The organism is Pseudoalteromonas sp. B160 (assembly GCF_037162485.1).
Classification (GTDB): Bacteria; Pseudomonadota; Gammaproteobacteria; order Enterobacterales; family Alteromonadaceae; genus Pseudoalteromonas; species Pseudoalteromonas rhizosphaerae.
The window spans coordinates 807398-865068 of the sequence record NZ_JARLUX010000001.1 but is presented as its reverse complement, the minus strand read 5'-3'; the positions used below and the strand labels follow the sequence as shown (position 1 = coordinate 865068).

At 40.1% G+C, this 57671-nt stretch carries 42 protein-coding genes, 5 tRNA genes and 5 pseudogenes (2 of these 52 running past the window's edge); 28 read left to right on the top strand and 24 right to left on the bottom strand.

Annotation, left to right across the window (positions count from 1 at the left end):
* Window positions 1–2205 carry the 3' portion of an aerobic respiration two-component sensor histidine kinase ArcB gene (gene arcB / locus P4S61_RS03985; RefSeq protein WP_145237561.1) on the top strand. The gene continues 120 nt to the left of window position 1, outside the view, so the window shows 2205 of its 2325 coding nt (coding positions 121–2325); its start codon lies beyond the left edge, outside the window; its stop codon occupies window positions 2203–2205.
* A gap of 27 nt (window positions 2206–2232) precedes the next feature.
* On the opposite strand, the gene arcA is transcribed toward arcB, so the two are convergent.
* The 5 genes from arcA to trmB form a co-directional block, all read right to left on the bottom strand.
* Entirely contained in the window at window positions 2233–2949 is a 717-nt protein-coding gene (gene arcA, locus P4S61_RS03980; RefSeq protein ID WP_016709833.1) for a two-component system response regulator ArcA, read from the bottom strand.
* Window positions 2950–3057: 108 nt separating this feature from the next.
* Window positions 3058–3582, bottom strand: a complete 525-nt coding sequence (locus P4S61_RS03975) for a YfiR family protein (protein WP_145237558.1) — start codon at window positions 3580–3582, stop codon at window positions 3058–3060.
* Window positions 3579–5204 (bottom strand): sensor histidine kinase, encoded by a 1626-nt coding sequence (locus P4S61_RS03970; protein WP_145237555.1) that lies wholly within the window; start codon window positions 5202–5204, stop codon window positions 3579–3581. The genes P4S61_RS03975 and P4S61_RS03970 overlap by 4 nt, the downstream gene beginning before the upstream one ends.
* A 147-nt stretch (window positions 5205–5351) precedes the next feature.
* Complete coding sequence (gene rsmC / locus P4S61_RS03965) at window positions 5352–6377, bottom strand: 16S rRNA (guanine(1207)-N(2))-methyltransferase RsmC (protein ID WP_145237552.1); 1026 nt, start codon at window positions 6375–6377, stop codon at window positions 5352–5354.
* A gap of 33 nt (window positions 6378–6410) precedes the next feature.
* Window positions 6411–7136 carry a tRNA (guanosine(46)-N7)-methyltransferase TrmB gene (gene trmB, locus P4S61_RS03960; RefSeq protein ID WP_337117813.1) on the bottom strand — a complete coding sequence of 242 codons (726 nt, stop codon included), beginning with the start codon at window positions 7134–7136 and terminating at the stop codon, window positions 6411–6413.
* A gap of 166 nt (window positions 7137–7302) precedes the next feature.
* On the opposite strand from trmB, the gene mutY reads away from it, so the two are divergent.
* Both mutY and P4S61_RS03950 read left to right on the top strand, forming a co-directional pair.
* The gene (mutY, locus tag P4S61_RS03955; RefSeq protein ID WP_442961543.1) at window positions 7303–8370 is read left to right on the top strand and encodes an A/G-specific adenine glycosylase; all 1068 of its coding nucleotides are present in this window, start codon (window positions 7303–7305) and stop codon (window positions 8368–8370) included.
* A 30-nt stretch (window positions 8371–8400) separates the two neighbouring features.
* Window positions 8401–8673, top strand: coding sequence for an oxidative damage protection protein (locus P4S61_RS03950; protein WP_145237543.1), 273 nt, complete (start codon window positions 8401–8403; stop codon window positions 8671–8673).
* A 49-nt stretch (window positions 8674–8722) separates the two neighbouring features.
* Here the strand turns inward: P4S61_RS03950 and P4S61_RS03945 are convergent.
* Window positions 8723–11493: pseudogene (locus tag P4S61_RS03945) on the bottom strand (ATP-binding protein).
* A 512-nt stretch (window positions 11494–12005) separates the two neighbouring features.
* Between P4S61_RS03945 and P4S61_RS03940 the strand changes: the two are divergent.
* The 12 genes and pseudogenes from P4S61_RS03940 to P4S61_RS03885 all read left to right on the top strand — a co-directional run bounded on the left by P4S61_RS03940 (window position 12006) and on the right by P4S61_RS03885 (window position 21922).
* Window positions 12006–12081, top strand: a tRNA-Phe gene (locus P4S61_RS03940).
* 72 nt (window positions 12082–12153) lie between these two features.
* Window positions 12154–12229 (top strand) — tRNA-Thr (locus P4S61_RS03935).
* 50 nt (window positions 12230–12279) lie between these two features.
* Window positions 12280–12355, top strand: a tRNA-Phe gene (locus P4S61_RS03930).
* A 58-nt stretch (window positions 12356–12413) separates the two neighbouring features.
* Window positions 12414–12489: transfer RNA gene (locus tag P4S61_RS03925), tRNA-Thr, on the top strand.
* 133 nt (window positions 12490–12622) lie between these two features.
* Window positions 12623–12698: transfer RNA gene (locus tag P4S61_RS03920), tRNA-Phe, on the top strand.
* A 506-nt stretch (window positions 12699–13204) separates the two neighbouring features.
* Window positions 13205–14605: an efflux transporter outer membrane subunit gene (locus P4S61_RS03915; RefSeq protein ID WP_145237536.1), complete on the top strand. Its 1401-nt coding sequence runs from the start codon at window positions 13205–13207 to the stop codon at window positions 14603–14605.
* Window positions 14606–14607: 2 nt separating this feature from the next.
* Window positions 14608–15908: pseudogene (locus P4S61_RS03910) on the top strand (efflux RND transporter periplasmic adaptor subunit).
* Window positions 15905–18988, top strand: coding sequence for an efflux RND transporter permease subunit (locus P4S61_RS03905; RefSeq protein WP_337117812.1), 3084 nt, complete (start codon window positions 15905–15907; stop codon window positions 18986–18988). Before P4S61_RS03910 ends, P4S61_RS03905 begins: the two are co-directional and overlap by 4 nt.
* Window positions 18989–19102: 114 nt before the next feature.
* Complete coding sequence (locus P4S61_RS03900; protein ID WP_145237527.1) at window positions 19103–20455, top strand: magnesium transporter; 1353 nt, start codon at window positions 19103–19105, stop codon at window positions 20453–20455.
* 173 nt (window positions 20456–20628) lie between these two features.
* Entirely contained in the window at window positions 20629–20766 is a 138-nt protein-coding gene (locus tag P4S61_RS03895; RefSeq protein ID WP_182732438.1) for a hypothetical protein, read from the top strand.
* 239 nt (window positions 20767–21005) lie between these two features.
* Window positions 21006–21674, top strand: coding sequence for a hypothetical protein (locus P4S61_RS03890; RefSeq protein WP_337117810.1), 669 nt, complete (start codon window positions 21006–21008; stop codon window positions 21672–21674).
* Window positions 21656–21922, top strand: coding sequence for a tetratricopeptide repeat protein (locus P4S61_RS03885; protein WP_337117809.1), 267 nt, complete (start codon window positions 21656–21658; stop codon window positions 21920–21922). Before P4S61_RS03890 ends, P4S61_RS03885 begins: the two co-directional genes overlap by 19 nt.
* Window positions 21923–21987: 65 nt before the next feature.
* Here the strand turns inward: P4S61_RS03885 and P4S61_RS03880 are convergent, their stop codons facing one another.
* The 4 genes from P4S61_RS03880 to P4S61_RS03865 form a co-directional block, all read right to left on the bottom strand.
* Window positions 21988–24537 (bottom strand): TonB-dependent receptor plug domain-containing protein, encoded by a 2550-nt coding sequence (locus tag P4S61_RS03880; protein ID WP_392352438.1) that lies wholly within the window; start codon window positions 24535–24537, stop codon window positions 21988–21990.
* A gap of 104 nt (window positions 24538–24641) precedes the next feature.
* Window positions 24642–25634, bottom strand: coding sequence for a GGDEF domain-containing protein (locus tag P4S61_RS03875; RefSeq protein ID WP_182734459.1), 993 nt, complete (start codon window positions 25632–25634; stop codon window positions 24642–24644).
* Window positions 25635–25813: 179 nt separating this feature from the next.
* Window positions 25814–26179, bottom strand: coding sequence for a DP-EP family protein (locus P4S61_RS03870; RefSeq protein ID WP_337117807.1), 366 nt, complete (start codon window positions 26177–26179; stop codon window positions 25814–25816).
* Window positions 26180–26201: 22 nt separating this feature from the next.
* The gene (locus tag P4S61_RS03865) at window positions 26202–29450 is read right to left on the bottom strand and encodes an nSTAND1 domain-containing NTPase (RefSeq protein ID WP_337117806.1); all 3249 of its coding nucleotides are present in this window, start codon (window positions 29448–29450) and stop codon (window positions 26202–26204) included.
* 230 nt (window positions 29451–29680) lie between these two features.
* Between P4S61_RS03865 and P4S61_RS03860 the strand changes: the two genes are divergently transcribed.
* On the top strand, window positions 29681–30115 hold the full coding sequence (locus P4S61_RS03860) for a hypothetical protein (RefSeq protein WP_145237512.1): 435 nt from the start codon (window positions 29681–29683) through the stop codon (window positions 30113–30115).
* Window positions 30112–30309, top strand: coding sequence for a helix-turn-helix transcriptional regulator (locus tag P4S61_RS03855; protein ID WP_145237509.1), 198 nt, complete (start codon window positions 30112–30114; stop codon window positions 30307–30309). The genes P4S61_RS03860 and P4S61_RS03855 overlap by 4 nt, the downstream gene beginning before the upstream one ends.
* A gap of 45 nt (window positions 30310–30354) precedes the next feature.
* Here the strand turns inward: P4S61_RS03855 and P4S61_RS03850 are convergent, their stop codons facing one another.
* Window positions 30355–31557, bottom strand: coding sequence for an MFS transporter (locus P4S61_RS03850; protein WP_149980869.1), 1203 nt, complete (start codon window positions 31555–31557; stop codon window positions 30355–30357).
* 446 nt (window positions 31558–32003) lie between these two features.
* Between P4S61_RS03850 and P4S61_RS03845 the strand changes: the two genes are divergently transcribed.
* Window positions 32004–34154 (top strand): TonB-dependent receptor, encoded by a 2151-nt coding sequence (locus tag P4S61_RS03845; protein WP_337117805.1) that lies wholly within the window; start codon window positions 32004–32006, stop codon window positions 34152–34154.
* A gap of 236 nt (window positions 34155–34390) precedes the next feature.
* Window positions 34391–35254: pseudogene (locus P4S61_RS03840) on the top strand (DUF1444 family protein); the annotation flags it as partial.
* On the opposite strand, the gene P4S61_RS03835 reads toward P4S61_RS03840, so the two are convergent.
* Window positions 35166–35348: a DUF2986 domain-containing protein gene (locus P4S61_RS03835; protein WP_145237760.1), complete on the bottom strand. Its 183-nt coding sequence runs from the start codon at window positions 35346–35348 to the stop codon at window positions 35166–35168. The pseudogene P4S61_RS03840 and the gene P4S61_RS03835 sit on opposite strands and share 89 nt — an antisense overlap.
* Here P4S61_RS03835 and P4S61_RS03830 point away from each other — a divergent pair.
* Complete coding sequence (locus tag P4S61_RS03830) at window positions 35347–35748, top strand: hypothetical protein (protein ID WP_442961542.1); 402 nt, start codon at window positions 35347–35349, stop codon at window positions 35746–35748. The two genes, P4S61_RS03835 and P4S61_RS03830, sit on opposite strands and share 2 nt — an antisense overlap.
* Window positions 35749–35790: 42 nt before the next feature.
* Here the strand turns inward: P4S61_RS03830 and P4S61_RS03825 are convergent, their stop codons facing one another.
* Window positions 35791–36669, bottom strand: coding sequence for a LysR family transcriptional regulator (locus P4S61_RS03825; protein ID WP_337117804.1), 879 nt, complete (start codon window positions 36667–36669; stop codon window positions 35791–35793).
* Window positions 36670–36780: 111 nt separating this feature from the next.
* Here P4S61_RS03825 and P4S61_RS03820 point away from each other — a divergent pair, with 111 nt between their 5' ends.
* Window positions 36781–37749, top strand: coding sequence for a TDT family transporter (locus P4S61_RS03820; RefSeq protein ID WP_337117803.1), 969 nt, complete (start codon window positions 36781–36783; stop codon window positions 37747–37749).
* A 64-nt stretch (window positions 37750–37813) separates the two neighbouring features.
* Here the strand turns inward: P4S61_RS03820 and P4S61_RS03815 are convergent, their stop codons facing one another.
* The 4 genes and pseudogenes from P4S61_RS03815 to P4S61_RS03800 all read right to left on the bottom strand — a co-directional run bounded on the left by P4S61_RS03815 (window position 37814) and on the right by P4S61_RS03800 (window position 40928).
* Entirely contained in the window at window positions 37814–38281 is a 468-nt protein-coding gene (locus P4S61_RS03815; RefSeq protein ID WP_337117802.1) for an AraC family transcriptional regulator, read from the bottom strand.
* A gap of 114 nt (window positions 38282–38395) precedes the next feature.
* Window positions 38396–38542, bottom strand: a pseudogene (locus P4S61_RS03810) (AraC family transcriptional regulator); the annotation flags it as partial.
* 511 nt (window positions 38543–39053) lie between these two features.
* On the bottom strand, window positions 39054–40454 hold the full coding sequence (locus tag P4S61_RS03805) for a pre-peptidase C-terminal domain-containing protein (RefSeq protein WP_337117801.1): 1401 nt from the start codon (window positions 40452–40454) through the stop codon (window positions 39054–39056).
* Window positions 40455–40751: 297 nt separating this feature from the next.
* Entirely contained in the window at window positions 40752–40928 is a 177-nt protein-coding gene (locus P4S61_RS03800) for a DUF2986 domain-containing protein (RefSeq protein WP_337118878.1), read from the bottom strand.
* Window positions 40929–41111: 183 nt separating this feature from the next.
* Here P4S61_RS03800 and P4S61_RS03795 point away from each other — a divergent pair, with 183 nt between their 5' ends.
* The 7 genes from P4S61_RS03795 (at window position 41112) to P4S61_RS03765 (ending at window position 51303) form a co-directional block, all read left to right on the top strand.
* Window positions 41112–42602 carry a dipeptidase gene (locus P4S61_RS03795; protein ID WP_182734450.1) on the top strand — a complete coding sequence of 497 codons (1491 nt, stop codon included), beginning with the start codon at window positions 41112–41114 and terminating at the stop codon, window positions 42600–42602.
* Between the two features lie 217 nt (window positions 42603–42819).
* On the top strand, window positions 42820–43443 hold the full coding sequence (locus tag P4S61_RS03790) for a YqiJ family protein (RefSeq protein ID WP_257325469.1): 624 nt from the start codon (window positions 42820–42822) through the stop codon (window positions 43441–43443).
* Between the two features lie 62 nt (window positions 43444–43505).
* Entirely contained in the window at window positions 43506–44549 is a 1044-nt protein-coding gene (locus P4S61_RS03785) for a flotillin family protein (RefSeq protein WP_337117800.1), read from the top strand.
* Between the two features lie 23 nt (window positions 44550–44572).
* Complete coding sequence (locus tag P4S61_RS03780) at window positions 44573–44881, top strand: hypothetical protein (RefSeq protein ID WP_337117799.1); 309 nt, start codon at window positions 44573–44575, stop codon at window positions 44879–44881.
* Window positions 44841–45608, top strand: coding sequence for a hypothetical protein (locus tag P4S61_RS03775; protein WP_337117798.1), 768 nt, complete (start codon window positions 44841–44843; stop codon window positions 45606–45608). Before P4S61_RS03780 ends, P4S61_RS03775 begins: the two co-directional genes overlap by 41 nt.
* An 81-nt stretch (window positions 45609–45689) precedes the next feature.
* Entirely contained in the window at window positions 45690–51011 is a 5322-nt protein-coding gene (locus P4S61_RS03770; protein WP_145237477.1) for a DNA repair ATPase, read from the top strand.
* A gap of 28 nt (window positions 51012–51039) precedes the next feature.
* Window positions 51040–51303, top strand: a complete 264-nt coding sequence (locus tag P4S61_RS03765; protein WP_337117797.1) for a biotin/lipoyl-containing protein — start codon at window positions 51040–51042, stop codon at window positions 51301–51303.
* A gap of 80 nt (window positions 51304–51383) precedes the next feature.
* On the opposite strand, the gene P4S61_RS03760 is transcribed toward P4S61_RS03765, so the two are convergent.
* From P4S61_RS03760 to P4S61_RS03730, 7 genes and pseudogenes are all read right to left on the bottom strand, one after another.
* On the bottom strand, window positions 51384–52526 hold the full coding sequence (locus tag P4S61_RS03760) for a N(5)-(carboxyethyl)ornithine synthase (RefSeq protein WP_145237471.1): 1143 nt from the start codon (window positions 52524–52526) through the stop codon (window positions 51384–51386).
* A gap of 375 nt (window positions 52527–52901) precedes the next feature.
* Window positions 52902–53456, bottom strand: a complete 555-nt coding sequence (locus tag P4S61_RS03755) for a TFIIB-type zinc ribbon-containing protein (protein WP_145237468.1) — start codon at window positions 53454–53456, stop codon at window positions 52902–52904.
* Window positions 53457–53559: 103 nt separating this feature from the next.
* Window positions 53560–53712: a DUF2256 domain-containing protein gene (locus tag P4S61_RS03750; RefSeq protein ID WP_145237463.1), complete on the bottom strand. Its 153-nt coding sequence runs from the start codon at window positions 53710–53712 to the stop codon at window positions 53560–53562.
* Window positions 53702–55215: pseudogene (locus P4S61_RS03745) on the bottom strand (deoxyribodipyrimidine photo-lyase/cryptochrome family protein). Before P4S61_RS03745 ends, P4S61_RS03750 begins: the two are co-directional and overlap by 11 nt.
* A gap of 169 nt (window positions 55216–55384) precedes the next feature.
* Entirely contained in the window at window positions 55385–56350 is a 966-nt protein-coding gene (locus P4S61_RS03740) for a carbohydrate kinase family protein (protein ID WP_145237456.1), read from the bottom strand.
* A gap of 463 nt (window positions 56351–56813) precedes the next feature.
* Window positions 56814–57545 (bottom strand): ROK family protein, encoded by a 732-nt coding sequence (locus P4S61_RS03735; RefSeq protein WP_337117796.1) that lies wholly within the window; start codon window positions 57543–57545, stop codon window positions 56814–56816.
* Window positions 57490–57671, bottom strand: the 3' end of a protein-coding gene (locus P4S61_RS03730) for a winged helix-turn-helix transcriptional regulator (RefSeq protein WP_337117795.1). 274 nt of this gene lie beyond the right edge of the window; 182 of the gene's 456 nt are visible here — the last part of the coding sequence; the start codon falls outside the window, past its right edge — the gene reads right to left on this strand; it ends in the stop codon at window positions 57490–57492. Before P4S61_RS03730 ends, P4S61_RS03735 begins: the two co-directional genes overlap by 56 nt.

Sequence of the window (57671 nt, the reverse complement as noted above, 5' to 3'; positions counted from 1 at the left end):
TCGTGTATGTTTTATTATGTTGCAGTAGGCGAGGTGATGCTTGTCGATGTGCTTGCCGTGATATTTTTTACTGCAGTAGTGTCGCCCATTATTATCAGTGTGTTGATCAATTCAATCCGCCAGTTAGATGCTTCCTATGCGTATTTAGATAGTGCCACTAAGCAAGAAAAATTATTAAATCAAACTTTAAAAGATAATATCAATCGCTTAAATGTAGAGATAGATGAACGTAAAATGGCATTTCATGCCAAGCACCGTGCAATCGAAGAACTCAGGCGAGAAATAGTTGAACGTAAAAAAACCCAGCAAGAGCTTGCTCAACAAGGCATGTTACTGCGCTCTATTGTTGATTCATCCCCTGATTTATTTTATTACCGTGATAACAATGGTGTTTTTGCCGGCTGTAATAAAATGTTTGAAGAGGTTATGGGGAAATCAAGTGACGAGTTAATAGGTAAAACTGCAGAGGAGATTTACCCAACGCAATTCTTACCGGAAGTATTACTAACTGATAACAAAGTCGAAAAAACTCACGCCGCTTTAACGCTTGATGTTGAATACCCTGTAGGCAATGAAAACCGTTGGTTTGAAATGCGCAAGCTCCCATTTATTAATGATGACGGTGATTACATTGGCTTATTAGCATTTGGGCGTGATATCACCAGCCGCAAAGAAGCAGCTCAAGCACTTGAAACCGCTTATAAAGACAAAGGGAAATTTATTGCCACCCTAAGTCATGAATTACGAACTCCACTCAATGGTATTGTGGGTTTAACCCGTATGTTACTAGACACCGACTTGGATAAGCAGCAACGTAGTTGGTGTAACACCGTATTTTCTAGTGCTGAAACATTAGGAAATATTTTTAATGATATTATAGATTTAGATAAGATAGATCGCGAACAACTCGATATTGTTACCGACTCAATAAACGTCTCTGATTTTATTAATGATGTGGTTAACTTTGCAGGATTGATCGCTGAGCAAAAAGACTTAGAGTTTGAAATTAAGCGCAAAGGTATGCTGGATATTTATGCGCAGCTAGATCCGACCCGATTACGCCAAGTGGTATGGAACTTAATAAATAATGCGGTTAAATTTACCCAAAAAGGTAAAGTTCAATTAGCGTGTGCTCGGGAAAATCGTGCGGATGGCGCGTGGTTAGTCATGAAAGTAACAGATACCGGGCAAGGTATTCCACAAGAGCAATTACATCGTATTTTTGATATGTATTATAAAGCGCCGGATTTAAATGGTACTAATGCGATAGGATCAGGTATTGGTTTAGCGGTCACCAAGGCTTTGGTTACAGCAATGAAAGGACAATTACATGTAAGCAGTACCGAAGGAGAGGGCAGCTGTTTTGTGGTTGAAATACCGCTGGCGCTTTGTATCGCTCCGGCTGAACAAAGTTATGTTGGCCGTAGTTTGAATATCTTGCTAGTTGAAGATGTGCCGCTTAATGCTGAAATCGCCACTAACTTACTTGAGCAACGTGGTCATGAAGTTATCTGGGCTGAAACCGGTGAAGATGCATTGTCGTTTGTTGAAACTGAGGATGATCTGGATTTAGTACTGCTAGATATGCAACTGCCAGATATTAATGGCGATGAAGTAGCAAGACAGATCCGTGCCGATAGCCATTTTGATAAGTTACCTATTGTCGCGCTTACGGCTAATGTGCGTAGCGCCGAAGAAGAGTTACAAGGGATCTCAATTCAAGGCGCATTAGCTAAACCTATCAATACCACGAAGCTTGATAAAATGCTGGCTGAACTATTTGATATTAAACATCTACAACAGTCTGATGAAACACGCCTGACGGTTAGCAAAGAAGCCAGTGAAAATATCAATGTAGAGTTACTTGATGTTGAAACCATTGAAGATTTTGTTAATTCGATGGGCATAGTAACATTTAAGCGCAGCAGCAGTTTATTTGAAAAGCTAAATCCACAGTATCAGCAAGAGTTAGCAACGTCATTAGCAGCTGGTGACCGTGAAGAGTATAAGTCTGTAGCACATAAGCTTAAAGGTGCTGCAGGTTCAGTTGGTTTAAATGATGTACAGTTACACGCTAAGACCATGGAACATGGTTCTATTGAAGAAAGTGATGAAGTATTAAAGACTTGGTTAGTAATATTGGCAGATAAAATAAATGAAGGGCAACATGCCCTTCATTTATTCTTACAGCAATTAGAACGTTAATGCTGTCATTACTTGGTAAAACAGATATTAACTATCAATTTTACCAATGAAACGATAACCTTCACCATGGATGGTGCTGATAAGCTCAGATGTGCTGTTATCACTTTCAAAATGCTTTCTGATACGACGGATCGTTACATCAACGGTACGGTCATTCGCACGTAACTCACGACCAGTCATATGCTTGATTAGTTGCTCACGACTGAAAATACGGCCCGGAGAGTCAAGCATTAGACGCAGTGCTCTGTATTCACCTTTAGGTAAACGTTTGGCATCACCATTTGGCGATGTTAAACAGCGACTATTTTCGTCAAGTTCCCAGCCATTGAATGTGATCACACCATTTGTTTCAAGGCTTGATTCTTCACCACCAAGGGCAGTACGAGAAAGCAAGTTACGAGCACGAATAGTTAATTCACGAGGATTGAACGGCTTAGTAATATAGTCGTCCGCGCCAATTTCTAGGCCTAAAATACGGTCTACATCATTATCACGACCGGTCAGGAAAATAAGTCCAACGTTACGCTTTTGACGTAATTCACGCGCTAGTATTAGCCCGTTTTTGCCTGGCAGGTTGATGTCCATAACTACAAGGTTCACATCATCATTATTTGTAAGCTTGTCATGCATGTCATCGCCATCAATGGCTTCAATAACTTTGTAACCTTCAGCTTCAAATAAACTAACGAGGTTTAGTCGAGTTACGTCTTCATCCTCTACAATCAGAATGACTGGCGTTTGCATTATTAATTAACCTTTTTCGGAATATTTTATTTACAATTAATTCGGTATTGTATTATAAAACCGAATACTAGTGATTATAGGAGTATATCCAATTGTTAACAAGTAAAATCAATTCGGATGAAATTTAGAAACAGCTAATAACCGAGATTGCACTTTAAAACTGCTGCGCAACAACTGCTGCTTATTGATATACAGTCGGATTTTATTCCCTTCTTGGACCAAAGAGACAACGCCTCCTTTTTCTAAAAAACTGATACTCTCACCAACTGTTAAGGTACTTAATGAAATGGTATCGATCCAAAGTGGAATTATATCATCTTCCATTGTTTCATCAATGTATGTGATATCACAAAAGCGAGAAAGTTCAGAAATTTGCTGTTTTTTATTAATTAATACGGTTTCAATCGGTATATCGTTAATTTTAAGATTCGAATTATCCTTTAATAGCTCACCAATCCCATGTTCAACGTCATAAAAACAAAAAGTCACAGCCTGTTTATTGTTAACTTTAGGGAACTCGACGAATTTTGCAATCTGAAATAGGAACGCCGATTTGACTTGTTCAGGGGATTTGGCCTGTAAAAAGGTAGGAAACAGCAGCATCAGAGCCAGTAATAAACCTGTTAATCTCATACTTTACTTGCCTCTGTTAATGGCAAGGTAATTATAAAGCGCGTACCTTCTATATTTTGATCATCAAAGTAAACACTGCCTCCTAAGGCTTGTGTGACTAAATTGTAAACTAAATGCATACCTAAACCACTGCCACCTTCGCCGCGCTTAGTGGTAACAAAGGGATCAAAAATGCGTTTTTTAACGCTTTTATCAACTCCGATACCATTATCGTAATAGTTGATGATCAAGCTACTTTCGTTACGTTCCACTGTGACTTCTATTTCGTTATTTTTATTATCTTTAAAGCCGTGGATTATCGAGTTACTTAATAATTGCTGTAATACCTGTTGTAGGGGACCCGCTTTACTTTCGATCATCAATTGTTCAGAACAATGAATAACGATTTTAGGAGCCTTGATCTCTAGTTCAGTACGCATAGAAAGCATTACGTTAGTTATAAGATCATGCATATTGATCAGCGAATTAAGCTCACCATCTTGGTTTACTGCTACTTTTTTAAAGCTGGATACCAGTTCCGCAGCACGATTTAAATTTCGATAGATAAGGTCTAAGTTTTCTATGCCATTGTCGATAAAGCGCTTCAATTGGTTTGAGGTTAAGGTTTTTTGCTCAAACCCTAGACTTATTTCTGCCAGTTTATCGCGAAGCAGGGTAGAACCAGTGATCCCTAAACCAATCGGTGTATTTACTTCATGTGCAACACCTGCAACCATCTGCCCTAAAGAGGCCATTTTTTCACTTTCAACAATTTGGTTTTGGTATTGATGCATTCGCTCAAGGGTTGTTAGCAACTCTTGATTTGCCTCTCGGAGTGCGATTGTACGTTGATTTACTTTTTCTTCTAGGCTTTGGTTTAACTGTTTAATTTCTTGCTTATCATTCTTATGACGCTCTATTTGATTTTGTGTGCGAGTTAGCATGATATTTAAACTATTCGAAAGCATATTGACTTCGGTAATATTAGTTTTCGGAGCTCGGGCGCTATAATTATGATTTTTCGAAACATCTTGCAGCAACGTACTTAATTGGTCAATGGGGTCGGCAATACGCTTTTGAATTCGTTTTGCGACAAAATAAACCAGTATTAAAACGAATAGCGTTAAAAGGATATCAATAAGAATTTTTTGGTTAATATAGGCGTTAAGGCGCTCTAAGCCACCACGAATATACACATAACCCTTAATATCACCTTCGTAAGTAATTGGTTTGATTAGCTCTATGTAGTCTTCAGTGATTCTAGGTTCTTGAAGTTGCTCAATACTATCAACTCGAAGTGGCACTGGTGGGGTTTTTCGTGCATTGAAACTGGTAAAAAATACTGCTTTATTTGATATTTCGTCGATTGCATAAATATGTATGTTTTTAATGAGTGGAATTTTTTCGAAAGATTTAAGGCGTTGCTCTTCGGTTTTCCTATCATCAAACAGTACACTTACTTGTGCATTAAAAGCGATTATTTCAGCGAGAATATTGAGCTTGTTGACGATTAATTGCTTTTGCTCTTTGACATCTAGGTAGGTTGAAATAGAAATAGATAACGATAAACACAAGGCAGTAACAAGCATGACTGCGCTTATCAGTGCTTTGCGAATACTTGTTGGCGATGTTGATTTAGACATTATTGTAATGAAGGCCAAGTTATTTAATTTTTATCTAGTTGCTGTAAGTCTAGCAAAGACCTATCAAAGTGACTAAAAAATATAATAACTTTGTTGAAAAGCTGCCATTTATATTATTTGGCAGCGTTTGTGAGGTTATAGCAGCAATTAACTGCTATACACTGAAAACTTATTGGTTTTGTGTACTACTTGATAACTACCGAACTGAGCTTCTAGAATTGGCGGGTATTTCAAGAAGCAGTTTGCAACAATGGTTAACTTGCCTTGCTTAGTCAAGTGCTGTTTAGCACCACTTAAAAACTGTTCAGCAACAGTATAATCAGTGGCAATACCGGTATGAAATGGTGGATTTGAAATAATAAGCTCAAATTTTCCAGTTACATTTGCTAACCCATCACTCAGTAAAGCGCTACCGTTAACACCGTTAAGTGCCAATGTTTGCGTGGTTGCATAAGCTGCAAGAGCACTAACATCCGTACAGGTAAAATTCAAAGCTGGATTTTTTAAACCTAAGAAGGTCGCAATAAGACCCGCGCCACAGCCAAAATCCAGTACATTGCCAGATTTAATTACAGGTGCATTCTCTAACAGTATTTTAGTACCGCCATCAAGTTCACCGTGATTAAATACACCAGGTACGCTGATGGCATTAAAACTAACGCCAGCAACATCAACATTAAATTGCTTATGGTAACGAGTAATAACAAACTCAGCTAAGGTTTTTATCTCGGTGAATAAATACAAAGCACAATGGCGGGCACTATCGATTTTATTGCTGTATTCACAGTGGCTACTAAATTGCTTTTCAATCGATTTCACACCACTTTTATTTTCACCAACCACCAGTAACTCAGCGTCTGGGTTGATAACCGCGCGAATATTGTCCAACGTCATCAATGCTTCAGGTTTTGCTTTTGGGTAATAATAAATAACGAGGTCAAAGTGTTGACCGGCTATCTCATGGCTAACACAAACATCAATACTGTTGATATTTTTAGCAAACTCACCATTAGCATGGTTGTAACTAAAAGCGCTGATCTTGCTGTTTGGATTTAACTGGCGCAGTTGTGACAAAAAGCCATCTTGCACAAAATTAACTACTAAAATAGAGTCCGCCATTAGGTTTGCACTATTGCGTAGTAAAAGTGAACTTGGATTAGTTAATGCGCTCATAAATGGCTTTGCCTTAAAGTTGTTTTGATTAATTTAGCTAATACGCTCGAACATTAAATCCCAAACGCCATGACCTAAACGATGGCCGCGTTGCTCAAATTTCGTCAAGGGACGTAAATCAGGACGTGGTACATAATCGTTAGTCTCAGATTGGTTTTTAAAATGCTCCGCTACTTGCATTACTTCAAGCATATGTTCAGCGTAGTTTTCCCAATCTGTTGCCATATGGAATACACCGCCAATTTTTAATTTGCTACGCAAGCTCTCTACAAATGCAGGTTGCACAATACGACGCTTATGGTGGCGTTTTTTATGCCATGGGTCAGGGAAGAATAGTTGCACCGTAGTAATGCTGCCCTCTGCAATACAATCAGCAAATACTTCAACAGCGTCATGCTCAAAAATACGTAAGTTTGTAATGCCTGCTTCATCAGCATCCATTAAACATGCGCCAACACCTGGGCGGTGTACTTCAATACCAATAAAGTTAAGGTGTGGTGCGCTCTTGGCCATTTCGACCAATGATTTACCCATGCCAAAACCAATTTCTAAAACAACGTCGTTGTCATTACCAAATACTTGGGCTAGATCAAGCATGCCTTGTTGATGTTCAAGCCCCATGGTTGGCCAGCATTTTTCAATTGCCGCAGCTTGTCCTTTGGTTAAACGACCTTCGCGCTTAACAAAACTGCGAATGGTACGAATATATTTACCTTCTTGCATCGCTTGCTCAAGGTTATCGTTACTTGAATCACTCATATATTTTGGCCTGATGAAAACAACATGTCTTAAAATGGTGGCGTATTATCCCTGACCACGGCGTTGATCACAAGGCCTTATCTTTTGTGTATGTTTATAACTTGATATTTTAACTCACTGCAATAGACTGAGCGCCATTAAGAGTCGGGTTTAAAAAGTAATTATTTTGAAGTTAAACAACAGTGAAGCAAGCTGGTTTTCTCAGCAAGTAGTCGATTGGTATGAATTACATGGGCGTAAAACCTTACCTTGGCAATTAAATAAAACACCTTACAAGGTGTGGGTGTCTGAGGTGATGTTGCAACAAACTCAGGTAGTCACAGTTATTCCTTACTTTGAAAAGTTTATGCAAAGTTTTCCAGATATTATCGCTTTAGCAAATGCAGATGAAGATCACGTGCTGCATCACTGGACCGGATTGGGCTATTATGCTCGAGCTCGCAATTTACATAAAACCGCAAAGATAATTCGAGATCAATACAAAGGTGAGTTTCCAACAACGTTAGACGAGGTTGTCGCTTTGCCAGGTATTGGGCGCTCGACTGCAAGAGCTGTTTTATCGCTTTCTCTTGGCCAACATCATCCTATATTAGATGGTAATGTAAAACGTGTGCTTGCCAGATTTTTTATGATTGAAGGTTGGTACGGAGTCAAAAAAGTTGAAAACCAATTATGGCAACTATCAGAGCAGTTAACTCCAGCAAAACAAGTGACTGAGTTTAACCAAGCAATGATGGATTTAGGAGCAAGCCTTTGCTCACGTAGCAAGTTTGACTGCCAACCTTGCCCGTTGCGTTCGCGTTGTGGAGCGTATAAGACTGAGCAGGTAAAACAGTTCCCTCATTCAAAACCTAAAAAAGCAGTGCCAAAGAAAGTGTGCCATCAATTAATTATTCAATGTAATGATCAAGTATTGATGGAAAAAAGGCCTAACTCAGGAATATGGGGCGGTTTATTTAGTTTTTTTGAATTTGAGCAAAAATCTCAGTTAGATACTTTTTTAGCGCAGCAAGGGCTTGCTGTTACAACTGTGCCAATTGAGCCTTTTACGCATATATTTTCGCACTTTGAATTAACTATTAATCCGCATGTACTCACTTTGCATAAAGTGCCTGATGTGGTGAATGAGCGACAACTAGTTTGGTACCCGTTGGACCAGTCAATAGAGGTTGGTTTAGCCGCCCCAACTAAAAAGCTAGTTAAACAAATTGCTACAATAGTTTACACTAACTGATATCGTTTCTAAGAGCACAAGAGAGCAATCATGGCACGCACTGTATTTTGTCAAAAGTTACAAAAAGAAGCCGAAGGGCTTGGTTTCCAACTTTACCCTGGTGAGTTGGGTGAAAGGATTTTTAATAATATTTCTAAAGAAGCATTTGCACAGTGGCAGCACAAGCAAACAATGCTGATCAATGAAAAACATTTAAATATGATGGACCCAGAGCATCGTACTTTTCTAGAAGAGCAAATGGTTGGCTTTTTGTTCGAAGATAAAGATGTAGAAATCGAAGGCTACCGTCCGCCAGAAAAATAATTTTCACATGCGAATAAAAAGGGCAATAAGCCCTTTTTTACTGCTTGAATTAAATCAGATCATCTTGCTCTTGGGCATTACTAACTTGTTCTTTTAAAAACTGCGCAACACGGGAGTACTCAATCTCTAAATTGTCACGCAGTTCAATTAGTTGATCACTGGTTAAGTCTTGTTCTTTACAGTTATCTTCAAAGTCAGCAGCTAGCTCAGCTACTTTTTCTGCGCCAATTGTTTTTGATATAGATTTAAGTTGGTGGCAAGCTGCAATTATTATTTCTTTATCACTGGTCATTACCCCTGTGTTAATGTCTTTAGCTAACGTATGGCTTTGCTCTAAGTACATTTTAAAGAATCGTAACTGCTTTGCTTCATCATTGTTTATGTATTTAGCGAGCATTTCAAAGTTAATTGGTGCTGACGGCTTATTAGGAGAAGCCGTAATCGGTCCTTGCTTGCTTTCACTCCAACTATTAAGAGTTGCCTCTAGCGTATTTAATTCAACTGGTTTAGTAATGAAATCGTTAATGCCAGCATTTAAACAGCGTTCTTTTTCACCCTTTAAGGCATTTGCTGTTATTGCAATAACATAAGGCTGAGCGTTGATGTCTTCAAGTTGTGCAGCTTCGTCGCGAATTTTTTCAACCATGTCGTAACCTGACATTTTAGGCATATGTAAATCAGTTAAAATTAACGGGTAACGGCCGCTTTGCCACATTTTTAAACCTTGCTCGCCGTTATCAGCAACTTCAACGCCAAACCCAAGTAAATGTAGTTGATCGGTAAGTACTTGTTGATTCAAAACATTGTCTTCAACAAGTAGCACGAGTTTGTTTTCTTCACGTGCTTGTTCAATATTTAAATAATTATTAAGGGTTTTAACAGGTTTAACTTGTTTTGGTGTATGCAGCCCCGCAGCAACCAATAACGACATCATAAAGTTTGACTTACACAATGGTGACGCATTGAGATAGAAGATGTTTTTATGATTTATTGCGGCTTCATCTAATTTACTAAGTACGATCACCTGTTGGTTATTATCTTCAAGGGTGTACAGTAAACGGCGTAATAAGTAATTAATGCTATCCATTGAATCGATCCCATCAAGCAACCAGATAACGCCAGGGTTATCTTGAGATTGTTCAATTTCTTGCACCGTTTGCGCCGTAATTGTGTTTGCCCCCATAAATGATAAATAACGAGAAAGCGTTTGTTTTCTGCTTTGATGCTCAGTGATGAGTATTACAGAATGATCTTTCAACGCACCTTTATGGGCATACTTTATGGTGTTTTCAGTACTAAATGGCAATTCCACCACAAAGTCACTACCAATACCTATATCGCTGGTAACACTAATGGACCCTAACATTAACTCGGTTAAACTTTTACAAATAGATAAACCTAGGCCTGTGCCACCGTACTCACGGGTAATTGATCCTTCAGCTTGAATAAATGGATTGAATATTTCACGCAGTTGAGCTTGGCTCATACCTTTACCATTGTCGCTGACGCTAAAACGCAGAGTAAAATGGTCAGCAGTATTTTGTGCCACTTCTACAGCAATGCGTACCTGACCTAGACGATTTTCATCGGTGCTAGTAAATTTAATTGCATTACTACATAAGTTATAAAGTACTTGGCGAACGCGAACAGTATCACCAATTAAATTAACTGGTATATCAGGTGCTATAGCTAGCTCTAAATCAAGCTGACGTTTTTTTGCAACCGATGATAATACTCTGGCAACTTCCTCAATAGTATCCGAGACCGAAAAAGGAGTTGGGTCGATATTTAGTTTACCCGCTTCAATTTTCGAAAAATCTAAAATATCATCCAGAATCCCCAATAGTGAAAAGGCTGATTCACGAATAATTGTACTTAGGCGATGCTGAGCGCCATTGAGATCTGTTTGTCTTAGTAAATCAATGGTGCCAATAACGCCATTCATTGGGGTGCGTATTTCATGGCTCATAGTTGCTAAAAACGTGGTTTTGGCTTCGCTAGCTTGCTCAGCTCTATGGCTCGCTTTTTCAAGCGCTAAAGTGCGGTTTTGCACTTCAGTTTCCAGACTGCTTTGCAGTTTTTGCAAATCTTTTTGGGCTACGTCATTACTATTGATAGCATCTTGTACTTGCTGTAATAGTTGATTGATATTTTTAGCTACAACGCCAAGGCCGATATCTAATTGTTCGTCGATATGTGTATTGTAACTGCCAGATTTAGTGATGCTCTCTAATTCATGTGCAAGAGTGTCACTACTTTTGCGGATCCGCGTATTAAGATAAACGTTAAAAAACAGCGCTAGTAAAAATAAACTTACTCCAGCAACTCCTGCAATAGCCAATGCAAGCACGATGGAATAATTTGGCAGTAGAGGGGGGCAGTGATTTTTTGTTTAATGATTAATTCACCAACGGGTTGATCATTTAAATTTAATTGATGATGGATAATACCTTGCTCAGCTAAATGTTGATCAAGTTTTAGCGGTGCAATTGCTGGTTTATTACTGGCAAAAACCAATTGTGTTTGAGCAGTAGGTGTATATCTATATAAGTAGTAATCAAATTGATTATTTAGCGAAGCGCTTAAATTTAGTAGTTGAGTGGCATTATCTTGTCCTGTTCGAGTCAATGCATTAACCAAAGGTGTGTCTAATTGCTCAGCTAACGTTATTAAGCTTAGTGAACTTGGTGGTGCTTTTGAGTCTTCAGTGTTACTAGGGTAAAAAGAATAAGCAACCACAGCGAGTGCTGTTACGGCTAAGTTTATTAGTATAAAAAGAGGTAACAGCCCTTTTACAGGAGAAGAAAATTTACTCTGCATTTATTATCCAACTTAATCTATTATCAACCGCAATCTAAACAGTCGCTTGTGTACTGGAAATCAATCCTACCATTTACCAGAAATAATTCACTACGTTTTTAGTGCTGTTGTTTACAAGGAGCCTAAATTAATAGACAGTTACGTTAAACTACAAACAGCTGTTGTAATAAACAGCGTTTTTTACGTTTATTAAACAGTTTGTTGAAAAACCGTGCAAACAGTTATAAAGAATAAAAAAAAGTTGACTTGAAAGGGCAAAACCAGTTTAATACGCCGCACACGCAGATAGCTCAGTCAGTAGAGCTAAGCGGAAAGTGTATAAAAACACTTTATAATTTTTTATTAAAACTGAAATTGCCCAGATAGCTCAGTCAGTAGAGTTAAGTGGGGATTGTATTGAAAATCCTTTGTGATTTTTTATTAAAACTGAAATCGCCCAGATAGCTAAGTCAGTAGAGCTAAGTGGGAATTGCATTGAAAATCCTTTGTGATTTTTTATTAATACTGAAATTGCCCAGATAGCTCAGTCGGTAGAGCAGAGGATTGAAAATCCTCGTGTCGGTGGTTCGATTCCGCCTCTGGGCACCATTATTTAAGTAGTGGTGTTTAAATCAAATGATTAAAACATTATTACGCGTGCCTTAGCACACAGTTTAGTGTGCCGACTTAGCTCAGCTGGTAGAGCAACTGACTTGTAATCAGTAGGTCAACCGTTCGACTCGGTTAGTCGGCACCATTTATTTAGATTAAGTGTTTAATTTAACAACTAATCTGCACAGTTAATGTGCCTCGATAGCTCAGTTGGTAGAGCAGAGGATTGAAAATCCTCGTGTCCCTGGTTCGATTCCGGGTCGAGGCACCATTTATTAAAAGTTATCAATCTTTAAAATTGAAACGTGCCTTAGCACACAGTTTAGTGTGCCGACTTAGCTCAGCTGGTAGAGCAACTGACTTGTAATCAGTAGGTCAACCGTTCGACTCGGTTAGTCGGCACCATTTATTTAGATAATTTGAAAGAGCAACTGACTTGTAATCAGTAATTCGTTCAGGTTATCAGTTCGACTCGGTTAGTCGGACCATTTATTTAGATTAAGTGTTTAATTTAACAATTAATTTGCACAGTTTATGTGCCTCGATAGCTCAGTTGGTAGAGCAGAGGATTGAAAATCCTCGTGTCCCTGGTTCGATTCCGGGTCGAGGCACCATTTATATCAAAGCCCTGCATTTGCAGGGCTTTTTTGTATCTGAAATAAACTAAGCTAGCAGTTTACGAAGAAAAACAGCGTCAATTCTGACTCTTGTACAATATCATTCTTTAATTTGTAATCTCAAAAACTCGCGCCTTTTATAAATAACGTGCAAACTAGCGCTCTTATAATTTATACCAATCGACTTAAATATTTAACTATTCTAGCGAGCTAAACAAAGCGCTAACTGTGTTATAAATTTTTCATGCAGAACAACTAGATGTCAAAATTTATGCCTTGTTATCAAATGGTCAGTAACTTAAAACGATTGGTATTAAGGCAAGCTTGACTTTCTAAACGTAAACACCGGCTTGCATTTCCCACTAGTAAATATAAATTGGCAAACTCAACCCTCAAAAACGACTCTTTATTGTGATATTTGTAATGTTATGTAAAATCAGTTGAGCTATCTGTGAACTGGTGCTTGAATTACACTCATAAATATAAGTAATTCAGGTTTTTATATGATTTGGCAACTTAAGCCGAGTTTAGTGGTAGTCAGTGCCTTGCTGCTCAGTGCATGCAGCAATCAGCTAAATCCAACTGAACGAGTGCAACATACAGCAAATGCTCCTGAGCAATGGCAACAAGCAAAGGCGTCAGCATTTAAGGTTGAAGATAATTGGCTTCAACAATTAGAAAACCCACAGGTATTTGCATTGGTTGAACAAGCATTAGCAAGTAACCAAGAGATTTTACAATCTGGGTATGATGTTGCAATTAAACAGCAGCAATTAATTGCGTCGGGCGCGGCTCTTTGGCCGAGTTTAGATTTATCTGCGCGAACTAATCGCAGTAAAAACAATCGTCCAGTTAGTTATAGCAATGTCAGTTCAGCAAATTTAACACTTAATTATGAAGTTGATTTATGGGGCAAGCTTTCTGATGCGCAGCGCCAGGCAAACCTTGATTTTCTAGCGCAGCAGGCAAATTTTCAACAAGCAAAACAACGCTTAGTAGGTGATGTGGTCAGTGGTTGGTTTAATGTAATAACGGCGCAAAAATTATTGGCGCTGTACCAGCAACGAGAAAAAAACGCAGAGCAGAACCTAGCAATTATTGAGTCGGGTTATCGTCAAGGTATAAATGATGCCTTAGATGTTTATTTAACGCGTAATGAGTTAAGCAATGAGCGTTCACGTATTGCTGGTCAAAAAGCCACTCTCAGTCAAGCAATTCGGGCTTTAGAGCGTTTAACTGGCGACTACCCGCGCGGTGCTTTAAGTGTTGAGGCTGACTTACCTCTATTAAATAAATCTATCCCTTTAGGTTTACCGTCAGAGCTTATCACACGTAAACCAAGTTTAATGGCGAGCTGGTATCAGTTATTAAGTACTGATGCTAATTTAGCTTATGCTCACAAGCAGCGTTTTCCAAGTTTAAATCTGAGCGCTACGTTAGGTGACAGTGCTGATCGTGTCAGTGATTTATTTTCACCATCAAACTTAGCATGGTCATTAGTGGGTAGTATTTCTTCGCCACTTTTTGATGCTGGTAGGCTAAGTGCTGATGAAGAAGCAGCCCGTTTAGCTGTGTTACGTCAGGAGCAAGTATATTTAGCCAGTCTATATGATGCATTTAATGAGGTGGAAACAGCTATTTCGCAAGAGCAATCTTTGCAAATTCGCTACTTAGCTACACTTAAGGCACAAGAAAATGCCATTGCAGCAGAGCAACTTTCTTTTGAGCAATATCAAAGTGGCTTAGTAACTTACACTACGGTACTCGATGCGCAAGATAGGTCCTTTGACGCACAAAGCTCTGTTATTGAAATTAAGAACCAATTAATTATTAACCGAATTAATCTCCATATTGCCCTTGGTGGCGATTTTTCACAGCCAACCAACGAGTCAACTGAGCAATAATTATGAATATTAAACAAACCAAAATTATTATCCCTGCGGCTATAATCGCAGCTACTGCCTTGTTAGTAATGTTTATTAGCTCAAACCCACCAGAAGCAAAGCGTTTTGGCTCACCACCTAAAGCGCAAATAAGTGTGGCGGTGCAAACTTTACAGCTACAGCCGTATCAAGTGATGGTTGACAGTTTTGGTACTGTAAAGCCGCGCACTCAAAGTATCTTGGTCGCTCAAGCTTCAGGACAGATCATCGCCAGCAGTGAGCAATTTAGAGAGGGGGCTTTTTTGAAAAAGGCGATGTACTCTTACAGCTTGATGACAGAGATCACCGCGCTGAAGTGAAAGAAGCGCAAGCTAATTTACTCACTGCGCAGCAAGGCTTTCAAGAAGAACAAGCACGTAGTCGTCAGGCTATTATCGATTGGCAGCGTTTAGGTAATGGTGAGCAGGCAAGTAATTTAGTACTGCGAGAACCGCAACTAGCCGCAGCTCAAGCGCAAGTACTTTCAGCACAAGCAAAACTTGAAAAAGCGAATTTAAACTTAGAGCGCACAAAGATAACAGCCCCTTATGCAGGGCGAGTATTAAGTCGCAGTGTGGATCTTGGTCAAGTGGTGAGTAACAATACACAATTGGCAACTATTTACGCCATAGATAGTGTTGAAATACGGTTGCCAATTAAAAACAAAGACTTACCTTTTATTGATTTGCCAGAGCAATTTCGAGATGGTATGAAAAATGCCAATGGCTCAACTGTCGAATTTAGCTCTGACCTAGTTGGTATGCAAAAGTGGCAAGGACAAGTTGCCAGAACTGAAGGGGCCATCGATGAAAATGCTCAGCAGCTTTATGTTGTTGCCCAAATCAATGATCCTTACAAAGCAACTGCTCAAAACCAATACCCGATTAAGATTGGTCAATATATTAAAGCGCAGATCAGTGGCAAATTAGTCGCTGATGTCTTGGTTATTCCAAACAGTGCTATTTACCAAGGTACTTATGTATATATTGTTGATCAAGGTGTATTACAGCGTAAAAATATCCGCTTAGCGTGGCAAAATGCCACGCAAGCAATTATTGCCGATGGTTTGAACATGGGTGATAAGTTAGTGCTTACACCACTTGGTCAAGTTAGTTCAGGTACTGCTGTTAAAGTTATTGGTGAAGCTGATAAAGAGGGCAGTCAGCCTACTGGCAAAAGACCGTCACGTGAACAGTTAGCAGCGATGGCTAAAAAACAAGGGATCACTGTTGAAGAGCTGATGCAAAAGCGTAAAGCTGCTCGCTCGCAAGGAGATAAGCCATGATAGCTTGGTTTACTAAAAACCATGTTGCAGCTAATTTATTGCTGATCAGCATTGTTTTTGCGGGTTTATTTAGCCTTACCACGCAAATTCCTTTAGAAGTTTTCCCGTCTTTTGAAACCGATCGTATTAGCGTCAGTGTTTCCTTGCGAGGCTCAACTCCTGAAGATGTAGAGCAAGGGGTGACCATTCGCATTGAAGAGGCAGTACAAGATTTAGAAGGCATCAAACAAATATCGAGTCGCTCATCTGAGGGGTCAGCGTCAGTGAGTATTGAGGTCGACAGCGGTTACGATCCTCGAGAGTTATTGGCCGATATAAAAAGCCGAGTCGATGCAATTAATACCTTCCCAGCAGATGCTGAAAAGCCAGTTGTTGCCTTAGCTGAGCGTAAACGTGAGGTTATTGCGGTTACCGTTGCCAGTGACTACGGTGAAAAAGAAACCCGTGAATATGCAGAGCAAGTGCGCGACCAATTACTGCGCTTACCCAGTGTTACTCAAGTTGAACTCAGTGGTGTGCGTGATTACGAATTAGCAATTGAAGTAAGCCAAGATACATTGCGTCAATACAGTTTGAGCTTAAGTGATATTTCACGGGCGATATCAAACTCAAGTACTGATATTTCAGCGGGGAATTTAAAAACCCAAGGGGGAGATGTACTTATTCGCTCTAAAGGGCAAGCATATCGCAAAGACGAGTTTGCTCGCATTGCAGTTAAAAATCAAAGAGATGGTATTATTATTCGTCTAGGTGATATTGCTACTATCCGCGATGACTTTGAAGAAACCCCAGTGCGGACTCGGTTTAATGGTAAGCAAGCGGCCTTTATCGATGTATATCGTATTGGTCCACAAAGTGCCATAACAGTAGCCGATGAAGTAAAAGAATATATTGAAGGCCAGCAAAGTAAATTACCACAAGGGTTTGATTTAAGTTACTGGGATGATGATTCAGAGCTGGTTAAAAGTCGTATTGCCACACTCACCACCAATGCTTTACAAGGTGGTATTTTGGTACTGGCGTTATTGACGCTATTTTTACGTCCCGCCATCGCTTTTTGGGTATTCATTGGTATTCCAGTATCATTTATGGGCGCATTTTTAGCCATGCCATTGTTTGGGGTAACGCTAAATATTATGAGCTTGTTTGGCTTCATCTTAGTGCTAGGGATTGTGGTTGATGATGCAATCGTTACCGGTGAGAACGTTTATACCCATTTAAAAACCGCTGAATCTGGCGAGCAGGCAGCTATTCGTGGCACCCAAGAAGTTGCTACCCCTGTGACTTTTGGTGTTTTAACCACGGTTGCGGCATTTTTACCGTTAGCATTTATAGAAGGTAGTCGTGGTGCTCTGTTTGCACAGATCCCTGTAGTTGTGATCCCGGTATTATTATTCTCACTGATTGAATCTAAATTTGTATTACCTGCGCACCTAAAATATATAAAGTTACGCCATCAAAAAGGCGAACCATCTAAGTTTGATAAATTTCAACAGCGTTTTGCTGATGGTTTTGAGCATGCAATTTTAAAGTATTATCAACCGTTATTAAACTTGGCCTTACGCCATAAGCTAGCTACGGTAAGCTTGTTTGTGGGGATCTTTTTAATTATTTTAACTATGGTTACCAGTGGGTGGACTAAGTTTATTTTCTTCCCTCGTATTCCGAGCGAAACGGTGCGTGTTAGCTTAACATTACCGACAGGTACTCCATTTGAAGTGACTAATAAATACGTGATTGATATGTCGGATAAAGCACGTCAATTACAAGATAAGTACCGTGATGAAAATACAGGCGAAAGTGTTATTTTAAACATTTTAGCCACCACGGGTGGTCGTGGTGGTGCATCAAACTCAGGGAGTGTACGCTTTGAAATCACCCCTGCTGAAAAACGTGACTCTAATATAGGCTCGCGGGAGCTTGCCAGTGAATGGCGCGATTTAATAGGTGTGATCCCTGGCGCTGAAAGCTTAACTTTTAGGGCTGAAATAGGTCGCAGTTCAGATCCAATTGATGTCCAGCTTACAGCAACCTCGCTATCAACCTTGCAAGAAGTGGCTGAGCAGGTCAAAGCGCGTTTGGCGACTTACCCAACAGTATTTGATATTGCTGATAGCATGTCTGATGGTAAAGAAGAGCTGCAAATTGAGCTAACAGAGCAAGGCTTAGCACTGGGTTTAAATCGGGTTGATGTATCACAGCAAGTACGTAACTCGTTTTTTGGTGCTCAAGCACAGCGTATTCAACGTGGTCGTGATGACGTCAGAGTTATGGTGCGTTTACCTCTTGATGAACGTCGCTCGGTGGCTGACTTAAAAGATATCCTTATTAACACCCCAACCGGTGGCACAGTACCGTTATCACATGTAGCTAAACTAGTGCCTGGGCAAAGTCCTTCAACGATTAATCGTATCGACCGCTATCGGACTCTGAATGTTACGGCAGATATCGAAAAAGAAAACACCAATATGACAGTGCTGCAAGCCGATTTAAAAATTTACCTTGATGAGTTGGTGCAGCAATATCCTGGCGTTAGTCACTCTCTTGAAGGTGAGGCGAAAGAACAACGTGAATCGTTCGGCTCGCTTGCTTGGGCGTTGGTATTTGTATTTTTCATTATCTATGCGTTATTAGCTATTCCGTTTAAATCTTACTTACAGCCGCTGATCGTCATGAGTGTGATCCCGTTTGGTATGATAGGCGCCGTGGTAGGACACTGGATTATGGGAATGGAATTAACCATTATGAGCCTACTTGGGATGTTGGCCCTGATCGGTGTAGTGGTTAATGACTCGCTAGTATTAGTTGATTTTATAAATAAAAAACGCAGTGAAGGCGGCGAATTACTGGAAGCGGTAAAACTGGCTGGCGCGTCACGTTTTCGCCCTGTAATGTTAACCAGTTTAACCACCTTTATAGGCTTAATGCCGTTGTTGTTTGAAAAAGCCACTCAAGCGCAATTTTTAATCCCAATGGCTGTAAGTTTAGGCTTTGGGATTATTTTTGCGACCTTTATTACCTTGTTGCTAGTACCAGTTAATTACTTGCTGATGGAGCGAGCACAAAGCTGGTTTAAGTAAATAATAAATACCCGCAGCTTTTTGAGCTGTGGGTATTGTTACGAAAATTTCTCAAACTATTTTTTCAAGCTGAGGTAAACTAAACACAAAGTAGTTAAATTCAAAGGCTTCAACATGATTGAATACCCGATTGATCAACTCCCACAGCTTATTGATGAGCTTTTACAATGTGATACCACAGAGCGTAAAAATAAGCTGTTAGCTGACGCCAAAGAAATACTTTCGACAGAACATTTATCGTTATTATTTGAAGCCTTACCAAAAGATCAGCGTATAGATATTTGGCAGTTATTAGATGAAGACACCCAGCATGAAATATTCATTAATTTAGGCGCCGATAGCTGTCGTTGGTTATTACAAACACTCGATGAAGATGACGGTTTTAAATTACTTGATGAAGTAAGCGTTGCTGAGTTACTTGAACTTGAAGAAGTGATCCCTGAGCGCTTTGTTGAATACGCTCGCCGTCAACTTGATGAAGTACAAACCAAGCAATATGAATTAGCGCAGCAGTATCTGCCAGAGCAACTTGGTCACTGGCTTGATTTTGATTCACTTAAGGTTTCAGACAAACTAACGGTCGGTGGCGCACGAAAAATCCTGCAAAAAGGCTTACCGCAATATACCGAGGTTATTTATTTAGTGAGCCGCAAAGGCACGCTAATTGGTGAGGTATCAGTTAACACGTTATTTAAAGCTAAGGACTCAGACACCTTATTAAGTTTTGCTGATCACGATATAACTTCACTGCATGCCGACGATGATTTATACGAAGCAGCTGAAGTGGTGATCCACAGTGAAAAAATGGCAATGCCCGTTGTCAATGTCGATAATAAGTTACTGGGGCGATTAAAAGTTACCTCAGCTTACGAATTACGCCAAGAGGTCACCGATGAAGCAGCGGCAAAAGCGGGTGGTTTACGTGAAGACGAAGATCTATTTGCCAGCGTACGAAAAAGTGCGAAGAACCGTGGTATTTGGTTAGGCATTAATTTAGCAACCGCATTTTTAGCATCCTGGTTTATTGGCTTATTTGGCGCAACCATTGAGCAAGTGGTTGCATTGGCAGTATTAATGCCGGTAGTTGCGTCAATGGGCGGTATAGCAGGGAGCCAAACGTTAACCGTAATCGTGCGCGGTTTAGCGCTTGGTCAGGTGACTGACTCAAACCGTAAGGCGCTACTTAAAAAAGAGCTTAGGGTAGGTGCCGTAAATGGCTGTGTGTGGGCTATGGTAATTGGTGTGCTTACCTATTTTTGGTTTAGTGATGTAATGCTCAGTATTACCATTACAGTGGCTATTTTGTTTAATTTAATTGCAGCCTCTTTGTCTGGCGTGGTGATCCCTTCTATTTTAGATAAAATGAAAATCGATCCCGCACTGTCAGGTTCAGTAATCTTGACAACAGTGACCGATATCGTTGGCTTTGTCACTTTCTTAGGGTTAGGTAGTTTATTACTACTTTAGTATTTTAGTGTAGGAAGTATGATAGCTTTTACAGGCATTTGATTAATTTCAGTTTTATTTCTGTTGTATGAATTTTTAGTGAAGAACTGGTTGGCGCGTATCATCTGGTTCTTTTTTATCATAAAGTACAGCTCTCGCAATAGCGAGTTACATAATTAAAAAGGAAATACTCAATGTCAAAGAAACCAGCTAAAGCAATCAGTAAAGAAGTAAAATCGATTAAAAAAGAAATCAGCGCTCGTAAAGATAAAGTCGCAAAACAAAAATCCAAAATAGGTAAGCTTAAAAAAGCGCTGAAAAAAGCAGCTTAATTTAGCATACGAAAATATTGCTGTGTGATCAGTTATTCTGCACTATCAGTAAAGGTTATAATTATACTTTTCAAATGCTTAGGCAATTATAAAATACTTTTGTAATTGCCAAGCCAGTTTTTTACCTCCACTCCTAGCACGCCATGATCTGCTAGCGCACAATATTTGTTAATAATTTTATGCAAATATGTTTTAATCTATGTATATACTTTACAGCATTAAGCGTTTGCTTAAACTTTATGATAAAAAATCACTTAACAATCGCTATTTTTATCTGTATTTTTTCTACGCTAACTAATGCGTCTGAACACTTTAGTGATCACGAACAATTCTGCTTACAACAGCCAGAGAAAGACTGCTTAGTTTATATTAATGAACGTATAGAGCAATCAGAGCTACATTCAACTCGGTGGTATAAAGCCAAGTCTTACTTATTTGATTATTACTACGATAAAAATGATTATGAAACCTTAAAAATCATTGTTGAACCATTCGCAGAACGAGATGATTTACCTGAAGTATTTAAAGTCCAAGCTTATTTTTACTATGCCAAAGCTTTGCATTTTTATCACGATGATGAGCGTGCAAAAATCTATGCAAATAAGGCATTTACAGATATAAAGTTGATGTATGATGCGTTTGCAGATCCAATGCGAATGCTCGAGTTAGCTAATTTGCAGTATGTTTTTGGTAATAAGGAATCCGCTTTTCAGATGCTGCTCAAAACCGAACGAAAGTTTGGCAAGAGTAAAGATCCAATTTTTAATTTTGAGTTGCAGTCTAATAAAGCAAATATTTATCACGCTTATGGCGATTTAGAAAATGCCAGAGAGAGCAGAAAAAAGCGCTTGATTGGATACTACCAACCCAGCATCAAGGCAAAATTATTGTGGCACAGGGGAATTTAGCGCGCACATATCAATTGCTCGGACAGTATGACCTTGCTATTAAGTACTATGTAGATTCGTTGAGTTATATGGTAGAAGGTAGTGATGATATTGCAAAAGCTGCGCATACATTAAGGTTGGCAGAAATATGCTGGCAAGCAAAAGATAATCAGCAGGCTACTAAGTGGTTTAAAACAGTTAAAGAGAGTGATTTAAATCGTAACCATAAAATAGTCTATAAGCAATTAGCTACAGCCTTAACTTTGTAGCGATTGTAACTATACATCCCCGATAAGACGGCCCATATTTATATGGGCCGTAGTTACTTGTTTAATTAAAAGTTAAACGTTACATTCGCATAAACAAAGCGGCCATCTAAACTATATGGCGTGAACCCGCTGTAAGTGAAAATTTGGTTGAAATCACTATAACCAATATTACTTACCGTATCTTGCGGGTACTGATCAAATAGATTGTTAGCACCTAAAGCAAGTTTCCATTGCTCGGTTGGGCGATACGCCACTTCAATATCAGTGAGCCATTTCGCCTTAAGAAGCTCATCGCCCTCAGCACTACTTGAGGTATCAACTACTTCACCATAGCGAGTTGCACGAAGCGTGGCCTGTATATTTTCATAATCCCATGTTGCAGACAGGTTCCATTTATCTGCTGGTGTGCCTTTTTCGAATCGAGAAATTTCACGTCGTGCAAAGTATTGATATCCATCACCTAACGCTTCGAGTTCTGGTGGATTGTCTTTCACATGAGTAACTTCTGTATCGTTAAAGTTTACAGCGGCACTTAAGCGTAAGTCACCATAATCAGCTAAACCGAGTAAATAGGTGGCAACAATATCAACCCCTTGAGTACGCGAATCGATAGCGTTGGTAAAGTAGCGCACACTTTGGGTATTAAGCTCAGCGGCTTGTTGTAAAATAGCTTCAACAGCAGGGCCTTCTAAGTTTTCAGAAAGCACAATGCGATCATCAATATCGATACGATAAGCATCAAGCGTGAAGCTAAAATTACCTTCTGTGAAGATAAAACCAGCGGTCATATTGACAGACTCTTCAGCGTCTAAATCTTTTGCGCCAAGCGCTTTGGCAGCAGCCTCACTACTTGGAAATAATCCGACTTCTCTAGGTACGCCATTTTCAAATACAGTGCTGACTGATTTATAAGATGTTTGTGCAAGAGACGGTGCTCTAAAACCACTACTGATAGCACCACGTAACGATAATGAAGGAGTAATGCTATAGCGGCTGGCAAGTTTCGCTGTAAAAGTACTGCCAAAATCACTATAGTCTTCAAATCGACCTGCTAGCACAGCATTCCAATTTTCAGTGAGGTAGGTATCAAATTCAGCAAATAGGGCAATGTTATGGCGGCTTTTATCAGTTGCGCTATCGGGTGAAAAACCTGATAAAACTTGTGCACCACCGGCGGCAACAGGTACGCCTTGTGCATCAAGTACCGTTAAATACGAAGCTTGTTCACCGGCTTTGATTTGGTAGTTTTCATGGCGATATTCAGTACCAATGGTAACAAACACGTCATCAGGCAAGCCTAAGTCAAAGCTATTGCTGGCATCCATGTTAACAAGGAATTGTTCATACACTAATGCGCCATTATCAAACTCTGTCGGACTGTTAGCACCCATAGAGGTATTGATACTATTGCTAACACCTAATGCAAAATCATTGCGACCATAATTAGTGCTGATATCCCATGTCCAATCATTACTAACCCCATTTAAACCGATAGCAAACGAATAGTCGTCAACATCAGTGTCAATGTTTGGTAAAAACCCATCAGGATAAACGCTTGGCACATTACGGTTGTCTTTGGCACGGCGATAGAAACCGCCTGAGTTACCTTTACGATTTGAATAGCTGGCAAAAGAGTAAAGTGATAAGTCATCACTAAAGTCGTAGCCAAGATTATAAAATAGCGCGATATCTTCAACATCGGCTTTACCAAAACGGTGATTATAACGGTCAAACGTTAGCTCTTTTGGATCAAGCGCGCCGTTTTCATTACGATTATATTGTTCTCGCTCATCAATACCTGAGCGGTTAGTTGGCTCGTTGTTGCGGGTTTCAATTGAGATATTGATAAAGCCATTCTCGCTAAGCGAAAAACCTGCATTGGCACTTGCAGTACGGGTAATACCATCGTTAACGCCGCGGTCATCACCTTTAACAAAACCAAGCTTACCTTGCGAGTCGATGATTGTTTCTTTTAACTGTGCAGAGCCTGCCATTTGCGAATCATATTGACCATAAGTGTAGCTTACACTGCCGCCTTCATCGGCATCTTTGAGTACAATATTGATCACACCGGCGATGGCATCTGAGCCATATTGCGCAGCTGCACCATCACGCAGTACTTCAACGCGTTTAATCGCAGAGGTTGGAATATTATTTAAATCAACAGCCGTAGAGCCACGGCCAACTGTGCCACCTAAATTTAATAAAGCACCAGAGTGACGGCGTTTACCATTGACAAGTACTAAGGTGTGATCAGGAGCTAGGCCTCGTAATACTGCTGGTTTTGCATGGTCGGTACCATCAGCGAGGGTTGCACTTGGGTAGTTAAAGCTGGGTAGTTGCGCAGCAAGCACTTGGCTTATTTCAAGCTGGCCTGTGGTTGCCAGATCACGACTGGTTAGCAAGTCTACAGGAACTGTACTTTCCGACAGGCTGCGTAAACTACGACGTGTGCCGGTAACCGAAATAACTTCAATATCTTGTGCTGTTGTGTCAGCTGTTTGCTCAACAGCGATTGCAGTCGCTGAGGTTGCCAATGTACTTGCAATAGCAAGTTGTAAAGGTAACTTGTTAAATAGTTTCATTGTTGATCCCGAGTTGTTGTCATACGCCATCTAGTTTATATAGCGTATTGGGAACAAACAAATAACATTAAAATATAGTATATGTGTAACTAATGCATTTCGTTAAAATAAATCAAATCTTGTTAATGTTGTGTTTATGAGCTGATGCTGATTTTATTTCTGCCGTCAGATTTTGCTCTATATAAAGCAGTATCAGCAGCACATATTAGTGCTTCGCAGGTACGGTATTGATTATCAAGTTCACAGGCTATACCTTGGCTCACACTTACTTTAACTTCTGGCGGCAGGCCTATATCAGTAAACGTCATCGCATTTATTTGTTGTTGAATATGTCTGGCAACAACAGCGGCGCTATCGCGGTTGCAGCGTGGCAGAATAACAGCAAATTCTTCACCGCCATAGCGAGCGGCTAAACAATCTCTTGATGGTATACATTGCAAAATAATCTTGGCTATTTTTTGTAAGCACTTATCGCCTTTAATATGGCCATAGGTATCGTTGAATCTTTTAAAATGATCGACATCAATTAATATACTAGTTAATGGCTGGTGGCTTTGAATACTTTCTTGCCAGTATTGTTTTAATGATTCATCGAGCGTGAAGCGATTAGCAAGCCCAGTTAAATGATCTATTGAAGCTTGTACTTTTAATTTGTTATATATTGCTTTGTGAATACTTAAATCATGTAATATGCACACATAAAGTTTTTGCGCTGACGCAATGCTCGAAGGCATATTAGAAATAGATAAGTCGGCCTCAATTATATTGCCATCCGTTTTGTTTATTTTTACTTCATTAGGACCAAAGTTAAGGCGAGTATCTTTTATATCTAACCAGTTTAGTAACGTATACATGTATTTATCGCGGTCAGTTTCATGTAAAAACTGTAGTAGGCTTTGACCAATCAATGATTGCTGGGAGTCGCCTAAAAACTGTGCCGCCATTGGGTTTGCAAACTCAAACGTACCTTGCTCATCGATGATAAAAATACCTTCACTGATGCCGTTGAATAATTCAATTAAAGAACCAAACTGTAAGTGAGAAAGACAGGCTGAAAGGGTTTTGCCAATAGTAGCTGATTGCTTATTTGCGTTAAGTGTTTGGTTATTATTTGTTTGGTTAGACACGTTTAATCCTTTACGTTTTGCTATACGTTTTTGGTGTCTATAAATTTACTTAAAAAAGTGCAAATAAACCTTCTGGTAACCTTCTGGTTTTAAGTTTTTGATTTTTAATAATAAAATTAAAATACGCAGGTGAGGTAACGCCTGCGAAGCAAGAGAAAGAAAGGGATAGGTTGCAGTAATTAAATTTCTTCTTTGTTTATAACCTGAGGGTCGCTACTGCTGTAAGAGGTGCCATTACATTCCACATTAAAAATGATTGATGCTGTACCGCTGGTTTCATCGGTATCTGTAATGGTAATAGACTTACCGTTATTATTAACTACGTAAAGGAAGTCATCAGCACAGTTGCCAGTGATTGTTGCGCTGCTAAATAAGAAGCCTTTATTAAATGTGTCTTGTTTTAAAGTGTAAATAGCAGTAGTTTTGGTTCTTACCTCACCTCCACCTGAGACTTGGTCATCTCCTATATAGTATGTAAAATTTGCTTTGTTATCTACAAGCTCGATTTCTACTGAAAAGTTAACAACTTGTTGGTTGTTATTCATGTTATTTCCTCTATCATTTTTGTTATAGGCTAAAGTCATCAATACCTAACTGTATTAGGTTTTCTTTTAATTTTTTCGCTTCATTTTTTCTATTTGAGCAGCTATATGCTTGAACCAAAGGGTACGTTGTTTTTATACTTTTATTTTCTCGGAATGAAATTATTTTAATTGCTTTTTCACAAAATAAGCTTCGGTCATCATTATTTGTTGCAAGTTTAGCTTTAATTAAATATATCCTTGCTAAAACTAAGGAGTTTGCTGTTTGCCATAGTTTTCCTATTTGTACTTTGTAATCATTGTTGTTTTCAAGTTTAATTAGTAGTTCATTTGCTTTGGAATTTATACCTATGTTGATGTAGTAATGAATAATACTGATAAATATATTAATAGTTTCAGTATCATTTAAATCCTGCTCTGTTAAAAAGTTTAATATTTCTTTTATGTTATCGTTAAGATCTTGCTCGTTCGATAACATCAATTTATAAGATAAAGAACGGTAATATATTTTCTGGAATTTATTATTATTTGGATCTTGAAGAAGAGCATTACTTATACTGTCATTTGCTAGCTTAGCTTTTTCATAAGAGCGCTGCTTATCCGAGAAATAACTTAGTAGGAAACTTTGTTGCATATAAATATAAGTAAGATTGCTTAATACGCTGGCATCATTGGGATATTGTGCCAAAATATTATTCAACTCATTAGATGCATTTTCTAACATTGTTAATGCCGTATTAAAATTACCCAAATTTTCTTCTGTACTGGCAAGCCAGCTAATTGTATCTGTTTTATCACGTAATAAGTTTTTATTGCTGGGTTTAAGCTCGAGTGCTTTGTTTTTAAGATTTAGCGACTCTGTGAAGCTTTGTTTTGCAGCAGCATAGTTAAATTGTTTTAAATATAACGAGCCGAGAGAGTTATGTGAATAAGACAACTCCATAATGGAGTTAAAATCATTGGGTGCTAGGGAGTACATTGTTTCACTATAGGCTTGGTATTTTTTAAACATTGGCTCTGTGGCAGCGTAATCACTTTTATCATAATGAAGTTGCCCTAACCAAAAGGCATTGGCACCCGCAAGCGTAAGTAACTCTAAGTTGCTAGGTTGGGTTTTTAATAATCCCTCAAGTCGGGTGCGGGCGCTCTCAAACGCGGTAAATGCTTCGTCGGTTTTACCGCGGGAATAGGCCACTTCCCCCATTGCCTCAAGGGTTTGTGCATATTGAAAGCGGTTGTTAAATTCGGTTTTTTGGTCTGTAAAGCGAAAGAGAGAGTTGTCCTCATCAGCTTGATTAGTAAAATACTCCAGCGCTTTATTGCTAATGCCATCGAGCAAATCCATACGTTTAACGCTACGCAGTTTATCGGCAAATTCACCCACCATAAAACCAAGTAGGCTTTCGGCTTCTAAGCGTTTTTGCTGCGCGACTTGCTCGGCGTGGTAGCTGCGTACGCTCATAAAGGTGGCTATAAAACTGAGTAAAATAAGTGCAACCGCGGTGGCTTGTAACACTCTTTTTTTACGTTTTGCCCTGCGGTTTGATGCTTTAATTAAACTCAGTTCAGCAACACTGAGGCTAAACATCGGGTTATTTATAAGGCTTTGTGCTTCTTGTAACGGCTTGCCCTGCGCTAATAAAAAGTCGGCATGTTTTTGCTCGTTTAACCAACGCTCGGTGGCGATTTGTAAGCGACTTTTAATGGCTAAGCTTTGTTGGTGTTGGTTTATCCAGTCTATGGCGCGTTGCCACTGACGTAGTAGTGCTTCGTGTGCCAAACTAAAACAGGCTTGCTCGTTTTTAAGGTGCGACACAAATAAGCGGCTATCGACCATCGCTTGTGCAAGTTGTGTTTGTGCAGGGGTGGTGAGTTCATCCCAACGGGCTGCGCGGCTGGTGAGGGTTTCGCCATCAGCGTGCAGGGTAATTAGTTTTGATAATACCAAGCTCAGCTGGGCTTGTTGTTGCTTGGGCAGTTGTGTAAAAACGTGCTCAGCTTTTTGGCCAATCGCGCCTTCAATACCGCCCAATGCTTGGTATTCAGAGACTAATAGCTCATCGTTTTCGCTGCGCTGTAAGTACAGTTGTTGCAAAGTGTATTGCAGCATTGGCAGGGCGTCGGGGTTATTGGCGGTGTCGTTACAGAGCATTTCATCCAGTGGTGTTTGGTGCTCAGGGTCAAGCTGCCAACTAAGCCCTGCGGCTAAAGCTGGCAGGCGGATCATCTGTTTTAATTCAGAACGCGTTGGCGGTAGCAAGTCAAAATGCGCGCCATTGGCTTTACCAGCCATTAAACTGGGTTGATTAACCACTTGGGGGTAAAAGTCATTTCGACAGGCGCTAAATATAATAATGCAGTTACTGGTGGCCAGTAACTCTATAATTGTTAAAAACTGGCTGCGCTCTTGCTCGCTAAATACTGGCGACGACAGCAATACTTCAAGGCGGTCGATAAATAAAAATAAATACGGTTTTATATGGGTTGTTTGCCCTTGCTTTAAAGCCATTTGGCAACGCTCAATAACTTGCTCAGGCGTTGAGAGTAATAACTCACTGAGGGAGTCGGCACTGATATTTGTTAAAACTGGCGCATCGTTGATTTCTAAATCAAGTAAAGTAGAGGCTAGATCGAGAAATAGCCGACCTTTACTTACGTCTGCAAAGTCGAGCAAGCAGTATGACTCAATTCGAAAGCCATCAAAGCCTGCTTCACTCATTAGTGCTGGTAATACACCTGCATTGACCAGTGATGACTTACCTGAGCCACTTGAGCCGAGCAATAAGCAAAATGCGCGGCCATAATTAATTTGCGCAGATACCCGCTGTAATAGTGTGTTTATTTGCTTGCTGCGGCCAAAAAACACCGCGGCTTCATTGGGGGTGAACGCGCTTAACCCAACAAATGGCGAATCACCTTGCCACTTACTATGGCTGGCTTTTTGCTCATCATCAAGAGGGAGCTCTATTTTGGCGATAACGCGATAGCCGCGCTTGCGGATTGTCTCTATGTATTGCGGATCACTGGCTTTATCGTCAAATGCTTTACGCAATTGCGTGATGACTTTATGCAGGGGATTATCGCCCACTGCAACTGTGCGCCAACAGTGGTTAAGGATCTCTTCACTGCTAACTAACTCTCCTTGTTTTTCGCATAATAACAATAAAACATCCATCGCTTTGGGCTCAAGTTGTTTGATTTGCGCGCCTCGTATTAAACTATTGGTGGTAGCTGTTACTTGCCATTCGCCGACAAAGAAAACGGATTTACTCATGCAGGGCTCATCATTGTTATTGTTAAAATTGAGGTTACTTCAACAGGTTTTTTTATCCTACTGCAAGCAATAAGTTAATACAATATTCTGAGTCAAACGTTAAGAATCTTAATTAAACAGTTATAGTATAGATTATGTCTAATCTACATTACTTTATGTAAAGCTTGCTTGACTTAAATGTATTCTTCAATAATACTTAGTCAAGTTTACTTGACTAAAAAGGTGAGAACATGAAACAACAAACAGGATTAACATTCAAACAACGTAACAAACTAAACACAGTTTATTTAGCAAAGTGGACTCTGGCGTGGGTTTTAACTTTGGCGCTTGCGTCATTCGGGCCATTGTTGCTGTGGGGCGAGCAGAACACGCTACTTAGTATAGTGGCAATTATGGTTAATGTTTTCGCAGGTATTATGATGATTATGGCAAATAAACGCCATTTAGCTGGCTTAGATGAATTGCAGCAACGGTTACATTTAAATGCGATGGCGATTACCTTAGGAGGGAGTTTAGTATTTGGTTTAGCATACTCGGTATTACAAACGAGCGGGGTAATTTCGTTTCGACAAGGGATTTCCCATTTAGTGATGTTTATGGGGATAACTTATTTAGTGTCTGTCGTAGTGATGAATAAACAACTTGGCGCTGAGGACGAAGAATGAAAAACCGCCTTAAAGTATTGCGCGCGGAGCATGACCTTACTCAGGCAAAATTAGCAGAGCTACTTGATGTATCAAGGCAAACGGTGAATGCTATCGAAAAAGGCAAGTTCGATCCTAGTTTACCATTAGCGTTTAAAGCAGCTCGTTTATTTAAATTAAAAATTGAAGATATCTTTCAAGATGAAGAGGTATAAATTCTACACTCTGCGTGCTTAAAGTACGCAGAGTGTAGTGCTGTTTTATGGGGCAACTAGTTGCGGTTTTTGTTTACCCATTTGCAATGCACTCAGTAACCACATAATAAATCCACCAGCAAATAACACTGCGGCGACATAGCCGGTTTGATTAGGTTGCGCGCCTTGTGCAATTGCTAAGCCGCCAACCCAAGGACCAATTGCATTTGCAGTATTGAATGCGCATTGTACAAGTGCGCCAATCATTGCGTGCCCATGCGGAGATACATCCATCAACATAGTTTGGATAACTGTGCCAAGTCCGACACTAAAACCAATAAAAAATATAACCGCATAAAGTAACCAAATGTTATGGCTTGCCATTACATAAGTTGTAGCAAAAACGATTGCGCCAACAAGTGCTATACCAGTGGTTTTAAGGGGCGAATGATCAGCTGCCTTACCTAAAATATAGTTGCCCAGCGTACAACCAATACCGAACATAACCATTGCAATTGATATAGTGTAGGCTGGTGTGTGGGTGACCACTAAAATTGTATCGGCAATATAAGTATAAATGCAAAACACCCCGCCAAAACCAACAATAATGATCCCTAAAATTGACCAAACCAGCTTATTTTTCAGTACGCTCAACTCGCTTAATAACGACGACGGGGCTGAATTTTTTGTGTTTGGTATGAACTTTACAATTAGAATTAACGCAACAAGTGCCAGCACTGCGGTGCCCGCTAAACAATAACGCCAACTAAAATTTTGACCGACTAAAGTAACCATAGGTACGCCAACAATCGTTGCTATGGTAAGGCCCATAAATACTTTAGACATAAAGCTGGCGCGTTTATTGGCAGGTGCTATATCTGCGGCTAATAAAATGGCAACAGCAAAATAAGCTCCGTGGGGTAAACCACTTAAAAAGCGAAATAATATAAGCTGCTCTAACGAATTAGCAAATGCGCTTAAGCCGTTAAATATAAACATCATCGACACAAATAATAGCAAAGCATTACGCTTGCGCATATTTGCTGTGGTGATCATAAAAAACGGTGCACCGATCACCACGCCAATCGCATAGGCGCTAATGGTATAACCGCTTTGTGCTGGTGTTGAGGCAAATGTTTCGCTGAACAATGGCAGCATCGGCATCATCGAAAATTCCGATAATCCTAAAATAAAAGTACCCAGTGCAAGTACTAACAAAATAGCGGTAGTGCTTAGCGTATTGTTCACGACGCTAGGTTCAGGTGACATAGATAACCCTTGTAAAAAGACTGACGACAAAATATGAATGATTTATTTAATAAAAAGCAGGAAACTGCAATTTTGAAGAACCAATTAAACCGCGATTGTATGATAAAAATAAGTCAGCGTCTGCACTAAAAACAGTGTATTTAGAGCAGAAAATACGATTTTAGATTGCAGTGTTTTTGGCTGAATAGGAACGTTCTAATTTTCAATGACTTGATATATTCACCTTGGTTATTAAGCGGCATGCTGATGAAAAATAAATTTTCAGTGGTTGTGGCTATTTTATGTTTTTAGTGTTCTAACAGCCTTTTAAAAGTTATTAGCGTGTTTAAAATAAGAACAATAAACATCGAGTCAGAGCTTGGGGTGCGACAATTTGTCGCGTGTTCAGTGTTGTCGTCAAGTTATATACTTTGCTTATCTTAAACCTGCTGTAATTAAAGAATAAAATGAGCAACCACAATCCACCTATCAATTCACGTTATGCACTTTCTCCGTTAGCACTTTGCATTGCGAGTTTAGTCTCTCCTTATGTACTGGCTGATGATTCAATTGAAGTGATTGAAGTACAGGGCCAAAACGTTAACAGCCATGCAAATTTAGGTTCTGCTGAACAGCTTTTAACTGAGTTGGGGGTGGATTTCTCTGCGGCAGGTGGCGTTTCTAGTTTACCTATATTAAATGGCATGATGGGCGATAGAGTTAAAGTACTGGTTGATGGCGCAGATATTACTGCGGCCTGTGGCAATCAGATGAACCCACCATTATCTTATATTTCGGCTAATCAGCTATCGTCTTATCAAGTGATTGCAGGTATTTCGCCAGTAAGCGCTGGTGGCGATAACATTGCCGGCGTTATTGTAGTAAACACCATTGCTGCGCAATATGGTGAGAGTGATACGTTAGCGTGGCATTCAGGTTATGTGTCGGCGCAGTATCGCAGTGTAAATAATGCGCAAGCGGTAGGTGTTGGCGCACGACTTGCCAGTGGCAGCTTGAGTTTAAATTATCAAGGTGCCTTTGAAGACGCTGATAGTTATGACGATGGTAATGGTGATTTAGTATTAGATACTCTATATCGCGTGCAAAATCATGCATTAACTGCAGCGCTGCGAGATGAAAAACAACAGCTAGTGGTTAAATTAACGCATCAAAAAATACCCTTTCAGGGCTTTGCTAATCAATATATGGATATGACGGATAACACCAGTTATGGCATAGTCACTCAGTATAAACGCCAGCTTGAAAGTGGTGAGTTTCGAGCGCAAATAAACTTTAATGATGTAAAGCACGAAATGGGTTTTTTCAGCGCTGAAAAAACCGGCATGATGCCGATGAATACCGACGCGCAAGATATCAGTTATCAACTTAATTGGCGTTTAGACTTTGATGCTGACACTGTATTACTGCTCGGCCAAGAATACTATGGTTACCGCATTGATGATTGGTGGCCTGCGATTGAAGGCTCAATGATGATGGGGCCTAACGACTATGTAAATATTAATGACGGTGAACGTGACCGCTACACCGGTTTTGCTGAGCTGCAAAAGCAGCTAAATAACAAGTGGTGGGTCTCTGCTGGTACGCGTATTGAATATGTGCAAACGGATACCGGTGAAGTGCAGCCATATTCAGACATGGGTGATGGCATGAATGGAATGTCAGGTATGGGAAGTATGCCAGCAATGAATATGGCAGATCCAAATAAAGATGCTGCAAAAGAGTTTAATGCCATGGATCGCGCGCGCAGTGACACGCTTGTGGATGCCAGCCTATTATTACGCTACCAAATTACTAATGAAGATGAACTACAATTTGGCTTAGCACGTAAAAATCGTGCGCCTAATTTATATGAACGTTATAGCTGGGGTGTCAGCACAATGTCGACCAGTATGATTGGTTGGTTTGGTGATGGTAATGGTTATATTGGTAACCCAGACTTAGTAGCCGAAACCGCGCATACCATCAGCACCAGTTACACTAAATCGGCAAAAGATGGACAGTGGCAAATAACAGCTAACGCTTGGTATACCCAAGTAAATGATTATATTGATGTTACTGTTGTTGGCAGTACTAACCGCACAGATAAGGTATTAACTGAGCGTAATACCCTGCAATTTACCAATTTAGACGCCACACTTTATGGCACTAAGCTTGAAAGTATTATCCGTGTTGTTGATAGTAAAAATGCAGGCACATGGGATTTAACCGCCGCGCTTACTAGCACCCATGGCGAGCGTGATGACAGTGATGAGCCGTTATATCAAATAATGCCACTGCATAGCAAAATAGCCCTTGAGCAACAACTCGGTAAATGGCAAAACTCATTAAGCTGGCAGTGGGTAGATAGTAAAACGCGTGTAGATCCGCGTCGTATTGAAAATCTAACAGCCAACTATAGCTTAGTGAATTTAGCAACCAAGGCGAGATGGGATAAGCTAACAGTTAAGTTAGCAATTACTAATTTACTTGATCAGTATTATCAACAGCCGTTAGGCGGAGTCAATATTGCTGATTTTAAAACAGATATGAGCGAAGGCTTCAGCCAATTAGCAGGACAAGGTCGCTCGGTTAATGCCGGTATCAGCTACGCATTTTAATAAATAGAAAATTAGTTAAGTTTTTTAAAGGCCAAATAATTTGGCCTTTTTCGTACCTAAAAAACATTGTTAATGTTATTTTTAAAACATACTATTAGCTTATTTAAAATAATGAATAGTTAAAGGATCTAAGCTATGAAGTTTTACCCTCTTTTATTTGTGTTAATAAGTATATTTAGCATCCCGGGTTTGCCGCTAGCACTTCGGAGCAAGAATTTACACGTCAGTATACTGAACGTGCGAAATTGGCACTCAAGCAAGCAACCTTCAATCATGTAGATAATCTTGTCATTGAAATTGAGTTTAAAAATGGTTTAAAAGTAACGAGTTATTTAGCAAATAGCTATGCACGTTATATTTCAGGGCAAGCAAGTATGGATGAAGCGTTAACAGACTTTATCGCCAGTCAAGTTGAATATCAAAATTTAGATGAATCAGATGTACTTAATATTAGCCAGTTACGCCCAGTGATAAAATCACAAAGTTATTTAGATGGAGTGAAAAGTCAGCTAGCAGCTGCGGGAGTGAACGAAATACAGCTGCCTTATTATGAAAAGTTAACAGGTGAGCTATTGGTGTTTTATGCAATAGATTCACCTGATAGTTTACGCTTTCTTACTCAACAAGACTTTCAAAGCTTAGCGATATCAAGTCGTAACTTAAGAAGTAAAGCAATCGCTAACTTAGATAAATATTTAAATACCATTAATGCCAAAATAGAAAAATTAGACATCGGAGAGCATGGTGATGTTTATATGTTAGTTGCTGATGAAAATTATGAAGCAACAGCTATTCTTACGCCATCATTCAAAAAGTTACTTAAACAAAAAATTCCTGGTGAGGTTGTTATTGGTATACCTAGTCGCAATATTTTACTTATCGCCAGTAAAAGTGATAATAAGGCAGTAATGTCTGTAGCAGGAATCACTTACAGTCAATTCCTGAGCTTGCTTATGCAATATCACCCAATATCTATACACTCAAAGACGATAGCTGGCAGCAAATTGACCTTTAGAGGCTTACGAGAGAAGCGTGTTCACTTTCACGCTTCATCAGTTGTCCCTCAACAAGTAAAGCCAATCTTTCACGTTCAGCTTTAGAAGCGTAAGCAGGCTTATTACTTTTGTGTAATTTAGTATTAGCGCGCTTATCTTTTTGATTAAATTTAGTAACGAGCTTTTTTCTGCGGTTAATGGTTTATCTTCACGCGCTTACTAGCACCCATGGCGAGCGTGATGACAGTGATGAGCCGTTATATCAAATAATGCCACTGCATAGCAAAATAGCCCTTGAGCAACAACTCGGTAAATGGCAAAACTCATTAAGCTGGCAGTGGGTAGATAGTAAAACGCGTGTAGATCCGCGTCGTATTGAAAATCTAACAGCCAACTATAGCTTAGTGAATTTAGCAACCAAGGCGAGATGGGATAAGCTAACAGTTAAGTTAGCAATTACTAATTTACTTGATCAGTATTATCAACAGCCGTTAGGCGGAGTCAGTATTGCTGATTTTAAAACAGATATGAGCCAAGGCTTCAGCCAATTAGCAGGACAAGGTCGCTCGGTTAATGCCGGTATCAGCTACGCATTTTAAGTAAATTACCTAAATGTAGCCATGATGTTTAGCATGGCTAAATTACAGCTGATCACAAAAATCTATAAACTGCGTTAACAACGGATTTTTGTATTTGTTTTTATGCATCACCAACCAAAACTGCCTTTTCATGGGGTGGTTTAAGTTAAGCTGCGTAACGCGGCCATCTTGTAAAGCGTACTGTGCCGCGAGTGACGATAAACACCCCAGCCCTAACCCTTCAGCAACGCTGTTGATCAGTGCCTCTGTCGTGTTGAGTTCAAAACTTTGGCTCCAATTATCGATATGCGTAGCGAGGTTTTGTAAAAAGAATGAGCGTGAACCAGAGCCAGCTTCCCTTAATACCCATTCGCTGTTTGTTAAATCATTAAAACTAAGCTGTAATTTTGCAGCTAAAGGGTGGGATAGCGGTGCAATAATACACATAGAGTCTTGGCTAAACACGGTTGAGACTAAGTCGCTTTGCTGGGCTTGGCCTTCTATTAGTGCAATGTCGAGCTCAAAATCGCGCAGTTTTTGGCAAATAAGCTCAGAATTTGAAATAAAAACTTGCTGTGAATAATGCTGCTGTTGTTGGCGAAATCCACTGAGTATAAAGGGCAACACATGATTACCAATGGTATCGCTGGCACCTATTCTTAAGGTGCCGCTGGCTTTTGCTTGGGGCGAAAAAAGCGTATTAATATCATTTGCTCTGTGCAGTAATTCATCGGCCAAGGGCAGTAATTTTTGCCCTTCTTGATTTAAAATTAAGCGATGATTTACTCGGTCAAACAGTGGGTGACCTAACTGCTTTTCAAGCTCGCTAAGCGCCATACTGACTGCCGCTTTAGATAGATAAAGCCGCTCTGAGGCTGCGGTAAGTGTTGCATGCTGAGTAATACCTACAAACACTTTAAGTTGTTTAAGAGAAATATTCATGAGGTTTATGTTTAGTTTTTATGAACATGTGTTCTATATAATTAGATTTAACTAAACAAAATGCAAGGTTAAACTTCTATATAAGATAAACAATGAGTGTGGAGTATAAACATGTTTAATTATATAAAAGCCAAAGTAATAACCGCACCTACCCCAATGGGTGGATTAGCATTAGGCATAGCCAGCCTTGGTTGGGCTTGGGAAAACATGTTTAATGCAAATGGCGCAGCGCAATACACTGGGGCGGCAATTGCGAGCGTATTATTATTAATACTTGGCTTAAAATTTTTACTGCACCCGCAATTACTAAAAGCCGATTTAGCGCACCCTGTTGTAGGTAGCGTTGTGCCTACTTTTGCTATGGCAACGTTGGTGGTATCTAATTCGTTAGGGCACGTTAATCCATTAGCAGGGGATGTGCTTTGGGTAGGCGCATTTTTATTGCACTTAGGATTTTTATTGAGCTTTGTTATTCATCGTGTTCGTGAATTTAAAATTGAACACATGGTGCCAAGTTGGTTTGTACCACCTGTGGGTATTATTGTTGCCGATGTAGCGTTCTCGGGTAACCCAGCACTGTTGTTTTTAGCACAAGCAGCACTTTATTTTGGCATGTTAATGTACGCAGTTATGTTGCCGTTAATGATTTACCGGATAATATTTGCTGAGCAAATTCCTGATGCTGCACAGCCCACATTAGCTATATTAGCGGCGCCGGCAAGCTTATCGTTGGCGGGGTATTTCACTGTAGTGAACCAGCCGTCGCCAGTGATAATTGGGGGGTTATTTGGTATTGCCATACTAATGACATTAATTATTTATACGGCATTTTTTAAATTACTACGCCGCAGGTTTTGCCCTGGGTTTGCTGCATTTACCTTTCCCATGGTCATTGGTGCTACGGCGTTATTTAAACTCGCGGATTGGATGTTAACTATGAATGTTGATGTACAGTTTATAAACCAAATACATCATTTAGCGGTAGTTGAATTGCTAGTAGCAAGCGCTGTGGTTGGCTATGTAGCGATCCGTTATACGCATTATTTTAGTTCCTTGGCTTTAAACGGCTTGAGGGTGTGAAATTGTAATAGTTTGAATACAGAACGAAGAGGCAATAATGAGGTTTTGCCTCTGCGGTTAATTATTATTTTAGCGGCAAGTAAATATCAGTTATTAAATCACACTCATCTACTTCATGAATGAGATTTAAGTAATGAAAGAAGCACGGAAAATCTCTAACTTCTTCAGTACTGTTTGGTAACCATTGACGATATAGATAATAAACAGTGTCGCTGATAGTGTCATGACTGCCAAAGTGCCTGACTAAAGCGCAGCGACCTGCCAGGATCTCACCATTTTTTACGCCGTATTGATTATCGCTAATTGGTTGCTTGACGCTGCCGGCGAAGTCAAAGCGAAAATCGTTGTCGTCAGTCACCGCAGGATCGCTATAAGGGATGCCATAAGTATCACTGGTTTTTACCGGTGATAAGCCTGACTCTTTTCGCCATTTAATAAACTGTGCGGCTGTTTCCATAAGCTTAGTGGCCGAACCGTTGTGGGTAAGCAACGCAACAGCTTGCGGTGCAAAGTGAACAATTTCTACTTTCATATTACTAACCTTTAATTCAGGTATTTTAAAGTCAAACTGCGCATGCCAATGTGGCCAGTTTGGTGTGCTTCTGAACTGAGTTGGGGATTGAGCAAAAACACGTTTGAAAGCACGACTAAAAGCTTCAGGACTTTCAAAACTTGCCTCTAATGCAATATCAATAATGCGTTTGTGATGCTCAAAAGCAAGCCGATAAGAGGCGCGCTTTAAGCGAGCAAATTGCGTGTACTTAGTAACGCTTACCCCATTATTGAGATAAATAAACGATGAAAATGAAATTTAGAACAACAGGCAACGGCACTTAAACTATCTAATGTAAGTGGCTCATCAATATGGTTTATACCCAAGCCACCTCAAGATGCAGAATTCAGCGTTTCACAGGTGCTTAATATCAAGGCGTTACTTTGCAAGACAGTCCCTTTTAAGAAGTAACAACGATGAGAGTATGTGCCTGTGAAACGCCCAACAGGTTGGTTTAAAAGCGATTTATACTGCGTTATTAATTTTAATAATAGAACCACTATTACTTGCAATCAATGCCTTGCCTAAATCGCTTTTAATTCCAACTGAAACTTGCATCTTGAGGTGGTTTGGGTATACGTAACCACAGACATGATGGATGCGCTGTAGGTGTGTGTTTTTCATAGTTACTCGTTATACTTTTATTCAGAAGTGGCGTCAGTGTGACAAAGTAAGAGAATGCCTGCCTGATTGAAATTGCTCAAGTTGCTTTTTAAATAAAAAAGAGCCCAAAGGGCTCTTAACTGGGGAATTAATAAGGATTGATAGGGGAGTAGAAGTTATTGTTATTACCATTAATGCCCACGTCTAGTTGCATACCATTATGAGCGTGGCTAACCACATTGTAATTATCACCAGGTAGTAGCTTTACTCTATTAATATTTTGATAGTTTACTGGGCTCCCACATTGCAATGTCACTCTTTGCGTATTAGCCGTTTCTTTAAAGATGTAAACTTCATTGCTGCCGTCAACAACACCTGTACCAGAGGCATCGATGAACAGTGAGGTTGCCTCACTGGCTGCAATAGAAAAATACTGATTGCTGTGATGGCCTAAAGACACGATGGCACGCCCCATTCTGTCACGTTCTTGGAAGTGTGTATCGGTTAAGCTGTTGTTTAATACAGGCACATCAATAAATCGACTGCTGAAGTTAAGTGTTTCGTGGCAAAAGTCAGTGACTACTTCATCTGATACTGCGCCAGCAACGCCATCTGGATCGTACACGCTGTTTGCCATTAATGCCATGCCTGCAGACGTTCCGCCAACGACACCGCCCTTATCAAAAACGTGTTGCACAGCGGTTTGTACTTTTGTACCTTGCCATTGATTAAGATAATCAGATTGGTCACCGCCTGCAATCCATACAAATTCGGCACTGCGGATAGCCCAGTCAACATAGTCATCATTCGCTTTGTTGCGAGTATCAATGATCAGTGTTTCTACTGAGTCGGCATTCATTAAGTTCAGTAAATAATCGTTATAAGCGTCAGTACCAGAGGTTCTAAGCACAACAACATCGGCACCGCTGCCAACATGGTTAGCAACGCGATTACTAAATGCTTGATCAACATCGCTGCCACCGCCCATAAGTAATACAGCACCTTGATCAGCTGTTAATGTGTTGCATGAATCAGCACTGCCACCTTGTAAATATGCTTGTAATGAACCTGGCTTTGCAGGGCGAGAGCTATAGCCACAATCACCGCTGCCACTTCCGCCACCGGTGTTACTACCTTCACCAAAATTGACCGTTAAATCGTACCAACCTGTACCGGAGTAACGCGTTACTTTTACATAATAAGTACCCGTTGATTGTGCACTATAACTGCCTGTTTCTGGTACATTGCTAGTTGCCCCTTCGGCAACAGCAGATCCTGTTTCTTGGTATAATGCCCAGTCAAAATCATCGTTAGTGTTGTGCTCAAGGCTGACCTCAATAGGCCCGACTTGAGTTACTTCAAAGCTAAACCAATCAGTATCATTGCGGCTCAACGAGCCTGCAACGGTGGTATTACTACAAAGTTGGGTATTTGCATTGCTTTCAGTGTCGTTTGATTCAACTTCGTTTGTTAAGCAAGCATTGCTTGCAAACGAAAAAAACATGCACGCGGCTAGTGATCCATTAAGAATTGAGAGTTTTCTTTTCATTATTGTTACCTGAATTTTAATTACATAGAAGCCTTCCTACTGCGAGGCATTATTGCTTTTAAATTATTCAGGTTTTTTTATTCGTCGAACCATTCACTTAAATGATAGTTGACAGAACATTCTTGAGGAGCACTAGGAGCGATAATAAATAATTTGTTCATTTATGCCTCCTAAGTGATTATTGGTGTGTTTCAGCATTGTTGCTGAATATTCAATATTACAGTTGGGTGTGCAATTTGCAACTATTTATTAACTTTTATTTTACTTAAATCTCAAGTTTATGTTTTTATTGGTTTATCAATTCGCTTCATCATTTACTAAAGCAACTGGTTGTTCCTCAACAAGTAAAGCCAATCTTTCACGTTCAGCTTTAGAAACGTAAGCAGGCTTATTACTTTTGTGTAATTTAGCGTTAGCGCGCTTATCTCTTTGATTAAATTTAGTAACGATCTTTTTCTGCGGTTCATGGTTTATCTTCACGCGCTTAAAATTGGTGGCATAGTATACAGCCTTATTGCAGCCATTAGCTATTTAAATATTTTGCTCTGAATCTTGCTGTGATAGGTACAGTGCTGGCTTAATAAAGGTTAACAACGTTACAATTGCAGAGTCGTTTGGTTTATCCAATTCTCGGTCTTTTAAAAATAGGAATTTGTTTTGAAACAGTTTATTTTAGCCAGTTTGGCACTTTTGGCCGCCAATGCACATGCTAACCTTGATACGCGCAGCGATGCTGCGGCGCAATATGCGGTCAATATATATCAAAGTGCACAAATTCATACCTTAGCTAATTTAGTATCATTCCCGACGGTTAATAAAGACGGCATCAATACTCCTGATAATCCCGACTTTATTGGCTTTAAAGCTTTGTTAAAAATGAAAGCTGCTGAACTTGGTTTTGATTACCAAGATTTAGGTTACATAGTCTTAATTGGTATGGGTCAACAAACAGATAAAGTAACCATAGTAACCCATGGCGATGTGCAACCTGCCAACGCAAGTAAGTGGAAAAAAAGCCCGTTTGAAATAGATAGTACCTCAGAGCCAGGTAAATTAATTGCGCGTGGAACAGAAGATGATAAAGGTGCTATCGCAACCGCTTTATATGCAATGAAAGCTATAAAAGATCAACAGATCACACTTAATAATCGTATTGAGTTGATGATTTACTTAGCTGAAGAATCTGATTGGGGTCCGCTTGAAGAGTTTATGAAAAGCTATCAGCAGCCTAAATATGCGGTTACTATTGATGCGTCATACCCGGTGGTTGTCGCGGAAAAAGGTTGGAGCTTAATTGCACCAACGTTTAATGCTACCTCAGCACAAACAGGAGTGTATGTAAGTGAACTTACTGGCGGCGCTTTTAAAAGCCAAATACCAGAAGATGCGAGTGTGGTGTTACATAACGCCGATACTGCGTTAGTCAGCAAACTTAAACATGCAGCGAGTGCGCTTAACGCTGTGGAATTTAACTTTAGCGAGCAAGCTGATAGTGTTGTTATCAGCGTAAAAGGGTTGTCTGCTCATTCATCAGAGCCAGAATCTGGGGTTAACGCCATTGCTTACTTAGCAGAAGTTTTTAAAGGTGTTGAGCTTGAGAATAACAGTGATGGCCAAGTAATTGCGTTTATTAATCAGCTAATTGGTCTTGATATACATGGCAAACAGTTTGGTGATATTGCTTATAAACATGACTTTATGGGACCTATGACAGTAGCACCAACGCTTATTGAACGTAATGGTAATGAACTCACACTCGCTGTGAATTTACGTCGCCCAATGGGTAAAGATGAAGCGGTATTGCGTACGCAAATTGATACCGCACTGAGTAATTGGCAAGTGAGAAATAACGTAAAGTTATCTGGTGTTGATGTGGTGATTGGCACGCCAATGTTGCTCGACAGCGCACCTCATGCACAAGCATTGTTAGATATTTTTAAACATTTTACCGGTGATCAAGAGGCTGGGTTTGTATCTATTGGTGGTGGCACCAATGCCAAGTTATTTGATAATGCGGTATCGTTTGGGCCATCAATGCCAGGCAAGCGCTATACCGGTCACTCAGAGCATGAGTTTATTACAGTTGAACAACTTAAGCTCAATCTTAAAATGTATACAGCAATGATGATAAAGCTGGGTAATATGTAACTTAGGTCGTCATACACACAAAGTAAAACGCCGCTAAATTGCGGCGTTTTTTTACTTCTAAGTCGTTAATTAAGCTAAGTTAACGTTTCAAAGTAGTCGTTCATTTACAATTTTTTATATTAACAACGTTGATTTTCCATAAAACACTTAACATTTACGCGACTAAATGATAAAAAGTTTTATCGCCTACTGCGTTTAAAATAAATGGATAGTTGTAATGATGGAATTTTTAAACTTAGCGCTTACTTTCCCCACCGTTATTTTTTCAGCCCTGTTGTTAGTTGTGATGTTGTTTTGGCTAATAACCCTTATTGGCTTTGCTGATATTGACATGTTTGAATCAGATCTAGAAATTGAAGCCGATGCGTCGCAAAGCTCAGGCTTGAGTTCATGGTTTAGCATGGGGTTTGGTGGCATCCCAATTACTGTATCTATTAGTCTCGTAGTGATGAGTAGCTGGTTGATCAGCATCTATGCCCATAAGTTTTTTGCCTACCTGTTAGGCGATGGTATGTGGTTTTATATTTTTGGCGTGCTAATGCTGGGCGTTTGTTTGCTGATTGCTATGCCAATTGCGGCCATTATTTCTCGGCCATTACAGCGCTTTTTTAGCAGCGCACAAACCTCGCAAAGTTCAGATTTACTGGGTTTAGAATGTGTTGTTGTTACTGGCAAAGTAACTAATACATTTGGCCAAGCACGGGTTAAATTTCAAGGTACTGAGCAGTTACTTGAAGTTAGAGCTGAAAATGACGAGCAATTTACATCAGGTGACACAGCGGTGTTGCTTGAACACCTCAAAGAGCAACACTGTTACATTATTACCGCCAAACCTTGGTAATACCCTAGTTTATTTAGGGGTAAGTAACACATAATAAATCGATAATCACGTTAGGACATAACATGGAATTTTTAGATAATCTCATACCTATATTGACATTTGTAGGTATAGCAATCGCTGTTATTTTTGCTATTTTGCTAATTATCGGCAAGTTTTATCGCAAGGTAGAGCAAGGCCAAGCACTGATCATTAATAAAATGAAGAACGAGCCCGATGTCACCACTACGGGCGGAATTGTTTATCCTGTGATCCATAAAATGGAAGTGATGGACATTTCAACCAAGCGCATGGTGCTTGAGCGTAAAGATAAAGGCGGTTTGATCTGTAAAGATAATATTCGCGCCGATATCGCCATTACTTTTTATATTCGTGTTAACGAAAACAAAGAAGATATTTTACGCGTTGCTAAGCAAGTCGGTTGCGCCCGTGCATCAGAGCACGCCACATTGCAAGAATTGTTTGAAGCGAAATTCTCAGAAGCACTTAAAACTGTTGGTAAGCGAATGGATTTTGTTGAGTTATTTACTCACCGAAATGAATTTCGCGATAATATTAAAGAAGTGATTGGCCAAGATTTATCGGGTTATTCACTTGAAGATGTTGCTATTGATTACCTTGAACAAACGTCAATTGATAAGCTCGATCCGCAAAATATTCTCGATGCCGAAGGTATTCGCCGCATCACTGAAATGACAGCAGTACAAAATGTATCTACCAATCAATTGAAGTGTGATGAACGCGCTAAAATTGAGATCCAAAATCAAGAAGCCACCGAAAAGTCACTGGAAATTGAGCGTCAAAAGCAAGATGCAATGTCACGTCAAGTGCGCGAAATTGAAACCGTGAAAGCCCGCGAATATGCCGAAGCTGAAAAAGTACGCCAAGAAGAGCGCTTAAAATCAGAGCAAGCCCGCATTCAAACAGAAGAAGCGATTGGCATTAGCGAGCAAAATAAGCAACGTGAGCTTGATATTGCCGAACAAAACCGATTACGCGTTTTGGGTATTGAAGAAGAGAAAGTTGCTCGTTCACGTGAAATTGAAGTGATCGAACGTGAAGAGAAACCGAAATCCTGCGCATCAATAAAGAAAAAGCACTGGAAGTAGAACGTAAAGAAATTGCCGATGTAGTGCGTGATCGCGTGATTGTTGAAAAATCAGTGGCTGAAGAAGAAGAGCGCATTAAAGATGTGAAGGTACTCGCAGGTGCAGAGCGCGAGAAGAGTGCGATGATCATTCGTGCCAAAGCCGAAGCCGAACAGTCATTAGTAAAAGATATCGAAGCTGCAAAAGCGCAAGAGCAAGCCGCAGAATATAAAGCTCGTGAGCTTGAAACAATGGCCAATGCAGAGCTTAGAATTGCTAATCAACAAGCTGAGTCGAAAAAGATTTTGGCGCATGCGCAACAAGTTGAAACAGCTGCTAAAAGGGCTTGCTGAAGCGGATGTTATTAAAGCGAAGGCCGAAGCAAATGCAATTCAAGGTGAAACTGATGCTAAAGTAATGCGTCAAAAACTTGAAGCTGAAGCACAAGGTAATCGTGAAATTGGTTTATCTCAGGCGCAAGTACAAACAGCCATGGCTGATGCGAATGAGAAACAAGGTGAAGTGGAAGCGATTAACCTAGAGCGTAAGATGCGCGCCGAAGCAAAAGGCCTTGAAGAGAAGCTACAAGCCTTGAACGCAATGGATCAAGATGCTCGCGATTACGAAAGCTTTACGCTGCAGCTTAACCAACAAAAAGAGCTAGTATTGGCAAAAATTTCAGCCAGCAAAGATATTGCCGAGCATCAAGCACACATTATGGCGAAAGCCTTAGGTAATGCTGATATTAATATTATGGGCGGCGATGGTCAGTTCTTTAATCAATTTATGAGTGCAATCAGTTTAGGCAAATCAATTGATGGCTTAGTTGATGAAAGTAAAACCGTACAAACCGTATTTAAAGATCACTTAAATGGTGATCGTAATTTAATTGAAGACCTAAAAGGGGTGTTAGCTGGGGCGAATGGCTCAGCCGAAACACTTAAAAACTTCAACATGAGTAAGTTATTAAAGCAGTTAAGTAATACCTCTGCGGCTGAAAAAAGCCAATTACTAAGCATGTTAGGCGGTAACTTAGGTGGTGGGTTAGATGAGAAAATTAAACTAGATCCAAAAGACTAGCTTAATTTCTAAGTTCTCTCGTTGTAGCCGCAATAGTTTAACTATTGCGGCTAACTTCTATTAAATTTCAGGATAGGTTTCATGACGGACGCAACTCAACAAGCGCTAGAACAAGGCTCGTACGATTTAATTAAACGCCGCTTAAATAATTTTGGTGCTAGTTTAAAAACGCAAATAGATGATGTAAATACACAGCGTATTAACGAGTTTGGTAGCACTGATCTACAAGTAAAAGGGCGTGTTCGCGTTCGTACGGAGCAAAATTGTACCCCGCGCGATATCGTGATTATTGGCGATAAAGTTATTTTTGCTTACAACGTATTTCTGGGATTAAAAAAAGAAACCGCAATCAGTGATGTATTTAGTGTACAAAAGCTGGTGGAGCAAGACGACCATTACGAAATTGAGCCTTACCCAGAGACAACGCGTTTTTTAACCGATAGTCGTTTTATTCGTGATTTTGAAGAACTGTATACCTACTACAAACAAACCAGCCTACAGCATTTATATCAACAAAATGGCAAGCTATTTGCGCTATTCCAAATCGGTGACAAGTTATCGGATGTGCGGGTTTTTCGCTGGGAAATTCACCCAGACAACACCATTAATTATATCGATAACCGCGGTGAGCGTGATATTCAACACGCACATGACTATGATTTTGAATGGCTCAAAACTGACCGAAGTAACCACATAGAAGGGCGCCACGCTCATATCAACATCGCCGACCAAGTGTTTGTTGAAACCATAGGCGGTTCACTGACCATTAAAATAGAAAACAGCACTGACACCGGTGAAGGGATTTATCAAGAAGCTGTTGATGATAAAAACCAATCCCTTGCTGACAGCGAAGTTGAGTACGCGCTGGTAGGCGACTTAGTGCTGCTAAAAATTCTCCCATACCGTGAAAAAACATGGCGTTACTTTATTTATAACACCCGCACTCAGCAGGTCATGCGCCAAGATGCAATCGGCAGTGCATGTGTAACTTTACCTGAAGATCACGGCATTATTTTTCCTGGTGGTTACTACTTACAATCAGGGCAAGCACGCTCGTTTGAAGAGCAAATCGAAGATTTAGAATTTCACCGACATATAAAGTCACCGAACGGCGAAGATGTTTTATATGTGTTTTACGAGCCAAGTGAAGGCCGTTACGCGCTATTTGCCTATAATATTATTGATAAAAACCTGCAAAATCCAATTTATTGTCACGGTTATGCTATTTACAACGATGGTATAACGCTGACTTTTAAAGCCGATAAAGACCAAGCGGAGCGAGTACACCCGATTCAAATTTGGCAAAGCCCGTTTGTATCGGCTGAATTTGCAGCCAATGCGCCGCCACTTACTAGCTTTTTTGGTAAAATAGGTAACCCCGATTTAGTTCGCGGTATTTCTGATTTATACAGTGTCTGTAAAGCCATTAGCGAGCAAAGCCCGACTTTATTTCATTACGAAGATTTAATTGCCCTTAGCCGGAATATCTTTGACCGTTACCATTGGCTTAACGAAAGCGAATTTGCTGAAATCGCACAAAACCTACACAGCATCAATGAAACCGCTGAGCAAGTGCTTGATGAGTTTGAAAAAGTCACCGAGATTCAAAACAAAGCCAAGCAAGCCTTGGTGGATATTAATAAGCAATACACTGATGTAACCCGAGAAGTACGTCCTGATAGCTTTAAAGTCGCACCGCAATTTGTGCAAGGTATTGATGCATTAAAAATGCTCAAAGGGCAAGTAATAAGCCTTGAAGATATTAAATATATAGATATTGCTGCACTGAATAACTTACAAAGTGAGATTGATGCACGGCTGGTAGAAGTAAGCCAAGCAACTGCTGCGTTTTTACAACAAGACAGCGCGCTGGCGCCGTACCACGAAAAACTTAAAGAGCTTGAAGAGCTAAGCAGTAAAAGCGAGAGCGTTAGCGAGCTGAAGACCTATATCGCACAGTTAGATGCGCAAAGTGTAGAGCTGGATTTACTTAACCACACTATGCTTGATTTAGACATCGACGACAGCCGTGTGCGCACGCAAATCCTCGAAGATATCAGTGCTGTTTATGCGTTGGTTAATCGTGCTAAAGCGAGCATTGAAATCCGTCAAAAGAGCCTTGGCAGTGTTGAAGCTAAAGCTGAATTTGCCGCACGCTTTAAGCTTTTTTCGCAAAGTATTACCAACGCACTAAATAATGCTAAAACCCCAGAGGCGTGTGACGAGCAACTTTCACGTTTGCTTATTCAGCTTGAAGAGCTGGAATCGCAATTTAGTGATTTTGACGAATACCTGACAGAGATCATTGCCAAACGTGATGACGTATACGAAAGCTTTGAAGCGCATAAACAAAGCTTAATTGATATCCGTCAGCGCCGCGCATTGAATTTAGCCAATGCCGCCGAGCGTATATTGCAAGGCGTTAACCGCCGTGCGCAAAGCTTTACTGAGCTTGATGCATTAAATACTTATTTTGCCGCCGATCCTATGATCAGCAAGCTTCGTGCATTGACTAGTGAGCTTAAAGAGTTAGGCGATGAAATTCGTGCCGATGATATCCAATCAAAGCTAAAAGCCAGTAAAGATCAGGGCATACGTTCGTTACGTGATAAACAAGATATTTTCACTGACGGCGGCAATACAGTCAGTATTGGTAAGCACGCTTTTAGTGTTAATAAGCAATTACTCGATTTAACCTTATTGCCGCGTGACGAGCAGCTGATGCTGCACTTAACGGGTACTGATTATTTTGAGCCAATAACAGATGAGAAAAGCTTACAAACGTTACAGCAAAGTCGTCATTTGTGGCAACAAACATTAGTTTCGGAAAGTGAGGTGGTTTATCGTGGTGAGTATTTAGCTGCGCAAATATTACTCGCTTGTGAAAACAGTGAGCATTCGCTGACTTTTGCACAATTAGAGCAGGCACAACGAGATAAACAGTTATTGCAGCTGGTGCAAAAATTTGCTGAACCGCGCTATCAAGAAGGCTATGAAAAAGGCATTCATGACCACGATGCATGGGCAATTATTGACACCTTACTGACGCAAAAAAATAGTCTGGACTTACTTATTTATCCGGCTAGTTGTCGTATTATTGCGCAGTTATTTAGTGCGCAATTGTCATCTGCACAACTGAACGAATATTTCCATCAAGCGAGCAATGCTATTTTGATGGATAAACACTTTGCTGCAACCAGTTTTATCAGCACGTTAACCGCGCAGTTAAGTGAACAGATCAATGTCTTTTTAACTCAAGTTAGCAAATTATCTGCACGTTTTGCTGATTTATCCAGTGACTTGGCCGCAGCTTATTTAGTGCAACAATTAGCGCAACAAAAAACGGCAGAGCAACAGCTATTTATCGTTTCTCAGCAAGCTAAAAATTTAGCTGAACAGTTTCGTAGTGACGCTAAAGCCAAAGGTTATAGCAACGAGCTTGCTCAGGCCTGTGAAAACGTAAAGCAAACTGATGAGCGGGCATTATTATTTTTAAGTTGGCTTAATGCGTACTGCATGCAAAATCCTAAAGTGTCGGCGATGGTGCAGGCGGAAGCGGCTAACTACTTGCATCTCAGTGCCACCACAACATTAAAATACACTGTGTTGGACGTCACCCCAAACACCCAAGTTGAGCGTTTAATGGGGCAACATAAACGCGTGCAAGAGCAAACTTTACATGTTGATTATGCAGAGTTTTATGCCAGAACTCGTAAATACATCACTGAGCAAGTACCGGCTTTTGAGCAGTATCATGCACTGCGCAGTGATATTTTAGCGGCGCAAAAAGAGCGCCTGCAACTTGAGGAATTTAAAGCCAGGCCACTTAGCTCGTTTGTACGTAATCAGCTGATCAATAAAGTGTACTTTCCAATTATTGGTGATAACTTAGCAAAACAAATTGGCTCAGCAGGTAAAAACAAACGCACTGATTTAATGGGCATGCTATTACTGATCTCGCCGCCAGGTTACGGTAAAACAACCTTAGTTGAATACGTTGCTAACCGTTTAGGGCTGACTTTTGTAAAAGTAAATTGCCCGTCGATAGGGCACGATCAGGTGTCACTCGATCCTGCTCAAGCCATTAATGCTACTGCTGAAAAAGAGATTGCAAAAATCAATCAGAGCTTTGAAATGGGCAATAACGTGATGCTGTATTTAGATGATATTCAGCATACTAACCCTGAGTTTTTACAAAAGTTTATTTCTTTGTGTGATGGCTCAAGACGTATTGACGGGGTGTGGAACGGTAAAAGTAAAACCTATGATTTACGCGGTAAAAAGTTTGCCGTAGTGATGGCAGGTAACCCGTATACGGAATCTGGTGAGAGCTTTAAAATTCCTGATATGTTGGCAAACCGCGCCGATATTTATAATCTTGGTGATACCTTAGCCGGGTGTGAGCAAGAGTTTGCCATGAGCTTTATAGAAAATGCGCTAACATCTAATGCAGTATTAGCGCCATTGGCTAACCGTAACATGGAAGATTTATATAAGTTAGTGCGGATGTGTCAAGGCGAAGATATTTCATTAAATGAGCTTGAACACGGCTATTCACAAGCGGAAGTTAACGAAATTAAAGCGGTACTCAGCCGATTAATCACTATTCGTAATACCGTATTAAAAGTGAACGCCCAGTATATTGCCTCAGCCGCGCAAGATAATAATTACCGCACAGAGCCGCCATTTAAATTGCAAGGCAGCTACCGTAATATGAATAAAATGGCAGAAAAAGTCGTTGCTGCCATGAATGACGAAGAGCTAGAAAACTTGATTTGTGACCATTATCGTGGTGAAGCGCAAACACTCAGTAAAGGCTCTGAAGAGAACTTACTTAAACTCGGTGAACTGCGTGGCACCTTAAGCGCAGAACAGCAGCAGCGCTTTAGTCAAATTAAAGGTGACTTTGTACGTTTAAATAAACTTGATGGCGCCGGCAGTCCGGTGATGATGGCGGTGGAGCAAATGGGTTATTTGCATCAATCACTGGAAGAGATTGCCGGTAAACTTAGTAAAAACAACCTAAGCCACGATTACAGCCAGTTATTGCAAAGTGTTGGTGTGAATATTCAAGGTTTAGATAATAAACAAGCAATTAGTAGCATAGCGCAATCGCTTGATAATGGTTTTGTGCAAACGCCTTATATGGCAAGTTTAGAGCAATTAAGCCGTGCTATAGCTGGTAATAACTGTCAGCCACACTTGCAGGCGTTAATTGAGCAACTTGCAGCCCTTGATAATAAAGAGGCTGTGAATGCGCTAACTGCAGCGGTTACCAGTAACAATAACCAAACGTCATTTACTGAGCTTGTTAATGCAATTAACCAACAAACTCAAGGTATCAATAATAACAATGTGCAGGCTCAGTTTGAAAAATTGATTGCTGCATGGGGCGCGAAATAGCATTTAAATTAACCACAAAGGAAGCAATATGGATATCAAAGTACCTGAACTACAAGGAATGATGGGTAAGGCTACGATTTCGGCAATTTACGTTAATGAGGGGGATGCCGTAGTACGAGACCAAACTTTATTTGATGTTGATTTTGATAAAGTGGTGTTGGAAGTGGTTGCTGCCTCTGCCTGGGTTGTTCATAGCTTTAGTGCCAAGCAAGGAGATTTAGCTATATCAGAGCAAGTGGTGATGCAACTGAGAGAAAAAGTTGCTGGTGAGCAAACAATATCAGAACAATGACTCTTACAGATGAACTCGTCGAGCAGGATTAGCTGCTCGGCGTGTTTATTGATGTTTGAAAAACTAATTATGTTTAATAACTAAAGTGCATTATAAGGCGGGTTTAATTGGCGCTTTTGAAACGCTAGAATCGCAGTATTTTTGATTATACCGTCTTCAATATTAATCGCACGACGGATGGTTTCATCTTTTTGCCATTGTGCCTTGCCTGCTAATACTGTAGGTAAGTATACAATCATGGCGGCTGAGATTGAACGTGTTGCGCTTTCCCATAAATAACTAGGTGTATGATCAACCGCGTAATAATCAACGGTTTCATAGCGAAACATCGGATTTGCAAATGTGGTGGGTTTAGCAAAAAAGAACCCCATACCTTCGTCACAGCTTACATCTATAATTAAACTGTTTGCTTTTAGGCAGTCCGCTTCAGATTCAATAACAAAATTAACTGGGTTTGCAGTTTCTTGAAAAGTGCCATTTACGATAATATCGGCTTCGCTAATGAGCTCCGTTAGTGGACGTTGCGTCCCATCGTGTTCAACCACCATCATCCGTGCTTCATCGTGTTGGCCTTGGCGAACTTTAACGTAATGGCAGTCGAGGATCTCTTCGCGTACTTCGTGATCGGGGCGCTGGATGCAAATCGTAATATCTCTAAAACCATGGGCTTTGAGTGCATAAATTGCCCCGCGACTAACAGCACCAAAACTAAAGATGATGGTTTTACGCTGATCACCATAATGTCCATCAATACCTTTGAGCTGCAGTGCATGTAACACCGCACAGTAGCCGGCCATTTCGTTATTTTTATAAAAAGTATGACGGCCAACATTGCCTTGTGGCGACCATACAAACATATCTTCAAACGCAATGAGAGTGAGTTTTCTATCAAGTGCAGCTTGGGTTATTTCGCGTTGTTGTACGCAATGTACGTAGCCCCAAAGGGTTCCACCTTCACGTAGCTCCTGTAAATCAGCAAGCACCGGTTTGGCGATGATCACGGTGCCTATTTTGGTTAAAATATCACTGCGACTTGCAACACCACCGGTTAATGCGGCTATTTGCGCATCGCTCACATTAAAAGCTTCGCCGTAGCCTTGTTCAAAGATCAGTTGTTTTCTAAGTTGTTCTGGAATGCGCTTAAGGTGGTCTGGGTGGATAGGGTAACGTCGTTCATCTGTCTTGCGTGACGTACCAATTACGCCAATAGTTAATTCACTCATGCTATCGCCTTGTTTAAAGTATGCTGAGTTCATAAACGAATGATGCTACTTCGCCAACAAACTGTGGGCTGTTTTACAGGCAAGCGAAACACTTGACTGTAAACAATGGTCTCAGTAAAGGGTTTTGTTATTTACTAAATTAGTATTTTTAATGTAAAGCGGTTTTAAATCAGGTGGTTAACTTGCATAGAATGACAAGTTGAAAGTAAATATGACATAGCCGCGATTGGCTTCTGCGTATTAGCGTTTGAGTATAACAGTAAAACAGTGGCGCATGCGGTTAACACAGCAATAAGAAAATTAAACAAGTACAATGACTGTGGTATTTTTTGTGATAAAAGGACTCGATACAGCGAGTCCCACTTTTTTAGCAGCTTACTTTTCTGCAGAATATGGGTCTTCAGCCATTAGATAGGCTCTCAAATCTGCTTTTTGTGGTTGTGCATTAAGCCATGTTCTGAGTTCTTTAACTTTTGCATAAGTGTCAGTGCCAAACTTATCAGCGTAAATATCGCTAAAGTTTTGTTTGGTACTTTGCTCTCTAATTTGGTTTTGCCATTGCTGTGTTACTACTGCATTCAATGTACCAGCTAAGCCTTCTTCTTTTAGTAATTCCCACTCACCTGCATCTAACCAGATCCCACCTACTGGTGCGCTGTAATCAATACGGTGGTCAGTTGATGATGAAATACGAAACTTACGCATAATGACCCCCGATACTGGGCAAATTAACGCTTTTTTAGTGTCTTTAGCGTCGGCTTCGAATGAGATATTGTCAGCAAATGCAAAGTTTGGGTTACGCTCTTTCCAAGCTGCAAAGTCTTCGATTAGTATCCAGTGGCCATTACAGTGCGTGCATGTGTGCGAACGAAATTGACCTTCAATAAAACTCGGTTTAAGTAACCCTTTACCACAACTTGTACAATTCATAGTATCCCTTAATTATTGCTATTTATTATTAATAATAACAATGATGTTACCGTATTTTTAGAATCAATAACAAAGCTTTGTTCTGTTTAACTGCAAATTTTAGCTAGCGCGTTGACTCTTCGTTTTTATTGCGTTTGCAACGCTGCGAGCAGTAAATAACGTTATCCCAGTCGCGCTGCCATTTTTTACGCCAAGCAAAATCACGTTTGCAAGTGGGGCAGGTTTTTTGCGGTAAAGTTAGTTTTTTATGAGCCATTGTGATGGTTTGTCTTGGTACTTTTTGTTCTAGGGGCGATGCTTACATGCTTTTTTAAAATCGCAGGAATAGCGCGCTTAACCTCAATACGTTCGCGATATTGCCAAAGCCGTTCTCTCGCTTCTTTAGACGCTTTGGTTAAATCAATCATCGGTGCAGGGTAATCGTCACCTAGTTTAAAGTCGTTAAATAATGCTTCCATGGGTGTTTGCTCCCAAGGTTCATGCAAGTATTCTACAGGCAGCTTTTCAAGTTCTGGGCACCATTTTTTTATAAATTCACCGCTCGGGTCTTGATCCTCAGATTGTTTAATCGGGTTGTAATGTCTAATAGTATTAATGCCCGTAACCGATGCTTGCATTTGTATTTGCGGGTAGTGGATCCCTGGTTCAAAGTCTAAAAAATAGTTAGCCAACGGCAGGCTTGCATGTTGCCAGCTAATATTTAAATGATGCGTAACAAAACTAACTAACATAGCGCGCATTCTAAAATTAATATAACCGGTGGCTTTTAAACAGCGCATGCAGGCATCAATAATAGGAATACCGGTTTGCCCCTGTGCCCAGCGTTCAATATCGCTAGTAACTTGTGCGTCATCGCGATATGGAAATGCATGGTACCCTGGATTTAATGCTTTAAATTCCATGCTGCATTCGCTTTCAAACTTTTGCATAAAATGGCAATGCCAGTGCAGGCGAGATACAAATGCAGCAAGCGGGCGCTGCCAACCTTTTTTATCAGCACAAGTGCTATGGTATGCGTCAATCGCCATTTGATACACTTGCCTCAGGCTGATATTTCCCCACGCTAAATAGGGCGATAGTCTAGAGCAATGAGTACGGCTTAAACTAGGGCTAGATATTCCTTTTTGATAACCCTTACCGCGTTCAGCAAAAAAACTTTGCATTACTTCACGGGCAAGTCGTGGTCCCCCATGCTGAAAATGTTCATTATCTTGCGTATAGGAACTAGGCAGCTTGGGTGTTTTATAGTCAGTAAGGGTGAGTGGCTTTATTTGCTTCCAATTAGGTATAGCAATAGGTGCTTGCATGGTTTGTTGCCAGCGTTCGTTCCAATTGTGGCGATTTTTTTGCCACGTATCACAGCCCCGGTTGGCGACTCTAACCAGTTAATATGATGGTGTTGGCACCATGTTTTAATGGTTTTATCACGTTCAAAAGTGTTGTTTAGCCCTATTTCTTGATGGCTAAACATGTTTGTGATTGCAAACTGCGAGTGAAGCGATTCAAGCAGGGTTTGCATGTCTTCATTAAATATATACACGCGGCTATTAAAGCGAGCTAGTTGGGTATTTAAATCAACAATTGATTGATAGACAAAGCGCCAATGCCGCTCGTTGTAATGCCCATCGTCAAGCAGTAAAGGTTCAAAGTTATAAATTAATAGTGTGGGCAGGCCATTACTAAACGCATTTTTTAAAGGCTGATGATCGCTTAGGCGTAAGTCACGTTTAAACCAGACTATGTTTATTTTTTCTTTCATACTGGTGATATCAAAACCGTATCGTTTATAAATAATTAGGCATAAATGGTTTTATACGTATTAAATGTAAAAGTAGTTTAAAAGCGATTTTGTTAGACGACTAAAACTAAAAATATGAGTTTTAGTCGTTAGTATAGAGGTTACAAATAGGCTGGTTGATTGTAAGTGCTCAGGCAGACAGGTCTTGCTGCGTTGGTAAAGCGTCGAATGCACCAAACTTTGCGACAGTTGAGGCGCCACACTTAGTTGCAAAGTTGATTGCTTTTAATACGTTTTCAAAATTATTGGCCCAATCGGTAAATTCGTTTTTATCACTTACTAGCGAAGCTACTTGGTATAAAAAACCGCCTACAAAAGCATCACCGGCAGCTGTGGTATCTACGACATTCGCTGGTGGACAAGGATATGTACCACTAAATGAGCATGAGGAAAATGTAATTGGCTCGCCACCATCAGTCATTAAAACCAATGACACGCCATTGTCTACCCAGCTTTTTATTGTGGTTTCAATATGCTCAATGCCATACAGGGCTATCAGCTCATCTTTACTTGCTTTAATAACATCAACCGTTTTAGCTATATCATTAATAATGGATGGGGCTGTAAGTGGTTCATCCCAAAAGGCAGGTCGAAAATTAATATCAAAGCATGTAACCGAGTCTGCTTCTTTAAAGTGTTTTAGTGCATTTAACGTAGTATTTAATATGTGAGCCTTAGCTAAAGAGCCTGAGCAAAAGCTCACTATTTTAGGGGCTGCAAATAAAGAGGGGGTTAAATCGGAAATCTGCAAATCATAATGCGCGGCGTCTTTATCGTAAAAATCAAATGTACGTTCACCGCTTTCATCTAATGAGACAAAGGCTAGTGCAGTTTTACCCTTTTTAGAAAAGCTAACATGTGATGTTTTAACATTATGTGTATCGAGTGCCTTTATTAAAAAACGACCAAACGGATCATCGCCTACCTTACCAAGCAGTGAGCTCAAACCGCCTAACTTTGCTACGGCGACAGCTACATTTGCGGGGGCACCTCCTGCAAATTGAGTGAATCCTAGCTCGCTGCTTAATACTGTTTTATCTATACAATCATTTGAGAGTAAATCAATTAAGGCTTCACCAATTGCAACTACTTCCATTACGTTATTCCTATAAGAATTGTCAGGGTATCGTCTCGTTTTAAACGATACCTTTGGTTAAATCTAAGCCTTGACCACCAAGACAGTTATTGATTTTGGTGTCAAAAAATACGTCGCTTTATGTATCTTCTCGAATCAAGCCAGCTAACTTAGCTGGGTTAATGGCATTGATAGATTCACTCTTTTTTGACCAGATGTGCCCGTTACGATTATGTGCCCAAATCCTAAACAATTTTTTGCTTTTTGTTGCGTGTGATTACAAACTTGCTGTTTTATCAGCCCGCCTCACCAGTTTGGGCAAATTTGTAAATAGAATGTAGAGAACTAAAAGGAATAAATCAACTATTATTACTTATTTTTTTGTACAAGTTTATGGAGTTATTTAATTGAATTTATTTGCGGGTAATCCAGAATATCAAAGCGCCGGCGAATAGCGCCGGCTGCTTGATAAATTTATTGGAAGCTAGTTGTGGGAAAGGCTGATGTTATCTTGAGAAAAATTTATAATTAACGGTAGGTTAGCGCAACCTATTGATTGAGCTTTAGCACCAATAGAGCCGCTTTGTACGGCACAGCGATATATGCCACGATGATCGGCTTGGCTTAATTTTAACTTTGTTGCTAATACTATTTTTTCTCTTACATTGATAGGGATTGCACCATCAATCACAATGGCTTCAAAATCAAAAATAGCCAGTGAGCACAGTGCTGCATAGGCAAGGCCATCTGCAACTTGATCTATCCATTTATCTAAAACAGGGCCTAAATCTCCCCAATATTCTTTTGAACTCCACACTATGTCGGTATTGTAACCATCATCTTTAAGCATTTTTTCAAGTATATACAGCGAAGACTGCATGATCAGCTGTTGCGATGTTAGTTGGCCTTCACTATTGAGTACAGGCCTTGGTAATGAGCCAATAGCTCCCGCATTGCCTTTTTTACCGGTAAATAAGGTTTCGTTTATAACGACTCCACCACCAATAAAAGTGCCAATAAAAATGTATAAAAAATCAGTAAAGCGAGCTGGGTTGCCAAAGCTCAGCTCTGCTGAGCATGCTGCGGTATCATCATTACATACATAGACAGGAAGAGAGATGATCTGATTGATTCTTTGTTTAAAATCGAAAGACTTCCATTCATTCATTACTTTCTTTGGTGCGCCAGCTTCTTCCAGTCCAATTCCAAATTTCAAAAGGAGTTGCAACACCAATACCTAGAATACGCTCGGCTAACTCGTCACTTAAGCTCATTTTAAGTACGCTGATACCTTTTTCTAGAAAAGTGAGCAGACTATTTACAGTAGGGTAGGCACAGTATT

Coding starts and splice junctions, on each gene's coding strand:
- arcA (WP_016709833.1), bottom strand. CDS start 2,949: ATGCAAACGCCAGTCATTCTGATTGTAGAGGATGAAGACGTAACTCGA.
- P4S61_RS03975 (WP_145237558.1), bottom strand. CDS start 3,582: ATGAGATTAACAGGTTTATTACTGGCTCTGATGCTGCTGTTTCCTACC.
- P4S61_RS03970 (WP_145237555.1), bottom strand. CDS start 5,204: ATGTCTAAATCAACATCGCCAACAAGTATTCGCAAAGCACTGATAAGC.
- rsmC (WP_145237552.1), bottom strand. CDS start 6,377: ATGAGCGCATTAACTAATCCAAGTTCACTTTTACTACGCAATAGTGCA.
- trmB (WP_337117813.1), bottom strand. CDS start 7,136: ATGAGTGATTCAAGTAACGATAACCTTGAGCAAGCGATGCAAGAAGGT.
- P4S61_RS03950 (WP_145237543.1), top strand. CDS start 8,401: ATGGCACGCACTGTATTTTGTCAAAAGTTACAAAAAGAAGCCGAAGGG.
- P4S61_RS03915 (WP_145237536.1), top strand. CDS start 13,205: ATGATTTGGCAACTTAAGCCGAGTTTAGTGGTAGTCAGTGCCTTGCTG.
- P4S61_RS03905 (WP_337117812.1), top strand. CDS start 15,905: ATGATAGCTTGGTTTACTAAAAACCATGTTGCAGCTAATTTATTGCTG.
- P4S61_RS03900 (WP_145237527.1), top strand. CDS start 19,103: ATGATTGAATACCCGATTGATCAACTCCCACAGCTTATTGATGAGCTT.
- P4S61_RS03895 (WP_182732438.1), top strand. CDS start 20,629: ATGTCAAAGAAACCAGCTAAAGCAATCAGTAAAGAAGTAAAATCGATT.
- P4S61_RS03890 (WP_337117810.1), top strand. CDS start 21,006: ATGATAAAAAATCACTTAACAATCGCTATTTTTATCTGTATTTTTTCT.
- P4S61_RS03880 (WP_392352438.1), bottom strand. CDS start 24,537: ATGGCGTATGACAACAACTCGGGATCAACAATGAAACTATTTAACAAG.
- P4S61_RS03870 (WP_337117807.1), bottom strand. CDS start 26,179: ATGAATAACAACCAACAAGTTGTTAACTTTTCAGTAGAAATCGAGCTT.
- P4S61_RS03865 (WP_337117806.1), bottom strand. CDS start 29,450: ATGAGTAAATCCGTTTTCTTTGTCGGCGAATGGCAAGTAACAGCTACC.
- P4S61_RS03860 (WP_145237512.1), top strand. CDS start 29,681: ATGAAACAACAAACAGGATTAACATTCAAACAACGTAACAAACTAAAC.
- P4S61_RS03855 (WP_145237509.1), top strand. CDS start 30,112: ATGAAAAACCGCCTTAAAGTATTGCGCGCGGAGCATGACCTTACTCAG.
- P4S61_RS03850 (WP_149980869.1), bottom strand. CDS start 31,557: ATGTCACCTGAACCTAGCGTCGTGAACAATACGCTAAGCACTACCGCT.
- P4S61_RS03845 (WP_337117805.1), top strand. CDS start 32,004: ATGAGCAACCACAATCCACCTATCAATTCACGTTATGCACTTTCTCCG.
- P4S61_RS03830 (WP_442961542.1), top strand. CDS start 35,347: ATGGTTTATCTTCACGCGCTTACTAGCACCCATGGCGAGCGTGATGAC.
- P4S61_RS03825 (WP_337117804.1), bottom strand. CDS start 36,669: ATGAATATTTCTCTTAAACAACTTAAAGTGTTTGTAGGTATTACTCAG.
- P4S61_RS03820 (WP_337117803.1), top strand. CDS start 36,781: ATGTTTAATTATATAAAAGCCAAAGTAATAACCGCACCTACCCCAATG.
- P4S61_RS03815 (WP_337117802.1), bottom strand. CDS start 38,281: ATGAAAGTAGAAATTGTTCACTTTGCACCGCAAGCTGTTGCGTTGCTT.
- P4S61_RS03805 (WP_337117801.1), bottom strand. CDS start 40,454: ATGAAAAGAAAACTCTCAATTCTTAATGGATCACTAGCCGCGTGCATG.
- P4S61_RS03790 (WP_257325469.1), top strand. CDS start 42,820: ATGATGGAATTTTTAAACTTAGCGCTTACTTTCCCCACCGTTATTTTT.
- P4S61_RS03785 (WP_337117800.1), top strand. CDS start 43,506: ATGGAATTTTTAGATAATCTCATACCTATATTGACATTTGTAGGTATA.
- P4S61_RS03775 (WP_337117798.1), top strand. CDS start 44,841: ATGCGCAACAAGTTGAAACAGCTGCTAAAAGGGCTTGCTGAAGCGGAT.
- P4S61_RS03770 (WP_145237477.1), top strand. CDS start 45,690: ATGACGGACGCAACTCAACAAGCGCTAGAACAAGGCTCGTACGATTTA.
- P4S61_RS03765 (WP_337117797.1), top strand. CDS start 51,040: ATGGATATCAAAGTACCTGAACTACAAGGAATGATGGGTAAGGCTACG.
- P4S61_RS03760 (WP_145237471.1), bottom strand. CDS start 52,526: ATGAGTGAATTAACTATTGGCGTAATTGGTACGTCACGCAAGACAGAT.
- P4S61_RS03755 (WP_145237468.1), bottom strand. CDS start 53,456: ATGAATTGTACAAGTTGTGGTAAAGGGTTACTTAAACCGAGTTTTATT.
- P4S61_RS03750 (WP_145237463.1), bottom strand. CDS start 53,712: ATGGCTCATAAAAAACTAACTTTACCGCAAAAAACCTGCCCCACTTGC.
- P4S61_RS03740 (WP_145237456.1), bottom strand. CDS start 56,350: ATGGAAGTAGTTGCAATTGGTGAAGCCTTAATTGATTTACTCTCAAAT.